Here is a 57,671-nt window from a genome sequence, read left to right as displayed (position 1 = left end):
TCATCAATTCCACCTTTACTTAGAAGGGTTAAGTTGCGGCAAGTGTGTTAGCAAGGTGAAAGCGAAGCTCGAAGAGCAACCATTGGTGGGGCAATTTGATGTATCAAAAACAGAACTGACTGTATCTACCCTTCTTGCACTTGAAGATGTCATCGACCTTATAGAGGATTGTGGTTATCACGCCTACCAACAAAAAGTAGACCCGGTTCCCACTGAAGTCGTAGAAGAAAAACCTGTTACTGAAACAGTGAAAAATGAACAACCTTCTGACTCGGCAACGGCTATTCACTTATTATTATCCGGCATGACATGCGCCAGCTGTGTGACTTCGGTTGAAAAGGCACTGCTCAGCAATGCCAATGTTGAGCGGGCACAGGTCAACTTGGCTGAACAAAGCGCTTTAGTGTTCGTGACATCTGAGGATTCGCAAACGATCCAAGTCATATTGGATTCGGTTAAGCGCGCGGGTTACCAAGCGGAAGTCATTGACGACCCACAGCAACAACAAAGCAAACAACTCGAGCAACAAATTCAGACGCAAGCCTACTTTAAGAAAAGTGCTTGGGCGGGCTTACTCGTCGGTGGTCCACTGATGCTCTGGGGCCTAGCTGGCGGCAATATGATGATCCGTTCCACCAGCGACCAACTGGTTTGGGGCGCTATCGGCATCATCTGTTTAGTGCTTCTTTCTACGGCAGGAAAAAGCTTCTTCAGCAACGCTTGGCAAGCATTGACTCACAAGCGCGCTACCATGGATACCCTAGTGGCACTCGGAACGGGCGCAGCTTGGCTATTCTCAATGCTGGTCGTTGCGTTCCCTACTTGGTTCCCTGAAGCCTCGCGTCATGTTTACTTCGAAGCCAGCGCGATGATCATTGGTTTGATATCGCTTGGTCACTATATAGAGGCAAAAGCAAAAGCGAAAACAACGCGCTCACTGCAAGCCTTAATTAACCTGCAGCCAAACGAAGCCACCCAAGTAACCGACAATGGCGATGTCACCGTTTCAATTAACGACATTACGTTGGGGATGCAGTTAAGAATCAAACCGGGCGAAAAAGTACCTGTCGATGGGCAAGTTGTCTCGGGTCAATCTTACCTAGATGAATCCATGCTGACAGGGGAGCCTGTACCTGTTCATAAACAGACATCAGACTTTGTCTCTGCGGGCACACTAAATCAAGACGGCGGATTGATCATCAAGGCAACAGGCATTGGCAGCAACACCATGTTGTCTCGTATCATCTCGTTAGTGAGAGAAGCACAAAGCAGCAAACCAGCGATTGCTAAATTGGCAGACCAGATCTCGTCAATATTTGTACCTGTGGTCGTCGCGATTGCCATTCTTGCTGCCGCAGTTTGGTTTATGGTTGGCCCAGATCCGAAAGCCAGTTACATGCTGGTAGTTTCAACAACAGTATTGATTATCGCCTGCCCTTGTGCGCTCGGCTTAGCGACGCCACTTTCCGTGACGGTGGGTATCGGTAAAGCAGCGGAAATGGGCATACTAATCAAAGACGCCGATGTTTTACAAAGTGCTAGCAAGATCGATACGGTTGTGTTTGATAAAACAGGAACATTAACGCTCGGCAAGCCAGAAGTTCAGTCACTATATTCGGTTGATGGTGATGACAAGCAATTACTCGCCCTTGCCGCAGGTATTGAACAGCACTCTGAACACCCGTTAGCCAAAGCCATCGTTAACGAAGCGAATAACCGTAACGTGACTCCGGTCGAGGTGGGTGCGTTTAGCAATGAACGTGGTAAAGGCGTGTTTGGTCAGTACCAGTCGCAAACACTGTCGGCGACCTCTTTGAATTACGCCGAAAAGCAAGGTTGGGACTTATCACCACTCAAAGATGCTATCCAGCAAAGTGAGCAAAACGCGGCCACCCCAATAGTCATAGCTCTAGATGAAAAAGTGGTCGGCATCATAGCGATTGCAGATTCGTTGAAGGAAGACGCCAAGCAGGCCGTCGCAGAATTGAAAGCGCTAAATATTACGCCTGTGATGTTAACGGGTGACAATCATCACGTCGCGAAAGCCATCGCAGAGCAAATCGGTATCGAGCAGGTCATATCTCAGGTATTACCGGATGAAAAAGCAGGCCATATTAAACAGTTACAACAAAGCGGGTTGAAAGTCGCCATGATTGGTGATGGTGTCAATGACGCACCAGCTCTCGCGCTTGCCGATATTGGTATCGCGATGGGCAGCGGCAGTGATGTTGCAATTGAAAGTGCACAAATGACGCTGCTGAACTCATCACCACTTGCCGTGGTTAAAGCCATCGAATTGTCGAAAGCCACCGTAAAGAATATGAAGCAAAACCTATTTGGCGCCTTTGTGTATAACACACTGGGTATCCCAGTTGCTGCAGGCGTACTTTACCCAGCATTTGGTTTTCTTCTTAGCCCCGTAGTCGCGGGAGCCGCCATGGCATTGTCTTCGATTACCGTTGTCAGCAATGCAAACCGACTAAGATTATTCAAAACATCCATTCGTTCCTAGAGGTTCCTATGAAAGTTAAAGCTCTCTCACTCGCAGCATTTATGTTGCTATCAGGTCAAGCACTGGCGACAGACGTACTGAATCATAAATCGCCTTATTGCGGCTGTTGTACGGAGTGGACAAAACACATGAAAGACGCAGGATTCGACGTCACCGAACAACTGCACGAAAACATGAACCCGATAAAGCAAAAGCTTGGTATCACTCCGGAGTTGGCATCTTGTCATACTGCCGAGATCGACGGCTACGTCTTTGAAGGTCATATCCCAGCAGAAGACATCAAAGCATTCTTAGAAAACCCACCACGCAACGCGAAAGGTTTAGCGGTTCCTGGTATGCCAATGGGTTCACCGGGAATGGAATACGGTGACAAACAAGACGCTTACACGGTTTACGCCTTTAACGAAAAAGGCCAAGTGTTTGAGTACCGTCGTTACGAAGGAAAGTAACCTTAGTTAAAGTCGCTTAATACAAACATTGCGATCAAATAAAGCCCGGTGATGAGCCGGGCTTTTTATTACAAGGACAGTTTTAGAAAAAGGTTAGAAACCGTAAGAAGCACCGAACACGAACGCGTTGTTTGTGTTGTCGCCTTGGTTACGGTACTCAAAATATGGTTGAACGCCGTTGCGCGTCCAAGTAGCACGCAACTCATGATCCATAACTTCTGCATCGATCATGTACACGTTGTTGTAGCTTAGTGCTAGGTCTTCATTCACCGTGTAAGCAATGCGGTTGTCCATGCGGTAGTCCGTATCAGCGTCGTTGCTAGTTGCATCGATGTGCGCACGAGTACGGTTGCTGATTGATAGACCGTTGTCAAAGTTGTAGCCAATTTTAACCAATGGGCGGTACTGTAGGCTTTCACCTTCATGGAACAAGTGTTGGTAACCCGCGGCTACCCATAGATTGTCGGTAATTTGAAAAGACTGCTCACCACCTACAGTGACGTACACTTCGTCTTGCATAGATTGACCGTTTACTTCTTCGATCTCACCAAGTTGAATACCATCAAACTCAGTGTAAACGGTAAAACCGCCCATTTGGTTGTCGAACGTGTGGCCTGCTTCTAGTGTTGAAGTTACATCTGAACCGTGCATTTTATCTGCATCAGAGTGAAGCTGTACGTTACCCGTTACGTACGAAGAACCGGCAAAAGCAGTTGAAGCGAAAAGTAGCGAAAGTGCGCCTAGAGTGAATTGTTTTTTCATGTTTAATCTACCTTAGTCTTAAAATTAGCCGCGGCACAAACTTAGTTTTTATCACTAATTAACCGCAAAATGGGAGAGCCTCCCTGGCTTGGCTTTCATACTGGCTAAATTAATTCACGAAGAAAAATAAATCTCTCACTAGTGAGATCTTCCTCACTTTTAAAAATCACACGCCATTAAAATCAAATAAAAACAATTAGTTATAAAAAATACAAAAATACAAAAAATGACTTTTAGTGATCTAAAACACATAAAATACCAATAAAGTCATCAATAACGATAAATGGATCACGCAGACTTTTTTAAGCGAGTTAATTTTCGATAAAAAAAATCAGATCTCGATCACTCGAATCAGGATTTCAAACAGGGGTCGATTCTAGGTAGGAAGCGGTGTAACAAGACAAAAGAACAGCGGTAGAAATGAAAAAAGGCCGCAAGTGGCCTTTTCTATTGAGGTTTCTGATAGGAGAAAGAACTAGTTTTTGATCAAATCCACCATCATTTCGATGTGCAAATCGTCATCATTCAAACAAGGGATGAAGTTAAATCGTCCACCACCGTGTTCCATAAACAGCTCACGACACTGGTCAGAGAGTTCTTCAAGTGTCTCTAAACAATCAGAAGAAAACGCCGGAGAGATAACATCTAGATTTTGTACGCCTTTGCTAGGCAACGTCTCTAACGTCTTATCTGTATATGGCTTCAACCACTCTTCTCTACCAAATCGAGACTGATAAGTCATACCAATTTGGTTTGGCTCTAAACCTAACTCACGCCCTAGTAACGTGGTTGTACGCTCACAATGTATTGGATAAACGTCGCCATTGTCCGCATAACGCTTAGGAATACCGTGGTAAGAACATAGTAGGTAGTCACCCTTACCTTTTTGCTCCCATGAACGACGAACGCTCTCTGCGAGTGCTTTGATGTACAGCGGATGATCGTGATAATCGCTGATAAACTGCAATGCCGGCATCACAGGCACTTGCTTGAGTGCTTTCGCGAGTCCATCAAACGCTGCCGCCGTGGTGGTTCCTGAATACTGAGGATACAGAGGCAATACGATCACTTCTTCGACACCTTGCTCGACTAGCGCCTTAACACCCGCTTCTAAGCTCGGATTACCGTAAGTCATACCGAGCTCGACAGGCACCTGTAGCAACGTTTTGAGCTTTGCGGCTTGTCTTTGAGAGTAAACCATCAGCGGCGAGCCTTCATCCATCCACACTGATTGATATAACTTGGCCACTTTAGGTGCACGGATCGGTAAAATCGCACCGTGTAAAATCGGACACCACAACCAACGTGTCATATCTACCACACGCTTGTCGTGTAGAAACTGGCTTAAAAAACGTTTCACCGCAGGCGCAGTTGGCTCGTCTGGTGTGCCTAGGTTAACCAGCAACACACCTTGTTTGTTATTATTTTGCATAGAATCCTACCGCCACTAAATTAGCTATTTACGTTATAACACCGTTATAGATCAATGTGTAAGCATAAAAAAAGCGACCTAAAAAGGTCGCCTTCACTATAACAAATTTCAAAACTTACTCGAAGTCTTGCTCAAATAATTGAGTCACAAATTAAGACAGTGCTTTCTCGATGTCTGCACTTACTTCAGCAACTTGCTTAGTACCGTCAAATTTTAGGTACTTAGTGTTGCCTGCTTCAGCTTCTTTACCGTAGTAAGCGATAAGAGGAGCCGTTTGGTCATGGTAAACACCAAGACGTGCACGCACGGTTTCTTCTTTGTCGTCATCACGAACAACAAGATCTTCACCCGTTACGTCATCTTTGCCTTCTACTTTAGGTGGGTTGTACACAATGTGGTATGTACGACCTGAAGCAAGGTGAGCACGACGACCAGCCATACGCTCAACAATTACGTCATCAGCGACGTCAAATTCGATTACGTAGTCAACGTCTACGCCCATTTCTTTTAGGCCATCAGCCTGAGGGATAGTGCGCGGGAAGCCATCTAGTAGGAAACCTTTTTCGCAATCATCTTGAGCGATACGCTCTTTGATTAGACCAAGAATGATTTCATCAGAAACTAGCTGACCAGCATCAATTACAGCTTTAGCTTGTTTACCAAGCTCAGTACCTGCTTTGATTGCAGCACGTAGCATGTCACCAGTAGAGATTTGTGGAATACCGTATTTCTCCATGATGAATTGAGCTTGTGTGCCTTTACCTGCACCTGGAGCACCTAGAAGAATGATGCGCATGTTTAATCCTCTTAAGATAATAATAATTTATACCGAAGCTCACTATGCCAGCTAACAGGGTTAGCCCAGCTCACGGTAAGTTTCGGTATAACTGTTTTACAGTAAAAAACCAACGCCATGTATTACGCATTTAATCGATTGCTTGAGCGTCGTTACCGACAAACAATGTAGACGGCAGCAATTAAGTTTCGGTCCACATCTCGGTATCCACCGCTCTCTATTGCAACAATGAGCACATAATTGATGGAGTTGGCATCTGACAGGCGTGCACATTACACACCTGTACGCTTGGTTTCAAGATTGCATTCTATCATACAATCTTGGTTGTAAGCGCGCAGTACGACTAAAGAATGCTTAAACACTCACACTTAGCCGCCGCTTTTGCAGTTTTTATTCACGATAAGCGCAAATAAATCAAAAAGCCCGCAAATTGCGAGCTTTTCGAACATCTTTAGCTATTAGCCGTTAGTCAAAAGCGAGTTCACCGCGCCTAAGAATTGTGAAGGATCTGACAGAGAACCACGCTCTGCCAGCATTGCCTGACCGAGCAGAACTTCAACCCAACGACCGAACGCTTCTTCGTCGGCTTCGTCAGCCATACGCTTCACCATTTCGTGTTGTGGGTTGATTTCGAAGATGTATTTCACTTCAGGCACCGCTTGACCAGCTGCTTCAAGTAGCTTAGCCATTTGCGTCCCCATCTCGAAGTCGTCTGTCACAACCACCGCTGGTGTCGACGCCAGTTTAAACGTTGTGCGAACTTCTTTAACTCGGTCACCTAGGTAAGCCTGAGTGCGCTCAACCACAGATTTAAACTCTTCTTCGGTCTCTTTCTGCTTCTCTTTTTCCGCTTCGTCTTCAAACTTGCTTAAGTCCAAGCCAGCTTTAGTGATTGACTGGAACTGCTTACCGTCAAATTCCGTTAAGTAGTTCATCAACCATTCATCGATGCGGTCGTACATCAGAACAACTTCGATGCCTTTTACTTTAAACTGCTCTAAATGCGGGCTGTTTTTCGCTGCTGCGTAGCTGTCTGCTGTCAGGTAGTAAATCTTATCCTGACCTTCTTTCATACGCTCAACGTAAGAAGCTAAATCCACCGTTTGTTCTGCCGAGTCCACTTCTGTTGAAGCGAAACGCAATAGACCAGCAATCTTCTCTTTGTTGCTCATGTCTTCTGCTGGGCCTTCTTTCAAAACAAGGCCAAACTCTTTCCAGAACGACTGGTATTTTTCTGCGTCGTTTTTCGCCATGCGCTCAAGCATAGTAAGAACACGCTTAGTGCACGCATTACGTAATGATTGAGTGACTTTGTTGTCCTGCAGAATCTCACGAGACACGTTCAATGGCAGGTCATTCGAATCAATCAAACCGCGAACGAAACGTAGGTACGACGGCATAAATTGCTCGGCATCGTCCATGATAAACACGCGTTGAACATACAACTTCAGACCTGATTTGTGGTCGCGGTTCATCATATCCCACGGTGCTTTTGACGGAATGTAAAGCAAGCTTGTGTAGTCGTTCTTACCTTCCACACGGTTGTGGCTCCAAGTTAATGGATCCGCAAAATCGTGCGATACGTGCTTGTAGAACTCTTGATACTCTTCTTCAGAAATATCCGCTTTGTTGCGCGTCCAAAGTGCTTGAGCTTTGTTGATTTGCTCCCACTTTTTCTCGCCGGTTTCTTTACCTTCTTCGTCGCGAACGACGGTTTGGATAGAGACAGGAATGCCGATATGGTCAGAGTATTTGCTGATCACTTCACGCAGACGCCATTCGTTAAGAAACTCTTTTCCTTCGTCACGCATGTGCAAAATGATGTCTGTACCGCGAGTTTCTTTTGAAATACTTTCGATGGTGTACTCACCTTCGCCCGCAGAATGCCATTGAACAGCTTGCTCTGCCGCTAAACCTGCCGCACGAGTGCGTACCGTCACGGCATCAGCCACGATAAACGCGGAGTAGAAACCCACCCCGAATTGGCCGATGAGTTGTGAATCTTTAGATTGGTCTTCTGACAGTTTTGAGAAGAACTCTGCGGTACCCGACTTCGCAATCGTACCTAGGTGTTCGATAACGTCTTCACGGCTCATACCGATACCGTTATCAGAAATAGTGAGCGTATTTGCTGCTTCGTCAAACGACAGCTTTACACCTAAATCCGCATCGCCCTGGTAAAGCTCAGGGTTAGATAGAGCTTGGAAACGCAATTTATCCGATGCGTCGGACGCGTTTGAAATCAACTCACGTAAAAAGATCTCTTTATTGGAGTAAAGAGAGTGAATCATCAGATGAAGTAACTGCTTTACTTCTGATTGAAAGCCACGAGTTTCTTTATTTGGTACTGTTGTCTCGCTCATGATAACTCCATTACATCTATACTGATCAAGCCTCTAATAGGCGGTGATTGATACAATCTGGTGATAAAAATGAGGGTGACAATTGTAAATTCAAGGTTAGAATCGATAAAAACAGTGTTTTTTTACTTTTATTTTGACTATCCTTGCTAGTTGCAAAAAAATCAAAAAAAATAAGCATCTCTCAAATTTAGTGTATGTGCTTTCTATTGAGCACTCTGTATAACAAAAACCCCTAAGAATGGCCGAAATTGATGAGCAACATAGGTACTAAGTTCAATCTGGCGAATAGATTCACCTTTGACCCCAATACAAATTCGCTTGTAGATAAAGAAAACGATAATGAAACCACGCATCTAGGCAGCAATGAAAGTCGTATTCTGACTTTGTTGTGTGAGAATCCGGGAGCCATCGTTTCTCGAAATGAGTTGCATGACTTCGTCTGGCGTCAGCAAGGTTTCGAAGTGGATGACTCAAGCTTAACCCAAGCTATCTCAACGCTTAGGAAGCTTCTCCAAGACTCAACCAAATCTCCTCAGTTTGTGAAAACTGTGCCAAAGCGTGGCTACCAACTTATCGCGTCAGTTGAAAGAACGGTACCGTTAATGAGCGGTGAAGCTGTGGTTGAAGAACCAATTGAAGAGCAAGACGCAGCACTACTCACACCAGAGGAGAGCAGCTATGTTGAGTCGGTTCTAGAGCCAGAGGTCACTCCAGCAGAAACAGAGTCTGCGCCTGTCGCCCCTGTTATTAATGAGAAAACGGACAAAAAATGGCCACCTCGAGTACTGATTCTCCTAGCATTGCTATTGCCACTGTGTGTCATCCTATTTACTACCCCAAGTGAGTCTCGATTCCGTGAAGTCGGTGTCTACGATAATACGCCAGTACTAACACCAACTAATCATCCAGACCTCAGCCGCTGGACGAAATCCATCGAACAGTGTGTTAAACGCTACAACGAAACACATACTGGGGAGTTAGCTCCGGTAGAAGTGATCGCAACAGGCGGTCAGAACAACAACTTGGTACTGAACTACATTCACTCGCTAGAGCATTCCGGTGAGAATATCACCTTTAAAATCTACGCGAGCCAAGAAGACCTAAGTAAAGTGTGCAAATAGGAACAAGAACATGAAACAAAAAGTTGCAGTTGGACTACTTGCTCTTTCCGCGCTATTCAGCAGTTGGCTTTACTGGGGAAGCGACTTAAAAGTAGAACAAGCGATTACGTCGAGTGAATGGCAATCTAAGATGGTTACTTTCATCACCGAACAGATGCAAGACACCGCAGTGGGTTCGTTGCGTAAAGTCGATATTAGCTCGAACGTTAAGTACTTACCAAACGGAACCTACATTCGTGTGGCGACGGTAAAACTGTTTGCCGAAAACGAAGATAGTGAAAGTGTCATTAACATTTCTGAAACGGGTCAGTGGGAAATTAGCGACAACTACTTGCTGGTTTCTCCGGTTGAATTCAAAGATATCTCTTCTGACCAAAGCAAAAACTTTACCGAAAAGCAGCTCGCATTGATTACGCAAATCTTCAAGATGGACGCACAACAGAGCCGCCGTATCGATATTGTGAATGAGAAAACCTTGCTTTTAACTAGCTTAAACCACGGTTCTACGGTACTTTTCTCTAACTAACTTCATTTAAATAAGGGGCATGATGCCCCTTAATTTTAAGCTTTGCTCATGGACTGGCTCAATTCCCTTTTACTGTTTTTTGGTTCATTTATCTCCAACACCTTGGCGTCGCTCTCAGGTGGCGGTGCTGGCTTACTTCAGTTCCCGTTACTGATATTCTTCGGTCTGCCTTTTTCCATCGCTCTAGCGACGCATAAAGTCGCGAGTGTTGCACTCGGGTTAGGCGCAGCCTATACACATATCAAGCACAAGAGCTTTAACCTAAAAGTCGCGACCTATCTGGTATTGGTTGGGAGTGTCGGCGTTATTATCGGCGCCAATATTGTCTTGTTGATTCCAGAACACATCGCTGAAAAGATGCTCGGGCTTATGATCCTTGCGATCGGTATTTACTCTCGCTTGAAAAAGCAACTGGGACAAACCGCGCAACCAACCCATCGCGATGTTAAAGGCTGGATTGTTGGTGGATTGGGGATAGTTGTGATCGGCATTATCAACGGCTCACTAACTGCTGGCTCGGGTTTACTCGTCACGATATTTCTTGTCCGCTGGTTCGGCTACAGCTACAAGCAAGCCGTCGCACTAACGATGTTATGTGTCGGTCTATTCTGGAATGGCATCGGAGGTGTAGCGGTCGCCATGGCAGGTGCGCCTATCTATTGGCCGTGGCTGCCAATACTTTTGCTGGGGTCTTTCTTGGGCGGCAGTTTGGGCGCTCATTTAACCACCAAATACAGTAACCAAGTGATTAAAATTTGTTTTGAACTACTGACCTTTGCGGTTGGAATTAAGCTTTTACTGTGAGGATGTATGGATAAAGCGATTATTGATATTTACTATTGCCGCCAATGCAACTGGATGTTGCGTTCAACTTGGCTTTCACAAGAGTTGTTACATACTTTTAGTGAGGAAATCGACACCGTGTCGCTTCATCCAGATACGGGCGGACGGTTTGAAATTCATTGTAATGGCCACCTAATTTGGGAAAGAAAACGCGACGGCGGCTTCCCAGAGGCGAAAGTACTGAAGCAAAAAGTCAGAGACATCATTGACCCAGAGCGAGATCTCGGTCATTCAGACCGAAAATAACCGAAACAAGCTGCAAGTACCGCAGCTTGTTTTATATTGGCGGTTATTCAATCGAGGTTGATACGATCTCATCCCCATCAAATGTCATCACTTTCAACCGATTATCTTGCAGCACACCGTAACTCGGCGCAAAGCCGTTGCGCGGAAAAGTCACAGAGCCTGGATTAAACACGAATTGCTCACCATCTAATTCCGCTACAGGGATATGCGTATGGCCGTGGGCAATTATGTCTCCGAGCTTTAGCGGTGGGCGTTTGCTCGCGTTATAAAGGTGTCCGTGCGTAACAAACAGTCGTTGTCCGGACTCTAACACCACCCAAGCAAAATCCATCATCATCGGAAAAGACAACAGCATTTGGTCGACTTCACTGTCGCAGTTACCACGCACAGCAATGATTCTATCGGCGTACTGATTCAGTAACTCTGCAACCTCAGGCGGGTTATAGCCTTCAGGAATAGGGTTACGTGGACCATGGTTGAGAATATCGCCCAACAGGACTAAATACTCACATCCTGATGCGTCAAACGCTCGCAGTGTTTTCTCTGTTGCAGGCAAACAGCCATGCAGGTCTGAGGCAAAAAATAGTTTCACGACATCATCTCCTCAAAAATAAGTGAGGAGATTGTACGTAATTTGCGTTTAGCCGTCATCCCGCGCCATGCCGTTGATCACTATATTGTTATAACTGACCATACCGATCACTTTATCGTTTTCAATGACAGGCGCACGACTGATACCAAAGCGCTCAAACAAACGCGCGCAATACTTTACATTCATATCGGGTGAAACTGACAACGCCGGTTTGGTCATGATTTCATAGATATTGGTACGATCAGGCGAGCGGTTTTGCGCTAGTACTTTTTTCGCAATGTCGTTCATCAGCACCAAACCATATTCGTCGTCTGCATTGCGCTTATTAACCACCAACGCCTTGACGTTGTGTTTCTTTGCCAATTGAATACCTTCTCTGACCGTGGTCAAACCATCAATCATGACATAGTTACTGGCCATGACATCTCGAACGCTGATTTTTACGTGGCTATTCATAGTTCGTCCTCTACCACCTTGGTTAATTTTTCTACCTGATGGGCAACCCCAACCGCGTCTTCAATATCGATTTGAATCGCGATGCCCTGCCCTGACTCTTGGTCAAACTCTCCCACATCACTGATGGTTTCGAGGATATGTCGTGAAAGATGCTCTTCAACAACAAATAGCAGCACATCCTTTTGCGCCTCTAGCGTTAAACCAAAAAATGTCGTCTTCTTGTTTAATCCCTCTCCTCGAGCGTTATTGATAACCGTTGCCCCTGTTGCACCAGCATTTCTTGCCGCGTCTAATACAGAGTCCGTTTTGCTATCTTCAACAAAAGCGAGTATCAATTTAAAGCGCATTTTCATTATCCTCCAACTCCGACTCACGGTTGAGCCAGCGAGTGATTTGGGCGTAAGCCATAACAGAAATTATCGGAAACAAGCTGGCAAAAGCGATCAACCCGAAGCCGTCAATCATTGGACTTCGACCCGGTACTGTTGAAGCCAAGCCTAAGCCCAGCGCTGCCACCAATGGCACAGTAACCGTCGATGTGGTTACACCACCCGAATCGTATGCCAACGGCACAATTAACTTAGGTGCATAAAAAGTTTGTACAACAACGACAATATAGCCTGCAATGATGTAGTACTGGATCGGGTCACCCACCACAATTCGATAGCTACCGAGCGAAATACCGATCGCCACACCAAGTGCGACTGCGATCCTCAAGCCGTTTATACTGATCGAGCCACCAGAAACTTGGTTTGCTTTTATCGCGACGGCGATCAGTGAAGGCTCTGCGATGGTGGTACTAAAACCGATACAAAACGCAAAAATGTAGACCCAATAGTAATCCTGCCAGTGAATAGTGGCGTCCTCAGAAAGACGGAACTGGCTTAGAAAATCTGGCGCGGTCAGTTGCATTGCCATCGTCTCCCCGAGCGGAAACAGCGCCAGATCTAAGCCAATCAGAAACAACGACAACCCAAGAATGACATAAACAAAACCCAACAGTACCCTTGGCAGGTTAGTCACGGGTCGTCTTAAGACGGCAAACTGGAAACCAAAGATGATCGCCGAGATAGGTAAAACGTCCCGAATCGTACTCAAAAAAGTATCCGCAAAGTGAGCCCAATCCATCATGCCACCACCATTCCGAATATCATCACAAACATCATTGGTAGTAGCGAAGCAAACGCTATCAAGCCAAAGCCGTCGATCATCGGATTTCGTCCCTTAATCGCTGAAGCAAGCCCAACGCCAAGAGCGGTCACCAAAGGAACCGTGATGGTTGAGGTTGTCACGCCTCCCGAGTCATACGCCACGCCAATAATACTTTCAGGAGCAAACAGGGTGAGGACAACAACACCGATATACCCCGCCATGATCATGTACTGGATAGACCAACCTTTGAGAATACGCAGTACTCCCACCATAATCGCCAGCCCCACAGACAGGGCAACAGTTAAGCGTAATCCAGTGGCATATTGCTCCATCGCCATCTCACTATGGGCGATCATCCCTCCTTCAGCAGCCACTTCTGCCGCTTCGTCGGCAACCGCTGTCAGTGCTGGTTCTGCGACTGTGGTGCCAAACCCTAAACAGAATGAAAAGACCATTAACCAGAACACGCTACCTTTACGGGCAAAGGCTTGAGCCATCGACTCGCCGATTGGGAACAGCCCCATCTCAAGACCGAAAATAAAAAAGGTCAGCCCTGACACAACCAGAACTAAACCAAATAGAATAGATAACAAGTTAGGCAGCGGCTCTTGAAGTACCACTAGCTGGAAAAAAGCAATCACGATAATAATCGGTAGCAAGTCGCGTAAACTTGCCCAAAACGCTTTCATTAGCGCGGTAATTGCTTCCATATGCACCCCATCCTTATGCTCGTTAACTTTATAATGACAAATGGGTTAATGGTTTGATGTGACGAAAACAAGGTGACGACAAACAAACGTAACAAAATGTTAATTTTGTGATAATCATTTGCTTTGCATAATCCCAGTTCCGAAGAGGAGCTAACTCGCTATAATTAATAGCGTTACTGACATTTGCAGCAGAGCACGGACGTTCTAGGAGAAATGGATGAAAATATTGCTCACCGGTGGTTCTGGATTTATTGGTCGCGAACTGGTCAAGCACCTGACAACTCATCAGGTGGTTATGCTTACGCGGTCTCCAGCGAGAGCAAAAGCGGCAGTCAACCACGCGGATATGGGAAACATCAGTTATGTTTCAAGTCTAGATAAGTACCATGACTTCAACGAGTTTGATGCGGTAATTAACTTAGCCGGTGAACCGATCGCTGATAAACGCTGGAGCAAAGCACAGAAGAAAGAAATCTGTGATAGCCGCTGGGGCCTAACAGAAAAGTTGGTCGATCTCATTCACGCCAGTACAGCGCCACCAGCAGTGCTGATCAGTGGCTCCGCTGTGGGTTATTACGGCGATCAACAAGCGCACCCGTTTGATGAAGACCTTCACGCCCATCACCAAGGGTTCCCCCATCACGTATGTGCCAAATGGGAAAATATTGCTAATCGAGCGCGTTCCGAATACACACGCGTCTGCTCTTTGCGCACTGGTATTGTCCTTGCGCCAGATGGCGGAGCACTGCAGAAAATGCTTCCTGCGTATAAGTGTGGCGTTGGTGGCCCTATCGGCAATGGCAAACAATACATGCCATGGATCCATATGCTCGATATGGTTCGAGCCATCGTCTATCTGCTTGAAACCGAGCATGCACAAGGTCCGTTCAATCTGTGCGCCCCCCACCCTGTGACTAACCAGTATTTCAGCAAAGTGCTGGCAAGAACGCTCAAGCGACCACACTTTTTATTCACGCCTAAATGGGTACTAAAACTCGCCATGGGGGAAAGCTCGGTATTGTTGTTTGACAGCATTAGAGCCAAACCCAAGAAACTAACTGAGTTAGGCTTTAAATTTAGCTACTCACGCTTAGCTCCGGCATTAAAAAACTTATTACAACATCATGAATAATCTTTTACTCTAGTCACTTAATCGACGGATAAAGAAAGGAATTCATGAATAAGTCAATTCTCATTACTGGGTGTTCTACAGGGATTGGTTATGTCTGTGCGCACGCATTAAAGCAACGCGGTTACCAAGTTATTGCCTCTTGTCGCAACGCTGAAGATGTTGAGAGATTAAAGGCTGAAGGTTTGATAAGTCTTCAGCTCGACTTAGCCGATAGCGATAGTATTTCTTTAGCCGTCCAGCAAGCGCTACAAATCACTGGCGGCCAGCTCGACGCGCTGTTTAATAATGGTGCGTATGGACAGCCTGGCGCTTTAGAAGACTTACCAACCCAAGCACTACGAGAACAGTTTGACACCAACTTTTTTGGCTGGCACCAATTGGTAACAGAAGTTTTGCCCGTCATGCGTGCACAAGGACATGGCAGAATCATTCAAAACAGTTCTGTATTGGGTTTTGCGGCAATGAAGTACCGCGGCGCTTACAACGCGTCTAAATTTGCGATTGAAGGTTGGACCGATACCATCAGACTAGAGCTGATGGATTCAAACATTCATATCAGCTTGCTTGAGCCCGGCCCTATCGAAACACAATTTCGCGCCAACGCGAAAGCCGCCTTTCTAAAGTGGGTAGCAATCGACACCAGTGTCCACCAACATGCGTATCAGCAACAATTGCAACGATTGGATAAAGAGTCGTCCGGTAACGCTTTTGTTCTACCCGCTGAATCGTGCATTGCGCCTGTTGTTGACGCGTTGGAATCGACTCATCCTAAGATTCGTTATCGCATCACCACGCCCACCAAAGCGTTTGCGGTTTTGAAAAGAATATTGCCAACTCGGTTGCTCGATAAAATATTGATACATGCGGCATAAATAATGTATTGCAATGTAATTTTATCGTAACAATCGAGCGTTATCTTCATATTCGAACACTCCTTGACCAATTCAAGCGTTACATTCGGAAAGATAACATGTCATTAAACCAAATAAACTGGCTTAGTGTGGGTGTTGCGCTCGTTTTATTTATCGTTCTGTAAACACTTCCGCGCTCTTCACAAGACAAGCACACCGCATTCACTGTTCGGTGTGTTTTGTCTCGTACTCACCTTGATATCCCTAGTCAAAGCCCATATGTTTGAACTATCTCAAACGTTGCAAGGAACCGTTAGATGCAATCACCTTTTATTGTCGAGCTAAATGAACAGAACTTCCGCCAAGTACTAGAAGGCTCAGTACAGACACCTGTGCTAATTCACTTCTGGGCTCCAATGAGCCAAGAAAGTGCACAAATTATTCCTGATCTGCAAACTCTGGCTCAGCAATACAACGGAGCATTTACGCTCGCACTACTTAACTGCGAACAAGAACAACTGATTGCTTCTCAATTTGGCGTTCAAGCCTTGCCGACAATTGCACTGTTTATCAATGGGCAGCCTGTTGATGGATTGGGTGGTCCGCAAGAACTAACCGCTATCCAAGCTATGTTAGCCAAGCATCTGCCAAGCCAAGAAGAAATGAGCCTCAAGCAAGCGCTGGAATTCGTGCAGCAACAACAGTACGCCCAGGCACTACCGATCCTCCAGCAGCTTCCGGCGGAAATGCAGCAAAAAGGCGATGTGAAGTTGGCAATGATCGAGTGTTACCTTGAAACACAAGATTTTACGCAGGCCAAATCTCTGTTAGAGAATATTCCTTTGGAATATAAAGATAACTATTACAAGAGTTTAGTCGCAAAACTGGAGTTGCATGAGCAATCTGCCAATAGCCCAGAAATTCAATCGCTCGAAGCTGCGCTTGCAAATAACCCGACTGATAGCAAAGTCGCGGCGGAGCTTGCGCTAAGTTATCACCAAGTCAGCCGAGATGAAGAGGCATTGGAACTACTGTGGGGCTTCTTGCGTAAAGACCTCAACGCACAAGACGGTGAACTTAAAAAACACTTTATGGATATATTGGCTGCTCTTGGACAAGGCAACGCGATTTCTGCTAAATATCGCCGTCAGCTCTATTCTCTGCTTTACTAGAATAGAATTAAATCAATATGTTAAAGCCGGGAATACCGGCTTTTATTTTGTCTAAAGTTAGTCCCACTTCTCATTTATTTCTTTGTTTAAACGGTTTAATTAAGAAACAATCGACATATCACTTTAACAAAGGAAATAAACATGGCAGTTGACTCATTGGTTGCAATTGGCGGCTTTCTAGTTGTTGTAGTTGCGCTTATTTTTGCCGGCGTAAAAACCGTCCCTCAAGGTAATAACTGGACAGTCGAACGTTTTGGTCGATACACCCTCTCTCTCAAACCGGGACTCAACATCATTATTCCATTCATCGACAGCATTGGTCATAAAGTCAATATGATGGAAAGAGTTCTGGATATCCCTGCACAAGAAGTGATTTCCAAAGACAACGCCAACGTCACCATTGATGCGGTTTGTTTTGTTCAAGTCATTGACGCAGCAAAAGCCGCCTATGAAGTCAACGACTTAGAACATGCGATCAGAAACCTGACTTTAACCAATATTCGTACTGTTTTGGGTTCAATGGAGCTCGATGAAATGTTGAGCCAACGCGATATGATCAACACTAAGCTACTGACGATCGTCGATGACGCAACGAACCCTTGGGGTGTAAAAGTCACTCGTATCGAAATAAAAGACGTTCAACCACCAGCCGACCTAACTGCCGCAATGAACGCGCAAATGAAAGCGGAAAGGAACAAGCGTGCAGAGATCCTCGAAGCAGAAGGTATCCGTCAAGCGGAAATTCTTCGCGCGGAAGGTCAAAAACAGTCTGAGATTTTAAAAGCAGAAGGCGAAAAACAAGCGGCAATCCTACAAGCGGAAGCTCGTGAGCGTGCCGCAGAAGCGGAAGCGAAAGCAACGACCATGGTGTCTGAAGCCATTGCGAAAGGTGACATGCAAGCGGTGAACTACTTTATCGCCCAAGGCTATACCGACGCACTAAAAACCATTGGCCAAGCAGAAAATGGAAAAATTATTATGCTGCCTCTTGAAGCATCTGGTCTAATGGGGTCAGTTGCGGGCATTGCAGAAATGTTTAAACATCAAGCGAAAGACAACAAGTAGGTATGTTTTGATAGAGTTTTTGGAATCAATTAATCACTGGCACTGGCTTGCCTTTGGCTTAGCACTGCTAGCATGTGAATTGCTTGGGGCTGCGGGTTACCTACTGTGGCTCGGTATCTCCGCGTTACTCGTTGCCCTCGTTTTAGCTCTTGTACCAATAAGTTGGCAGTTACAATGGGCGGCATTTGGCGTATTTTGCTTAGCAACAACTTGGCTATGGTGGCGACGCCAGTTTAGTAACGACCGGCAAAGTGATGCGAACCGAACCTTGAATCAGAAAGAAAAGCAACTCATCGGTGAAACCTTGTTGCTTGATGAAGACTTCCCAGCAGGCAAAGGACGTTTAAAGGTCGGTGATACTACTTGGACTGCAAGGTCTGACGCTCCAATAGCGAAAGGAACATTGGTCGAAATTACTCAAGTCGACGGTATTGTCCTCACCATCCAAGAAAAAAGTTAGTCTTACTTTACTCATCTAAGCAAAAAAAGAGGCCGATAATCGCCTCTTTTTTCGTATCTAGATTATTTTATCTTATTTATCAGCTCATTAAATATTCTTTAGTGCGAAAAAACTTGGTAGTAATTCGTCACATCCAACTCTACTAATAACGATAAAACTCAAAACCTGAAAATTAAAACAATAGTAATCAGTGAATTATTAATTATTCTCTCACAACAAGTTTAAGTTATTTATTAAAGGAAATTTTTAAAGTTTAAATTATTTTTGATCTTTTATTGGATACAAACATACTTAAAGCTGATGCAGTTATCGATATGTCTAACATTTAAACTCATGAGAGGTGAGCTTATGAAAAGCATAATATTACTTGCGTGCAGTATAGTGTTCTTTAGTAGTAATGCTGTTGCAGTAATGGACAACAGTGCGGGGAATTCTACAACCGGCCCCAATGTGGAATGTACTATGCCGGATGGGAAAATGAAGTATATTCCTATACTCATTTGCAAACATAGTAATGGTACCGTCAAATATTAATATAAGCCCCATGCTATCGTCATGGGGCTTTAATCAAAATAACAAATCTATTGGCTGATTAGCCACTGCAATATTTGAGAACGCTCGATTTCACTCGCTTCTGAATACCAATATTGCATCATATTAAGCTCTTGAGAAGTGCTCTCTAATTTCTGTACAACACCTTTACGGTTTGAGATAGCGAATTGTGAAAATTTATCGATATCTTGAGCAGAAGCTTTAGCATACCAATACTGCGTCATTTCGAGAGCTTTACTCGCAGGAGCTGAGTCATTTACTTTTGTAACCTCAGGCGTTTGATTGACATACGGTTGAGCTGATTGATTTCTCGCTATAAGTGTGTCAGCTTCTTGCTCAATAGCTTCGAAATATGCCTTGGGCACATTTACTTCAACGATATTATTGTCGCCTGACGTAATCGTAAAATTAACACTCTCGCCGCTGAATTCTGCTAGCTCACGTTCGCTAAAAGGAAAACTAACCCACTGTGTTACAGTGCAATGTTCACTGCACGTTTCAGCCATTGGTTTTGAATTATCGAGCGCCACAGTTTGACCTAAGACGCTAGCACTATGAAAAACATCATAGCTTTTAAAGAATGTAACCGTCATATCAATGGTAGACTTTTTGGTTAAGTTACTTTCGCCTATAGGTTGCACAGATGTATATATTAGTTCTGATCTCACTAGATTAGCTCCGACTATCGCTTGCGTGTCGGGTATTATAGTCTTAGCAGCAACTTCAACATAATTACTCCTTTCTTTAATACTCAGAACAGCATCAGAAAAGTCACTTGAGCTATTGAGGGTACTACAACCAGCAGTGATAGATACTGCTGATAATAGGAACAAACATCTTAATATTTTCATATTTTTGATCCTTTAGAAAAAATACGCCAGCATACATGCTGGCGTATATTATAAAGAAAGGCAATTAGAACATGTAGTTAGAAACCGTATTCTAGACCAAAACGAGTTACAATATCTGTGTCTAGCTCACCAGCGGTGCGACCAGCTACACGTACGTATGGTACAAAGCCGTCGATTACACCCATAACCTGTAGAGAAACAGTATTGCTGTCACTGTTATTTATCTTATCACCATTTAATTCTGCATCTTCATTAGCTGCATAACCTAGTTTGATACCTAGTGGGCCGTTCCAGTATTGACCAATGATAGAGTATGACGCTTGTTCAACATCAGCTCCGTTTACACCACCAAAGTTATCCAACTCTTCCATTTTATACGCTGCTGCAAGGCCAAAGCCTGCTGGAAGGCTAACTTCAGCACCTACTAAGTAAGTCGTGTTGTCTTGGTTTTCGACTTTACGGAAATCATTACCTGTTTCAACAGCACCCATTAGAGTTACTTTCTCAAAGCTGTATTTAGCGTTCGCACTTACAAAGTAAGAGTCATCAGCCGTTGCTAGACCACCACCATTATCGTTGTCATCACGACCAATAGATGTTGCGAAAGAGAAGCCACCAAACTTAGGCGAATCGTAACGAACTTGGTTTGACTGACGATCATAGTGTGCACCAATGCCACCCCAATCGAACACTGAACCTAGGCCAGGGTTAGAAAATGGCCAGTCAACAATTTCGTATAGTGGAGTCAGAACACGACCAACACGAAGGTTACCCCAATCACCAGAAGCACCGAGGAACGTATCACGGAAACCTAAAACACCACCAGAAACACCACCATGTCCCCAGTCAGTGCTGTCTACATAGCCAGACTCGATTTGCATCGTAATCTTAAAGTTCTCAAACATATCTTTGTGAGCACGGAAACCGATACGTGACTCGTTCTCAACTACATAACCTTGATCTTGTCCTGTAGTGCTATCAGCAACGTCATTGCTGGTAGTGTTGTAGTTTACTAGCGAGATAGCCGCTACACCGTAAACTTCAACAGTAAAGTCAGAGTTAACACCTACCTGCTTAGCCATTACACCTGTTGATGCTAATGCTACTGCAGCTCCTAAAAGCGTACGTTTAAACATTTTGTCCATGGAAAAACTCCTAAAAATGGATATAGCTGTATTTTCTTTTTTCTCGCCTTAAGTTGGCCGCCGAAGGGAGAAAGCATTTCCTATATTAGAAAATCTCTAATTAATCATTAATCGTTGATTTTCTATTCCTGCATACACGTTGTGTATCCATAGTTTCCAGACTAACTTCGCGGAGAAAAACATCAATCAGATCTTAGTTTTTATCTAAAAAAATATGAGCCGCTACAAAGTTTTTGTTGCATAGTGATCATGATCGCCAACAAACAGAACGAAGTACGACAAAATCAATAAAAACAAATACAATTCAAATACTTAAAAATAAAAAACTATAAAATCAACTTGAAGTGCGTCGCATCATTTACAAGATTAAGTGCTGATTAATGGGAATTTGAACACGATCACTGACGTACTTTTCTACACTACAACTCCATTATCACATCGTTATTTTGAGACAAAAAAAAGCCACCAAACGGTGGCTTTTTAAGCAGTTAAGCGACTTTAAATTAATGCAATTAGGTCCTGTTCAGACTTAATTTCTATCCCTAACTCTTGAGCTTTAACGAGTTTTGAACCTGCATTTTCACCAGCAAACAGGATATCGGTATTTTTAGATACACTGCCTGTCACTTTCGCACCTAGATTTTGTAGCGCGGCTTTAGCATCGCTACGCGACAATTGGGATAACGTACCAGTCAAAACCACAGTTTTACCTAATAGAGGTTGCGGGGCATCAGGGGCTTTATCTTCAATCTCTGACCAGTGAACACCTTGCGCGATCAGAGCATCAATGACCTGCTGATTGCGCTCTTGAGCAAAAAATGCCGTGATATGACTAGCTACAATCGTACCGATATCTTGCACTTCAACTAACTGCTCATGCGTCGCACTCTGCACGGCTTCAAGTGTTTTAAAATGTTGCGCTAAGTTGGCAGCAGTGGCTTCCCCAACTTCTCTAATACCCAGTGCATATAAAAAGCGTGGTAGTGTAGTCTGTTTCGCCTTGACCAATGCATCGACAACGTTTTGTGCAGACTTTGGTCCCATACGATCCAGTACCGTAATCACACCAGCCGCCAGCTTGAATAAATCAGCTGGCGTTTCAACCATCTCACGGTCAACCAGCTGCTCAATCACTTTTACGCCAAGGCCATCGACATCCAGCGCTTTACGAGAGACGAAATGCTTTAGCGCTTCTTTACGTTGCGCTTGGCAGACTAAACCACCCGTGCAGCGCGCAACGGCTTCGCCCTCAACTCTTTCGACATCAGAGCGACAGACTGGGCAGTGTGTAGGGAAGACAATATCTCGTGCGTCGGCAGGACGACGATCTTGCACCACGGAGACCACTTGAGGGATAACGTCACCCGCACGGCGGATCATCACACAATCGCCGATTTTCACCCCTAAACGTTCAATCTCATCAGCGTTGTGTAATGTGGCGTTGCTAACCGTCACGCCCCCAACAAAAACAGGCTCTAACTTCGCCACAGGCGTAATAGCGCCAGTGCGACCGACTTGGAACTCCACGTCGTTAAGCGTAGTGACTTCCTCTTGCGCCGGGAACTTATAAGCAATCGCCCAACGAGGCGCTCTCGCGACAAAGCCGAGCTGCTCTTGAAGTTTGATATCATCCACTTTGATGACCACACCATCGATTTCGTAAGGCAGTTCATCTCGACGTTGCAAGATATCTTGGTAGTACGCTTTTACTTCTTCAAGGTTGGCCACGCGGCGTGTCTCCGGACACATTGGCATACCCCAACCTTTCAGTTGCAAAAAGCGTTCATAATGACTTTCAGAAAGCGTTGCACCTTCCACAACGCCAACACTGTATGCGTAGAAGCTTAGTGGACGCGTCGCGGTAATTTTGGAATCCAACTGACGCAAGCTACCCGCCGCCGCGTTGCGAGGGTTAACGAATACCTTTTCACCTTTCTTTAATGCCAGTTCATTCAATTTTTCAAAACCGGCTTTAGGCATGAAAACTTCACCACGCACCTCAATTCGCTGAGGCCAGCCGTCGCCTCGTAACTTCAGTGGAATTGCTTTGATGGTTCGGACGTTGTCGGTAATGTTTTCACCCGTAGTGCCATCGCCACGAGTCGCTGCCTGAACCAACACACCATTTTCATACAACAAACTCACCGCGAGACCATCAAGTTTAGGTTCGCAGCAAAACACATCAAACGCACCTGTTGGGGCACGGTCACGTATACGTTTGTGGAAAGAATTAAGCTCGTCATCGTCAAAAGCATTGTCCAGCGATAGCATTGGAATTTCATGCGCCACAGACTCAAATGCAGACAGTGGAGCCCCACCAACCCTTTGGCTCGGCGAATCCAATGTCACTAAGTCAGGGTGCTGAGCTTCCAAATCGATGAGTTCGCGCATCAAACGATCGTATTCGGCATCTGGGATTTCTGGATTATCTTCAACGTAATATTTAACTCCGTGGTAGTGGAGGGTCTCACGTAACTGATTAAGCTGTTCTTGAATCTCTTGCGACATAACTGACTCTGGTATGTAACTATTTTAAACCCAGCCACTATATGAGGTGGTGGCTGAGCAAGACTTGCAAAGGAGTATGAACACGCCTTTCTCACTTGGCAATAGAGAAGCGATTGAAAACGAGTGTTCGTAAAAAGAAAAGGCTCCACTTGGGAGCCCTTATAAAAATGTTCAGGTTACTTAGGCGCTAGCCGCTTTGAATGCTTGAATTTGCGCTTTGTAGCCATCAATTCGGTTTGGCGTCATTAGGTTGCGCGCATCATCTAGCACGTTAGCCCCCAAATCATCTGCAATCAGTTGCGCCGTCTTAAGCATCAACTTGAAGTTATGCTCTGGATCGCCAAAACACGGCAGCGTCATAAAGAATGAAATGCCTTTAGTGGTAAATTCTGCAGGGTCATCGTGTTTTAATGTCCCCGGCTGCATCATATTAGCCACACTAAATAACACTTTACCGGTGCCAGAGAGGTCGGCGTGACGATGGAAGATGTCCATGTCTCCGTAGAGTAAGCCGTTCTGTTGCATACTGTCGAACAATTTCGTACCGACAAACGGTTCTTCCCCTGCACAATGTACGTTAAGGACAATAACCTGCATTTCAGGTTCTGGCTTATCTTCACTTTTAGTAGCCGTGACCACTTCGTCTTCCACCACTGGAGTTTCAACGATAGGTTCAATCTTATCCTCTTCAACCTCATCAAATGATTTGGTTGAAATAGAAGGTATGTCTAACTCGACCTCTTCAACAATGTTTTCTTCAGGTTCAACCGTTTGCTCTGATTCTGGCTCTGAGTAACCGTCAATCAACGGGTCTGCGGTTACGGTTTCAGTAACAAAGTCCGGCTCTTTGCGTTCTTTACGAATAATTTCAAAGTCGTCTTCCGGTGCAAATGGGCGTTCTGCCACCGACTCTGACTCATCTTCATTATCGACATCTAATTTTCGAAGCGGTTTGTTACCAAACTTAGCCGCGCCTTCTTTTTTGCTTGTCCATAAACCGTGGAACAACAAAGCGGCGATCGCTAAGGCTCCGACAATTATGAGTACGAATCGCAGTTCCTGCATTTTTTACTCTCAATTACTCAATAAATCATACGAACGTTACGTATGCATCGAATCTGGTTAAACCTAACTATCAGTAACTCTACCAAAACTCCACCCCGTTTTAGAACAACTTAATGTTAGAAGTTCCTATAATGTTGTGATTTTGAACACGCTTTTTTCTTGTTAAGATAGTGGGAGTTCGTTTTTAAACCACTAGATGACTTAAAATATGCATATATCAACACGTCAACGTTCGGGTTTCGGTTATTTTTCTTACGGCCTAGAACTGGCACTCACACCAGGGATTCGCCGCTTCGTTCTTCTTCCTCTGCTGACTAACGTAATTTTAGTCGGTGGCGCACTGTTTTATCTCTTTTCCCATCTAGATACCTGGATTGGGCAATTGATGGGACAGTTACCTGAATTTTTATCTTGGTTGAGCTATATCTTATGGCCGCTGTTAGTACTCACTATCCTAGCGACCTTCTCCTACTTTTTTAGCACGCTGGCAAACTTCATTGCTGCGCCCTTCAATGGGTTACTGTCTGAAAAAGTGGAAGAGCACCTGACAAACCAGAAGGTGAATGAGGATGGCATGCTGGCAGTAGTGAAAGATGTCCCTCGCGTTCTCGCTCGCGAATGGCGAAAACTGATGTATCTATTACCAAAAGCGATTGGTCTTTTCCTATTGTTGCTGATCCCAGGTCTTGGGCAAACCGTCGGTCCAGTGCTTTGGTTTATCTTCACCGCTTGGATGCTGGCTATCCAATATTGTGATTACCCGTTCGATAATCACAAAATCCACTTCGATGACATGCGTTACAATTTGAAACAAAAGCAGGGCAAAGCGTATGGTTTTGGCTCGCTAGTCGCGCTTTTTACCACTATTCCGGTACTTAATCTGATTGTTATGCCTGTCGCGGTATGCGGTGCGACCGCCATGTGGGTAAACGAGTTTAAGAAATAAACCCAACACCATCATTGAAATCAGGGGGAAGCGATGTGACTTACCCCTCTCTATTTATATTCTTCATAGCTCTTTCATATCATATAACTTTTTAATCCTTTTCTAGTTTTTTCAGCTGTCCTACTCTCTACACAGTCAAATATAAACTGAACAGTAATAACTTTGAGTGCACTATGCTCTCGAAGTGAATGAATGAGATGAAGGATCACGCCATGAGCAAAATCTACGAAGACAATTCACTGACCATTGGTAACACTCCCCTAGTTCGCCTAAACAAAGTGAGTAAAGGTAAAGTGCTAGCTAAAATCGAAGCACGTAACCCAAGCTTCAGCGTAAAGTGCCGTATCGGTGCCAACATGATCTGGGAAGCGGAAAAACAAGGTCAGCTAAAACCAGGTGTTGAACTTGTAGAGCCAACAAGTGGTAATACGGGTATTGCACTTGCGTTCGTAGCCGCTGCTCGTGGTTACAAGCTAACTCTGACTATGCCTGAGTCAATGAGCCTTGAACGTCGTAAGCTACTAAAAGCACTTGGTGCAAACCTAGAGCTAACTGAAGCGGCAAAAGGTATGAAAGGGGCGATTGCTAAAGCAGAAGAAATCGTTGCTAGCAGCCCAGACAAGTATCTACTGCTTCAACAATTCAACAACCCAGCAAACCCAGAAATCCACGAAAAGACCACTGGTCCAGAGATCTGGGAAGCAACTGACGGTGAAGTTGATGTGTTTGTCGCTGGTGTAGGTACAGGTGGCACAATCACAGGTACTAGCCGCTTCATTAAGGGTGAAAAAGGTAAGAACATTATCTCTGTCGCTGTTGAACCAGCAGAGTCACCAGTAATTACTCAAGCGCTAGCAGGTGAAGAAATTCAACCAGCACCACACAAAATTCAAGGTATCGGCGCGGGCTTTATCCCTGGCAACCTAGATTTAGAGCTTCTTGACCGCGTTGAGACAGTCACTTCTGAAGAAGCGATTGAAATGGCTCGTCGCCTAATGGAAGAGGAAGGTATCCTTGCCGGCATTTCTTCTGGCGCAGCAGTTGTAGCAGCAAACCGCCTAGCAGAACTACCTGAATTTGAAGGAAAAACTATCGTCACCGTACTACCTAGTTCAGGTGAGCGTTACCTAAGCACAGCGCTGTTTGCCGGCATCTTTACGGAAAAAGAGAACCAACAATAACATGTAGCGAAATCAATTTTTCGTCTAAAAAAGCCCCTTTTTGGGGCTTTTTTGTTGATCCTTACCTCACCTTTGGTAATATCAGGACAGTTTTATTTCTAGCTTCAAAATAAAAGAGCTAAGTTAAGAAATTATGACACTATGAGATCCAGCAAAGATTGGAATCAAAAGTGAAAATTTTGCAAGCGGTATCACTTATGACACGTACTGGACATTCAGCGAGTAGTAGAATCTACCAATACAAGCTAAGCTGGTGCTGGCAAAGAAACTATCAAAAAATAAATCAATTGGGGTATATAACATGTACGAGAAGCAAGTAGAAATCACTGCAGAAAACGGCCTTCACACTCGTCCAGCAGCTCAGTTCGTAAAAGAAGCGAAAGCATTTGACGCGGACATCACTGTGACTTCTAACGGTAAAAGCGCTAGCGCTAAGAGCCTATTCAAACTACAAACTCTTGGCCTAGTAAAAGGTACAGTAGTTTCTATCTCTGCTGAGGGCCCACAAGCTCAACAAGCTGTAGACCACCTAGTTGCCCTAATGGATCAACTACACTAATCCGGTCTCCTATTTCTTAAAGCCATTTTGTGAAAGCAAAATGGCTTTATTGGAAATAGAGCGATATATAAGCTACTAATTATCGTTAGTGCACTCATTATTCTCCCGTTTTAAAAGTTGACCAACTTAAGGTAACGCTATGATTTCAGGCATCCTAGCATCTCCTGGTATTGCTATTGGTAAAGCACTACTACTTCAAGAAGATGAAATTGTCCTAAACACAAACACTATTTCAGACGATCAAGTAGAAGCAGAAGTTGCACGTTTCTTTGAAGCACGCGACAAATCTTCAGCTCAGCTAGAAACAATCAAGCAAAAAGCACTTGAAACCTTCGGTGAAGAGAAAGAAGCGATCTTTGAAGGTCACATCATGCTTCTTGAAGATGAAGAGCTAGAGGAAGAAATCCTAGCACTTATCAAAAATGACAAGATGCACGCTGATAACGCAATCCACACAGTTATCGAAGAGCAAGCATCTGCACTTGAATCTCTAGACGATGAATACCTAAAAGAGCGTGCAACGGACATCCGTGACATCGGTACACGTTTCGTTAAAAACGCACTAGGTATCAACATCGTTTCTCTTAGCGATATTGAAGACGAAGTGATCTTGGTTGCTTACGACCTAACGCCATCAGAAACTGCGCAAATCAACCTAGACTACGTTCTTGGTTTTGCATGTGACATCGGTGGTCGTACTTCACACACTTCAATCATGGCTCGTTCTCTAGAACTTCCAGCTATCGTTGGTACCAACGACATCACGAAGAAAGTGAAGAATGGCGACATGCTGATTCTTGATGCGATGAACAACAAAATCGTTATCAACCCTTCTGACGCTGAAGTAGAAGAAGCGAAAGCAGTAAAAGCGGCATTCCTAGCGGAAAAAGAAGAACTCGCAAAACTTAAAGATCTGCACGCAGAAACGACTGACGGTCACCGCGTAGAAGTATGCGGCAACATCGGTACTGTAAAAGACTGTGACGGTATCATCCGCAACGGCGGTGAAGGCGTTGGTCTGTACCGTACTGAATTCCTATTCATGGACCGTACCGCACTACCAACAGAAGACGAACAGTACCAAGCGTACAAAGAAGTTGCGGAAGCAATGAATGGTCAGGCTGTTATTATCCGTACTATGGATATCGGTGGTGACAAAGATCTACCATACATGGATCTTCCTCAAGAGATGAACCCATTCCTAGGCTGGCGTGCAGTGCGTATCAGCTTAGACCGTCGCGAAATCCTTCGTGACCAGCTACGCGGCATCCTACGTGCATCAGCACACGGTAAGCTACGTATCATGTTCCCAATGATCATTTCTGTTGAAGAAATTCGTGAACTGAAGAAAGCGATCGAAGAGTACAAAGAAGAGCTACGCGTAGAAGGCCACGCGTTTGACGAAAACATCGAAATCGGTGTCATGGTTGAAACGCCAGCGGCAGCCGCTATCGCGCACCACCTAGCGAAAGAAGTGGCTTTCTTCTCTATCGGTACTAACGACTTGACTCAGTACACACTAGCCGTTGACCGTGGTAACGAGATGATCTCTCACCTGTACAACCCACTATCACCAGCAGTTCTAACGGTAATCAAACAGGTTATCGACGCTTCTCACGCAGAAGGCAAATGGACGGGCATGTGTGGTGAGCTAGCAGGTGACGAACGCGCGACACTTCTTCTTCTTGGTATGGGTCTGGATGAGTTCTCAATGAGCGGCATCTCTATCCCTGCAGTGAAGAAAGTGATCCGTAACTCTAACTTCGCAGAAGTGAAAGCGATGGCAGAAGAGGCGTTATCGCTTCCAACTGCAGCTGAAATCGAAGCTGTTGTTGAAAAATTCATCGCAGAGAAATCTCAATAATCAGCTAATTCCAATAAGATAGGCGGCAAAAATAGTCGTCTATCTTCTAAGATTGGTATACTATAATTCGACAGAATTACATAAAAACGTTAGGAGCATGACACAATGGGTCTGTTTGATAAACTTAAGAAGCTTGTATCTGATGACAGCGCTGATGCTGGTGCAATCGAAATCATCGCACCTCTATCAGGTGAAATCGTAAATATCGAAGATGTGCCAGACGTTGTTTTCGCAGAGAAAATCGTTGGTGACGGTATTGCTATCAAGCCAGCAGGCGACAAAATGGTAGCTCCTGTAAACGGTACTATCGGTAAGATCTTCGAGACTAACCACGCATTCTCTATCGAATCAGATGACGGCGTTGAGCTATTCGTTCACTTCGGTATCGATACAGTTGAACTGAAAGGCGAAGGCTTCAAGCGCATCGCTGAAGAAGGTCAATCTGTTAAAGCTGGTGACACTATCATCGAATTCGACCTAGCTCTTCTAGAAGAAAAAGCTAAGTCTACTCTTACTCCAGTTGTAATCTCTAACATGGACGAAATCAAAGAGCTGAACAAGCTTTCTGGTACAGTAACTGTTGGTGAAACACCGGTACTACGTGTAACTAAGTAATCACTACTTAGCCAAACGATAAAAGCGCAGCCTCAAGCTGCGCTTTTTTGTATCTGTAGATTTAACAATCACTTTAAGCCAAGTGCGTATTTCAATACTTGCGCTTTAATAGGCCCGGATTTCTCTGCCACTTTCAGCGCAGCATTGCGCACAAACTTAAGCGGTGCTAGCTCATTGCTAAAGCTCTTGTAGAAGAAATCCATACCCGATTGCATCAACAAGTTGTCTGGGCGGCGTTTACGTTCATACTGCTTAAGTACGTCCATAGAGAGGATTTGCTGTCCATGTGTCACGTCTAGCAGTGCTTCCACGTCCTTGAAACCCAAGTTTACGCCCTGCCCTGCGAGCGGATTGATCGTATGCGCCGAATCGCCCACTAAAACACATCCTTGCTGATAGTAGGATTGCGCGTGGCGACGCGTTAATGGAAAAGAGCCAAACTGGAGCACTTTAACGTCACCCAATTCTGCTGGGAAATGACTCAGCACTTCTTGTCTGAGCTGTTCAGTAGACATACCGCAAAGCTGCTTAATTCGTTTCGGTGAGTCATACCATACCAATGAACCTTGATGACCGCACAGCGGCAAAAACGAGCGAGGACCGGTTGGATTAAACTGCTGCCAAGTAATATCTTGTTGAGGAAGTTCGGTTTCAACATTGATGAGCATGCAGTGCTGACGGTAATCCCACGCCGTAATACCAATACCCGCCAATGAACGGACTTTTGAATTCGCACCGTCTGCGCCCACCACGAGATCCACTGCAACACACTCACCGGAAGACAAAGTCACTTGAGGTGTCGCCGAAAACTCGATGTGTTCCAACGTCTCAGGGCAACGCAGTGTAAGGTTAGGATACTTCTCAAACTCAGCCCACAAACCTAATTGAATCAAGCGATTCTCCACGATGTAGCCCAAACGCTCCATGTTCAACTCATCTGAATGGAAGCGGGTACGACAATCGGGATGCTCCCACGTTTCTAATCGACGGTATGGACACACACGCATGTCTGATATTGCTTGCCAAGCACCAAGGCTTTCGAGGATTTCCACAGAATGCTCAGAGATCGCTGAGACACGGATATCCATCGGCTGTTCAGGTGTAAAAGCTATTGGCTCTTTTCCTTCAACAACCAGCACGCTTCTTCCTTGCTTAGCAAAGCCAATCGCGACGGCGGCACCGACCATACCCCCACCAATGACTGCAACATCATACTTGCTCATATTTTGTACTTCATCGTATTGATTATTTGGCTGTTTTTCATTGTACGATTTCATTATCAAAATGTAACGAAAAACCTTATCGGCCATCAGGGCAAATCCCTTATGTAACATGGCTTTTAAGAGAATCAGTGTCAGCACTGGTCAGTTGGTTTTGAAAGCAGTACAATACGCCGCTTACCGCCGAGAGGGCGGCTAAAACTTGGTCACCACTATTGCTATTATATCGGTGACTTTCTGGAAACATTGGGCGATTTGCTCCCTTAATTTAAACTAACGATCGAGCGAACAACATGAGTAAAAAACTGCTAATTAAAACCTGGGGCTGCCAGATGAATGAATACGATTCATCAAAAATGGCGGATCTACTGAATGCGGCTAACGGCTACGAGCTGACAGAAGAACCAGGAGAAGCAGACGTATTACTACTTAATACCTGTTCTATCCGTGAAAAAGCACAAGAGAAGGTATTCCACCAGCTAGGTCGTTGGAAAACGCTAAAAGACAAGAAACCTGGCGTCGTGATTGGCGTTGGTGGCTGTGTAGCAACACAAGAAGGTGACCACATTCGCGAACGCGCACCGTTCGTTGACGTTATCTTTGGCCCACAAACACTGCACCGCCTGCCTGAGATGATTAAACAATCTCAAACAGACGACGCACCAGTGATGGATATCTCTTTCCCAGAGATCGAAAAATTCGACCGTCTACCAGAACCACGCGCTGAAGGAGCGACAGCGTTCGTTTCTATCATGGAAGGCTGTTCTAAGTACTGTACTTACTGCGTCGTACCTTACACACGTGGTGAAGAAGTCAGCCGTCCAATGGATGACGTACTTTTCGAAATCGCACAGCTAGCAGAGCAAGGCGTACGTGAAGTTAACCTACTAGGCCAAAACGTCAACGCGTACCGTGGACCTATGCACGACGGCGAAATCTGCTCGTTTGCAGACCTGCTTCGTTTGGTTGCGTCTATCGACGGTATCGACCGTATTCGTTTCACCACAAGTCACCCGCTTGAGTTCACCGACGATATCATCGCGGTATACGAAGATACACCAGAGCTAGTAAGCTTCTTGCACCTGCCAGTACAAAGCGGCAGCGATCGCATCCTAACGATGATGAAGCGCCCGCACACAGGTATCGAATACAAATCGATCATCCGTAAACTGCGTAAAGCGCGTCCTGATATCCAAATCAGCTCAGACTTTATCGTCGGTTTCCCAGGTGAAACAGATAAAGATTTCCAAGACACAATGAAGCTAATCAAAGACGTAGACTTTGACATGAGCTTTAGCTTTATCTTCTCTCCTCGTCCAGGCACGCCTGCGGCAGATTACCCGTGCGACCTATCTGAAGAAGTGAAGAAAGAGCGTCTATACGAACTGCAACAAACCATCAATAGCCAAGCGATGCGTTACTCTCGCTTGATGCTAGGTACAGAGCAACGCGTTCTGGTAGAAGGTCCATCGAAAAAGAATCTAATGGAGCTTCGCGCTCGTACAGAGAATAACCGTGTGGTTAACTTTGAAGGTAGTGCAGACCTGATCGGTCAGTTTGTTGATGTGAAGATCACTGACGTATTTGCGAACTCACTACGTGGTGAAATCGTACGTACCGAAAAAGACATGGACTTGCGTACCATCATTTCTCCAACACAAATGATGGCGAAGACCAAGCGCGAAGATGAGCTGGGTGTAGCAACGTTTACGCCTTAAAGCTTGAAAATACCTGACTAAGTGACCATCTTAGAAAAAGGTATGTAAAGCCATTAGAAGCCCGGTCTAAATCGGGCTTCTACAAGATGGCAAAAAATGAGAGGCAACTTTGAGCAATAAAATTGTAACTCTAGAAATCGATCTAGAACCTTCAGATAATCGCCGCTTGGCAAGTCTTTGCGGTCCTTTCGACGACAATATCAAACACTTAGAGCGCCGTTTAGGTGTTGAAATCAGCTACCGTGGCAACTTTTTTACCATCGTGGGTAAACCTCACACCTCTGCGGCAGCACTCGAAATTATCAAGACGCTTTACGTCAATACTGCGCCAGTGCGTGGCAATATCCCTGATATCGAGCCAGAAGAAATCCATTTAGCCATCAAAGAAACCGGCATTTTGGAACAAAACACCGAATCGGATATCGAGCACGGCAAAGAAGTCTTTATTAAGACAAAGAAAGGCGTAATCAAACCGCGTACACCAAACCAAGCTCAATACTTGGTCAACATGGTGACACACGATATCTCTTTCGGTATTGGCCCAGCAGGTACAGGTAAAACTTATCTTGCGGTTGCGGCGGCAGTTGATGCGCTTGAGCGCCAAGAAATTCGTCGTATCTTGTTGACTCGTCCAGCGGTTGAAGCGGGCGAAAAACTCGGTTTCCTACCCGGTGACTTGAGCCAGAAAGTCGACCCCTACCTTCGTCCACTGTACGACGCATTATTTGAAATGCTAGGCTTTGAACGTGTTGAGAAGCTGATTGAACGCAACGTAATTGAAGTTGCTCCGCTTGCATACATGCGTGGTCGTACACTAAACGACGCGTTTATTATTCTCGATGAGAGCCAAAACACCACCGTAGAACAGATGAAAATGTTCCTCACACGTATTGGCTTTAACTCACGTGCAGTGATCACAGGTGACGTAACCCAGATCGACTTACCACGTGGTGCTAAATCGGGTTTGCGTCACGCGATCGAAGTATTGAACGAAGTCGACGAGATCAGCTTCAACTTCTTCCAGTCGGATGACGTTGTTCGTCACCCAGTGGTTGCGCGCATCGTTAACGCGTACGAGAACTGGGAGGCGCAAGACCAAAAAGAGCGTAAAGAGTACGAAAAGCGTCGTCGTGAAGAACGCGAAGCCCAGGCTCAAGCCGTCGCTCAATCAGCACTAAAAGAGAGCAAAGAGTCATGAGTATCGAACTCGACCTACAATTGGCTGTCGAAAATGAAAATGGTCTGCCTAGTTTCGAAGACGTTCAACGTTGGTTAAGCAACACCGTTGAAAAGTTTCAACCTCAGGCAGAAGTCACGGTTCGTATCGTTGATGAAGAAGAAAGCCATCAACTCAACCACGAGTATCGTGGTAAAGATAAGCCGACTAACGTGCTCTCTTTTCCGTTTGAAGCCCCTCCGGGCATAGAGATTGATCTTCTGGGTGACTTGATTATCTGTCGCCAAGTGGTTGAGCGTGAAGCCAAAGAACAAGGCAAGCCTTTGATGGCACATTGGGCGCATATGGTTGTACATGGTAGTCTGCATCTGCTAGGTTATGATCATATCGAGGACGACGAAGCTGAAGAAATGGAGTCGCTCGAAACAGAAATCATGCAATCTATGGGCTTTAAAGACCCCTATATTGCTGAAAAGCAAAGCTAGTCCATACTATTTTGATTAGCTTACGTGTGCTATCACACTTCTGATAGCGTTACTTAAATGAGAAACAATGAACGAAGACAATTCGACCTCATCTCTAGAAGGTAAGAAAGAAAAATCTGAAGGTCCGAGTAGAAAGTCCTTCTTCGGCCGTTTAGGTCAAATCTTCCAGGGTGAACTTAAAGATCGCCAAGAGCTAGTGGACGTTATCCGCGACTCTGAAGAGAACGACCTGATTGACCATGACACCCGCGACATGCTTGAAGGTGTTATGGAAATCGCTGAGATGCGAGTGCGTGACATCATGATCCCACGCTCGCAAATGGTTACGGTGGACCGTAGCGACGATCTCGACGCTTTGGTTAACCTCATCACTGACGCAGCGCACTCGCGCTACCCAGTTATCAGTGAGGATAAAGACCATGTTGAAGGCATCCTGCTTGCGAAGGACTTACTTAAATACTTAGGCTCAGACTGTGCGCCATTTGATATCGAGCAAGTTATCCGTCCTGCGGTGGTTGTTCCTGAAAGTAAACGTGTTGACCGTCTACTTAAAGAATTCCGTGAGGAACGTTATCACATGGCAATTGTCGTAGATGAGTTCGGGGGCGTTTCAGGCCTTGTAACTATCGAAGACATCCTTGAAGAAATCGTTGGTGAAATTGAAGACGAATTCGACGATGAAGAAGAGTTAGATATCCGTAAACTGAGCAAACACACCTACTCAGTGAAGGCGCTAACCACCATCGAAGAGTTCAACGACAGCTTCAAAACAACCTTCAGTGATGATGAAGTCGATACGGTTGGCGGTATGGTTATGACGGCTTTCGGCCACTTACCTTCACGTGGTGAAGTAGTGGAGATCGACGGTTATAGCTTTAAAGTAACCTCAGCGGATAACCGCCGTGTGTTGCAAATACAAGTAACCATCCCCGATGAAGAGTCTCTTCCAGAAACAACAGAAGAGTAACGCTAATCTCACCTAGATGTGTACTCTAGGGATACTCAGACTAAGAACGATGAATAACGCTTTTTTTCATCGCCTAAAACGGCCGCTCGCGGCCGTTTTTGTTGGCGCTATCACCACACTCGCATTCGCTCCTTACCAACTTTGGCCATTGGCTTTTATCAGCCCCGCCTTGTTATTAATCTTGCTCCATGGTCAATCCGGTAAACGCGCACTTGGTATTGGCTACGCTTGGGGACTAGGCCAGTTTGCCACTGGCATCAGTTGGGTTTACATCAGTATCGACCACTTCGGTGGCATGCCTAAAGCGGCCAGTCTATTTTTGATGGCGCTGTTGATTGGGTATCTGGCCATCTACCCTGCTCTGTTTAGCTGGAGCTTAAATCGCTTTTTCCCCAACTCAAACCGCACTCATTTCTTCCTAGCGGCACCTGCACTATGGCTGGTTTTCGACTGGTTACGTGGTTGGGTGATGACGGGCTTCCCGTGGCTATGGCTCGGTTACAGTCAAATAGAAAGCCCATTAGCCAACTTTGCTCCAATTGGAGGCGTCGAGCTATTAACGCTGTTAGTTATTGTGGCTGCCGCTAGCATTGCTTATGCAGCACTGAACCGACAATGGCTTCATCTGTTGATTCCAGCGGTCATCCTTGCAGCAGGTTACGGGTTAAAAGCAGCAAACTGGGTGAGCCCAGTGCCGGAGAACGCGTCTAAAGTCGCGCTGATTCAAGGAAACATCGCACAGGAACTGAAATGGTTGCCAAGCCAACGCTGGCCAACCATCATGAAATACACCGACCTGACGCGCGAAAACTGGGATGCCGATATCATCATTTGGCCGGAAGCCGCTATTCCTGCGTTTGAATTTGAGATTGCCTCATTTTTACGCAACCTAGATTCTGCGGCAAAAATGAATAACAGTGCTGTGATTACTGGTGTAGTAAATCAGGCTGAGAATAAGCAGTTCTACAACAGCATTCTCACCGTTGGTAAAACACCACTGGGTGATTATAACTACGATGTAAATGCGCGCTACAACAAGCACCATTTGCTGCCGTTTGGTGAGTTTGTCCCGTTTGAGAACATTCTTCGCCCACTCGCCCCCTTCTTCAATCTGCCGATGTCCTCATTCAGCCGTGGTGAGTTTATCCAGCCAAACATTAACGCCAATGGCACGCAGATGGCACCCGCCTTGTGTTACGAGATCATTTTCAATGAGCAAGTACGCCGCAACATCACCGATGACACAGACTTCATCCTGACGTTATCCAACGATGCTTGGTTTGGTCGTTCAATTGGTCCACTGCAACACATGGAAATTGCACGTATGCGTGCGCTAGAACTGGGTAAGCCAGTGATTCGGTCAACCAACAACGGTGTTACGGCAGTCACTGACTACAAAGGCAACATCACCGCGCAAATTCCTCAATTCGAAACTGGCGTCCTGCGCGCTGAAGTGGTTCCAACGCAAGGCTTAACTCCGTACACCACATTGGGTACATGGCCGCTGTATATTTGGGTGCTAATCAGCCTGGTTATCGGTTGGCGACTTAAGGATTAATAGCTTAAGCATTGGGAATAAAAAAGGCACTGTCAGACAGTGCCTTTTTTCGTCTACGCGATTTTATGGTTTCAGCGCCTGACGACTAAAGCCTGTGCAGCCACATTTGCTGCATGGAATGATTTCTGTCGGATGGTTGTACTCTGTCTTGTGTCCGCACTCGTCACATACCAGCACGCCGAGTCCAATCACCTCGCCAGCTTCATACAGGCCTTGGTGCTCTAGGTCATCGAATAGCTCCACCCATTCCACTTTGGTACGGTCAGTAATCTCTAGCAACCCCTGCCAAATCGAGTCAGCAATCATCAAAGAAAACGGGCTATTTTTTGACTCTTCGTAATTTTCAGCAAATTCTTTCAAATCAGACTTTACATAAGCCGAAACCAACGCCAATTCATCTTTAGTCAGATCATTAGCAGCTTCGACCACTTTGCCGGATGTTTCTAAAACGCGGTTAACTTCTTCAGGGCTATGTTTGAGCGCTTCGACAACGTCTTCAAACATTTCCTCATAACCTTCTTTACGTTTTGGCATAGTTACCCTCCTTACTGAGAATTGAAGAGTGTAGGCTATTGTTGTACCTCGCTCCTTTAGGTATTCTATGACGATCTATTTAAGTCTGTTCTAACCGAACTCACAAATTCCAAGATAACCGGATATCATCGATGCAAGAACAATACAACCCACAAGACATTGAACAGAAAGTTCAAAAGCACTGGGATGACAACAAGACCTTTGTTGTAAGTGAAGACCCAAATAAAGAAAAATTCTACTGTCTATCTATGTTCCCTTACCCAAGTGGTCGACTACACATGGGTCACGTGCGCAACTATACCATCGGTGACGTAGTATCTCGTTTCCAACGCCTACAAGGCAAAAACGTAATGCAACCAATCGGTTGGGATGCGTTCGGTCTACCAGCAGAAAATGCAGCGGTAAAAAACAACACTGCACCTGCGCCATGGACTTACGAAAATATTGAATACATGAAAAACCAGCTTAAATTGCTAGGTTTTGGCTACGACTGGAATCGTGAGTTCGCAACTTGTACGCCTGAGTACTACCGTTGGGAACAAGAGTTCTTCACCAAGCTTTATGAAAAAGGCCTAGTTTACAAGAAGACATCTTCTGTTAACTGGTGTCCAAACGACCAAACGGTTCTAGCGAACGAACAGGTTGAAGACGGCTGCTGCTGGCGTTGTGATACTCCAGTAGAGCAAAAAGAGATCCCTCAGTGGTTCATCAAGATCACTGAATACGCTCAAGAGCTACTTGACGATCTAGACAAGCTTGAAGGTTGGCCAGAAATGGTTAAGACCATGCAGCGCAACTGGATTGGTCGCTCTGAAGGTGTTGAACTGAAGTTTGAAGTTAAGGACCAACAAGACCTAGAAGTTTACACTACGCGTCCAGATACGCTAATGGGTGTGACTTACGTAGGTATCGCAGCAGGTCACCCTCTTGCAGCATTAGCCGCAGAGAACAACCCAGAGCTTGCTGCATTTATCGACGAATGTAAGAACAACAAAGTGGCTGAAGCAGAGCTAGCAACAATGGAGAAGAAAGGTATGGCGACTGGCCTTACTGCAATTCATCCATTGAACGGCCGTGAAGTACCAGTGTACGTAGCAAACTTCGTACTGATGGACTACGGTACAGGCGCGGTTATGGCAGTACCTGCTCACGACCAACGTGACTACGAGTTCGCGACTAAGTACGGCCTAGACATCGTGCCAGTCATCAAGCCAGTTGATGGCAGTGAGCTAGACATCTCTGAAGCAGCCTACACAGAGAAAGGGGTTCTGTTCGATTCTGGTGAATTCGACGGCCTAGAGTTCCAAGCTGCATTCGACGCAATCGCAGCCAAGCTAGAAGCAGAAGGCAAAGGCACTAAGACCGTTAACTTCCGTCTACGTGACTGGGGTGTATCTCGTCAACGTTACTGGGGCGCACCAATCCCAATGGTAACTACTGAAGATGGTGAAGTTCATCCAGTACCTGCTGATCAGCTACCCGTGATTCTTCCAGAAGACGTGGTAATGGACGGCGTGACTAGCCCAATCAAAGCAGATAAAGAGTGGGCGAAGACCACCTTTAACGGTGAGCCAGCGCTACGTGAGACAGATACGTTCGATACGTTCATGGAATCTTCTTGGTACTATGCTCGCTACTGTTCACCTCAAGCGGACGACATCCTAGATCCAGAAAAAGCAAACTACTGGCTACCAGTAGATCAGTACATTGGTGGTATCGAGCACGCTTGTATGCACCTATTGTACTCACGCTTCTTCCACAAATTGCTACGTGATGCAGGTTACGTAACGTCTGACGAGCCGTTCAAACAGCTACTATGCCAAGGCATGGTACTAGCAGATGCATTCTACTTCGAGAACGGAAAAGGTGGCAAAGAGTGGGTTGCGCCAACTGACGTGAAAGTTGAGCGTGACGGCAAAGGTCGCATCACTTCTGCTACCGACAACGAAGGTCGCAACGTTGAGCACTCAGGCATGATCAAAATGTCGAAGTCGAAGAACAACGGTATCGACCCTCAAGAGATGGTCGACAAGTACGGCGCTGATACAGTACGTCTATTTATGATGTTCGCATCTCCGGCAGACATGACACTTGAGTGGCAAGAATCTGGTGTAGAAGGCGCAAACCGCTTCCTAAAACGTGTTTGGAAACTCGTTAAAGAACACGCAGAGAAAGGCGCAGCAGAAGCAGTTGATGCAACAGCACTGTCTGGTGACCAAAAAGCACTTCGTCGTGACGTTCACAAAACGATCGCGAAAGTGACTGACGATATCGCTCGTCGTCAAACGTTCAACACCGCGATCGCAGCAATCATGGAACTGATGAACAAGCTAGCGAAAGCACCTCAAGAATCTGCGCAAGATCGTGCAATTCTTGATGAAGCGCTAAAAGCGGTTGTAGCGATGCTTTACCCAATCACTCCGCACATTTCATACGAGCTATGGACTGTGCTTGGCGAGTCAGACATCGACAACGCAGCGTGGCCAACGTTTGATGAGAAAGCGCTAGTTGAAGACGAAAAAACTATCGTTGTTCAAGTTAACGGCAAGCTGCGTGCAAAACTAACCGTTGCAGCTGATGCAAGCAAAGAGCACGTTGAAGAGTTAGGTTTGAACGATGAAAACGTTGTGAAATTCACAGAAGGTCTAACCGTACGTAAAGTAATTTACGTTCCTGGTAAACTTCTGAATATCGTAGCGAACTAATTTATCGCCATATAGTCTTAAGCAGGGTGTGACCACGCCCTGCTTTATTTATCTCAGCTTATTCCTTGAGTGGTCTGAGATAAATAATCCAATAATTAATTGAGAGCCATCAATCTATGTTTCGTAGAGCATCGCGTCTGTTATCTTTCTCCTCTATTAAGCTTACAACGGCGGTACTTGTCGCCAGTTTACTTGCAGGCTGTGGTTTTCACCTACGTGGTGACTACTCAATTCCAGAGTCACTCAACACCTTGTCCCTCACCAGTTACGATGAATACAGTAACTTTACTCGCATGATGAAAGGCCAACTGCGTTTAAGCGAAGTGGAAATCGTGCCACCAGCATCAAACGTACCGAACCTGCACCTTATCGGTGAATCAATTAGTGAACGCACACTATCGCTATACCAAACTGCGCGGGCAGCGGAAAAAGAACTGACATTCCGCGCGTCATACCGCGTAACCGCACCAGGGTTAGGCGCCAAAACCCTCTCAACCAGCGTAACCCGCAGCTACTTGGATAACCCGCTTAGCGCACTGGCTAAATCGGTAGAGCGTGACATGATTGAGGACGAAATGCGCAAGCTGGCAGCCACGCAGATTGTTCGTCAGATGGCACGTTTGAAAGCCGATTTAGCCCGCAACCGTTTCGATGACGAAGTTGCTGAAACAGAAATAACTCAAGACGATCAGCAATATCAGATCAAAACCTATGTGGGTAACAAAGAAGTTGACCTGAACGAGTTATCAACTTCAGCTCAGTAAGGGAACACTATGCGAATTTTCGCTGATCGCTTGGTGGAGCAGCTCAACAAGCAGCTTCACCCAACTTACTTAATCTTTGGTAACGAGCCACTTCTGCTGCAAGAGTCGCGTCAGGCGATTCAAAAAGCTGCATTCGCCCAAGGGTTTGAAGAGCGCCACCGTTTCTCTATCGATAATTATTTCGATTGGAGCCCGGTTTACGACTCGTGCCAAGCGATGAGCTTGTTCTCGGCTCGCCAAATCATAGAATTAGAGCTACCAGAAACGGGCGTGAACGCCGCAATCGCCAAAGAGCTGGTCGCACTCAGTGAGTTACTGCATAGCGACATCATTTTAGTGATCGTCGGCACCAAGCTGACCAAAGCACAAGAAAATACCAAATGGTTTAAAGCACTATCAGCACAAGGTTGTTGGGTCAATTGCCTTACTCCAGACATCCAGCGCTTACCTCAATTTGTCCAAGCGCGTTGCCGTGCGTTAAACCTCAAGCCAGACCCTGAAGCGGTAAAAATGCTGGCACAATGGCACGAAGGTAACTTGTTTGCGTTAACCCAAAGCTTGGAGAAACTAGCGCTGATTTACCCAGACGGACAGCTAAACTTGATTCGACTGGAAGAATCTCTCAGCCGACACAATCATTTTACGGCGTTCCATTGGATAGACGCCCTGCTCGCTGGCAAAGCTAATCGTGCGCAACGCATCATGCGCCAACTAGAAGCAGAAGGCGTAGAGCTGGTCATTTTGGCGAGAACGGTGCAAAAAGAACTCTCCCAACTGCTTTCAATGCAGCAGATGCTACAAAGCGTGCCGATGGGCAAAGTCTTTGACCAATTCAAGGTATGGCAATCTAAGCGACCACTCTACTCAGCCGCGTTGAACCGCCTGAAGATGAGTGACCTGCGCCGCCTAATCCAGTTATTGGCGAAGATAGAGCTTCTGGTCAAGACCCAGTATGATGAATCTAGCTGGCCACTATTGCACCAGTTAGGCGCTGAGATGTGCCAACCACCAATGAAGCACTAAAAAAGCGTGATATACTTCGCCGCCCAAATTTGAACCTAATTGATACAACGAGGACAACACCTTGCAACTTGAAGAGCTCAATGATTTTTTAGTCGATAAAGTCGATGATATGAAAGCGCAAGACATCAAAACCGTTGATGTTCAGGGTAAATCCAGCATTACTGACTACATGATCATCTGCACTGGCACTTCAAAACGTCACGTGTCTTCTATCGCCGACCATGTCGCACAAGAAGCCAAGCAAGCGGGTATGGAACCGCTTGGCATTGAAGGTGAAAAAGAAGGCGAATGGGTGGTACTGGATATGGGCACAACCATCGTTCACGTGATGCAAGAAGAGCAACGCGAGCTATACCAACTAGAGAAGCTTTGGGGCTAATCAATGAAAATCCAATTGATTGCCGTTGGCACTAAGATGCCCAAATGGGTGGAAGAAGGGTTTCAAGAGTATCGTCGTCGATTTCCTCACGACATGCCATTAGAATTGGTTGAAATCCCAGCGGGAAAACGCGGAAAGAACGCTGATATTGCAAGAATTCTGCAAAAAGAAGGCGACGCGATGCTAGCTGCAGTGCCAAAGGGCAACCGAATTGTTACTCTAGATATCCCTGGCAAAAAGTGGGACACGCCACAACTGGCAGAACAGCTGGAAAGCTGGAAATTGGATGGTCGTGACGTATCAATCTTGATTGGTGGTCCAGAAGGTCTTGCTCCTGCGTGTAAAGCGGCGGCAGATCAAAGCTGGTCCCTGTCCGCTCTCACGTTACCTCATCCACTTGTCCGTATTGTTATGGCAGAAAGTTTATATCGAGCGTGGAGCATTACCGCTAACCACCCGTACCACCGAGAATAAGTATTCATGTTAAGGAAGCGTTCCCAAATAAGGGACTATCAAGAAGAAGCACGACTGTTTAAAAGCCGTGCTATTTTCGCTTTCATTGGCATTGTGGCTATGATGGGCATACTGGTCACCAACCTGTACAACATACAGATTAACCAGTTTCAAGATTATAAGACCCGCTCCAACGACAACCGCATCAAAGTCGTCCCTATCGCGCCGAATCGTGGTCTAATTTATGACCGTAATGGTGTACTTCTGGCAGAAAACCAGCCCGTTTTTAGCTTAGAAATCACGCCAGAAAAAGTCGATGATATGGACGATACAATTGCACGTCTACAGCAAATCTTGACCATCACACCAGAGCAAATCGAACGCTTCCACAAAGAGCGTGTGCAGACACGTCGCTTTAAGTCCGTACCAATACTTAACCAGCTTACCCAACAGCAAGTGGCAAAGTTTTCGGTCAACCAACATAAATTTCCAGGCGTCGCAGTCAACGCAGCACTAAAACGCAACTACCCGTTTGGCGAAGTACTCACTCACGTAATCGGCTATGTCTCGCGTATCAACGACCGCGATATGCAACGTTTGATTCGAGAAGAGAAAGACGCCAACTATCAGGCAACTCGCGATATCGGTAAGTTGGGCATCGAGCGTTACTACGAAGATTTACTCCACGGTACCGCAGGCTACCAAGAGGTAGAAGTGAACAGCCGCGGCCGTATCATTCGCACCTTGAAGTATGTCCCGCCGGTTCCGGGCAAAGACATTGTTCTCAACCTTGATATCGATTTACAGTTGTATGTACATGGCTTACTGGATTCACGCCGGGGCAGCATAGTTGTGCTCGATCCAAAAGACAACGGCGTGCTAGCGATGGTATCAAGTCCTAGTTACGACCCGAACGCGTTCGTACACGGTATTTCCGGCAAAGCCTACAGCGCGTTACTCAACGACAAAAACCGTCCACTGGTTAACCGAGCTACATTAGGCATTTACCCACCAGCATCGACCATTAAACCATTTATGGCTGTGGCTGCGTTGGAAGAAGGGGTGGTTACGCCGAACACAACACGTAATGACCCAGGTTATTGGCGGATTCCGAACTCTAAAACCAAACCATTTCGTGACTGGTTACGTTGGGGACACGGCAAAGTCAACATCGTTAAATCGATTGAAGAATCGGTGGATACTTTCTTTTATCAGATTGCATATGACATGGGCATCGACCGCATTTCACGCTGGATGATGATGTTTGGCTTTGGCGATTACACTGGCATCGATATCTACGAAGAGAGCAAAGCCAATATGCCGACTCGAGACTGGAAGATGTCACGACACCGCACACCTTGGTATCAGGGCGATACAATTCCGGTCGGTATTGGGCAAGGTTACTGGACCGCAACACCAATGCAGCTAGCGAAAGCGACATCTGTATTGGTTAATCGTGGTAAAGTACTCGCTCCTCACCTACTACGAGCTACGATCGAAAACGGCGAACGATTTGAGACACAAACACTGTCTGAAGTTGAAAGCTACCCACCGATTACTGGTGTACCTAAGCGTTACTGGGATATCGCAATTGAAGGCATGCGTTTGGTTAACCACGGTAAGAAAGGCACCGCGCGCCGCGCGTTCTACAAAACCAAATATGTCAGCGCAGGTAAATCAGGTACCGCTCAGGTATTTGGCTTAGGTGAGAATGAGGAATACAACGCCGACGAAATCGCAGAGCACTTGCGTGATCACGCCCTATTTACTGGTTTTGCTCCGGTGGATGACCCAGAGTTGATTGTCACTATGGTTCTGGAAAATGCGGGAGGTGGCTCTTCCCAAGGTGGACCTGTGGTACGTAAGATCTTTGACCATGTGCTCGTAGAGAGAAAAGAGGCAGCAAAATAATGGATTTGAACCCAGCGACCGGTCAAAACCGAGGCCTTTTCGAACGCTTCCATATAGATTTAACCATGCTGCTTGGCATCTTGGTGCTGATGGGCTTTGGCTTAGTCGTCATGTACAGCGCCAGCGGACAAAACCTATTGATGATGGAACGCCAGGCAATGCGCATGGGCTTGTCACTTGGTGTCATGCTGTTACTTGCCCAAATCCCGCCAAGAACCTATGAAACACTCGCACCACTGGTATTTTTTTCCGGCGTGGCACTGCTACTCGGAGTGCTGTTTTTTGGCGAAGCGTCCAAAGGCGCGCAGCGCTGGCTTAACTTAGGTTTTGTCCGCTTCCAGCCATCTGAACTACTCAAACTCGCGGTACCATTGATGGTCGCGCGTTACATTGGTAAGCGCCCACTACCACCCACATTCCAAACGCTGGTAATGTCACTGGTGATGGTGTTTGTGCCGACTATCCTGATCGCCAAACAACCGGACTTGGGTACATCGATTCTTATTGCTGCTTCAGGCATCTTTGTTATCTTTTTAGCGGGTATCAGCTGGCGAATCATATTCGGCGCGGCGTGTGCACTTGGCGCGTTTTTACCGATTCTGTGGTTTTTCCTGATGCGCGAATACCAAAAAGTACGGGTAAGAACGCTATTTAACCCAGAGTCCGATCCTCTTGGTGCGGGCTACCACATTATTCAAAGTAAGATTGCTATCGGTTCTGGCGGTATTGCTGGTAAAGGCTGGCTTCAGGGAACACAATCCCAGTTGGAGTTTCTACCTGAGCGTCATACCGACTTTATCTTCGCTGTGATCGCAGAAGAGTGGGGCTTGATTGGTATTTTAGGCTTACTCAGCCTATACCTGTTTATCATCGGACGTGGTCTATTTATGGCCAGCAAAGCACAAACCGCTTTTGGTCGCATGATGGCAGGCAGTATCGTCCTCAGCTTCTTCGTTTATGTGTTTGTAAACATCGGCATGGTGAGCGGTATCTTACCCGTTGTAGGTGTGCCACTACCACTGATCAGCTATGGCGGCACGTCGATGGTGACGCTGATGGCCGGCTTCGGCATTCTTATGTCTATCCATACACACAGAAAAGCGTTTTCTAAGGCGACGTAATGATGAATCACAAACACCTGCTGGCAATAGTAAGTGCAAGCGTTATTCTTGCAGGCTGCTCTTCTTCGCCTTCAAAACGCTATACGATCGACGATGATATTGCGCCAGACAGCCCGATTTCGGTTAACCATATTGAAGATGCTCATCCTCAGTATGAACCTTACAGCCGTGGTGGTAACAGCGACTACACCTTACGTGGCCAACGCTACACCATCATCAAAGATGCCAAAGGACACACCGAAGAAGGCCAAGCATCGTGGTACGGAAAAAAGTTCCACGGTCATTTGACCTCAAACGGCGAAGTCTATGACATGTACTCGATGTCTGCCGCACATAAAACGCTACCACTGCCGAGTTACGTTGAAGTCACCAACAAAGACAACGGCCGTAAAGCGATTGTGCGCGTCAACGACCGCGGTCCATTTCATCCGGGGCGTATCATTGACCTGAGCTACGCGGCGGCAACCAAACTGGATGTGATTCGCACAGGGACGGCAAACGTCTCAATTAAAGTCATCACCGTGGATAAACCCACCGATGCGCGCAAGCAAAAAGCCTTACCAAAGTACGCGATTCAGGTGGCATCTTCGCAACATGAAGATCGGGTGCGAACTCTTGCGCAAGATTTAGGTCAAAAACTCTCTGTGGGAAGCTACATCAACTCAGATAACAGCCAACACCGAGTGCTACTGGGTCCATTCGATGACTATATGCTGACACAAAAGACCTTAGAACAAGTAAAATCACTCGGTTTTCCGAGTGCGTTTATTAAATCCTTATAAGTCTTAACTTATTCGGCTTTTGTTGCGACACTAGCCTATACAGTTGATTCTGTTAAGATATGGACAGTTAAAGACAAATCTGTAGTCAATATGAAAAAAACAACGCTAATCAAATCCGTTTTTGCCACTTCTATTGCGCTTTCTGCAACCTTTGCATCTTCTGCTTTTGCAACGCCAATTGTTGTACCAGACGCACCACTTATCGCCGCTAAAGGCTATGTCCTGATGGATTACCATTCAGGCAAAGTTCTGGCTGAGAAAGAAATGAACACCAAGCTGTCTCCAGCAAGCTTGACCAAAATGATGACGAGTTACGTTATCGGCCAGGAGCTTGAGCGCGGTAACATTTCTCTGCAAGACGACGTCACCATCAGTAAAAATGCGTGGGCAAAGAACTTCCCTGACTCATCGAAAATGTTCATCGAAGTCGGCACCACAGTAAAAGTCGAAGACCTAAACAAAGGTATCATCATTCAATCAGGTAACGATGCGTGTGTTGCAATGGCTGAACACATCGCTGGTTCTGAAGATGCATTCGTTGACCTAATGAACGCGTGGGCAGATACGATTGGCATGAAGAACACGCATTTTGCCAACGTTCACGGTCTAGATAACCCAGACCTATACTCAACGCCTTACGATATGGCTCTGCTAGGTAGCGCACTGATCCGCGATGTGCCTGACGAGTACCGTATCTACTCTGAGAAGAAATTCACTTACAACGGTATCACCCAGTACAACCGTAACGGTCTACTTTGGGATAAAAGCATGAATGTGGACGGCATTAAAACCGGCCATACCAGCAACGCAGGTTACAGTCTTGTCAGCTCAGCGACTGAAGGTCAAATGCGTCTAGTTGCCGTAGTGATGGGAACTAAGAACCAGAACGCTCGTAAGTCAGAAAGCAAAAAACTTCTGAGCTACGGTTTCCGTTTCTTCGAAACGGTTGCACCGCATAAAGCAGGCGAAACTTTCGTTGAAGAAAAAATCTGGATGGGCGACAAAAACACTGTGGCTCTGGGTCTAGATCAAGATACTTACGTAACACTTCCACGCGGCCAAGCTAAGAACCTAAAAGCAAGCTTCGTACTTGAAAAAGAACTTGAAGCCCCAATTATGAAAGGTGACGTAGTTGGTAAACTATACTATCAACTAGATGGTAGCGATGTCGCGGAATACCCACTTCTTGCGCTTGAAGATGTCGAACAAGGTAGCTTGTTCAGCCGTCTATGGGATTACATTGTAATGCTATTTAAGAGCTTCTTCTAAGCCAGACTGATTGTGAGTTTGACAACCGATTTGTTGTTTAACTTTTAAACAACTCATACGATTCAATTGGTTATCAAAATTCTGCCCAAAAGCCGCTGAATGCGGCTTTTTTGTTTCATGAGGTAAAACTCGTGGTCGCTTGAGATTTACCGGTATTAGCAGTACTATTCCGCGCTGCTAAAACGACTTTCCAACTTGGAGTTTCCTATGCTGACTATTAACTCAGACGCAAAACTGAAAGACCTGCTAGAGTTTCCGTGCTCGTTTACTTACAAAGTAATGGGCCACGCGAAACCAGAATTACCAGAGAAGGTTCTTGAAGTGATCCAACGCCATGCTCCAGGTGATTACAGCCCAAAAGTTAAGCCTAGCGCTAAGGGCAATTACCACTCAGTGTCTATCAATATCACTGCAACCTCTATTGAACAGGTTGAGATCCTGTACAAAGAGTTGGGTGAAATTGATATTGTACGCATGGTTTTATAATATTATTTGATAAGTTCAATTTTATTTGAAAGCAGCACGAGCTGCTTTCTTTTTAAATATCAATTAGATAATAATCCTACAAATTCTCTAAGGTTAAAAATGTGTTACTGGCATATAGTTGAAAAACCAGAAGCAGTTTATAATCCGGGAACTTTATTAATAGACGATAGGATCGGGAATGCAAAACCAGCTGGTAGTTAAGCATTTGGGAAGACAGGATTACGAGCCAATTTGGCAAGCAATGCATGACTTCACAGACAACCGAACTGACGAAACCCGTGATGAAGTGTGGCTTGTAGAGCACAACCCTGTCTTTACACAAGGCCAAGCGGGTAAAGAAGAGCACCTGTTGAATACAGGTGACATCCCAGTGGTGCAAAGTGACCGTGGCGGCCAGGTAACCTATCATGGTCCAGGTCAGCTTGTAGCTTATTTCCTGATTAACCTCCGTCGTAAAAAGTTAGGCGTACGAGACCTCGTCACTACGATCGAAAATCTCGTGATTAACACGCTAAAGAATTACAATATTGAGTCAGCGGCACGCCCAGATGCGCCCGGCGTCTATGTTGATGGTAAAAAGATCTGCTCTTTAGGATTAAGAATCCGCAAAGGCTGCTCTTTCCATGGTTTGGCATTAAACGTAAATATGGATCTCACGCCGTTTTTACGTATCAATCCATGTGGCTATGCAGGTATGGAAATGGTTCAAGTGAGCCAACTTGGTGGACCAACAGATCTTCAGCAAGTCGAACAGACTCTGGTCAAAGAACTTGTGACTTTGCTTGGTTACGAGCAAGTAGAATTCAGCACAGAAGCCGCCCTACGCGATACGAAGTAAGAGAAGTAAAAGAGCATGAGTAAACCAATCCAAATGGAAAAAGGCGTTAAATACCGTGACGCTGATAAGATGGCACTGATTCCTGTAAAGAATATGCCAACTGAGCAAAAAGAAATTCTGCGCAAGCCAGACTGGATGAAGATCAAGCTGCCATCTGACAGCCAGCGCATCCAAGATATCAAATCGGCGATGCGTAAGAATAACCTTCACTCAGTGTGTGAAGAAGCATCATGCCCGAACTTGGCAGAGTGCTTTAACCACGGTACTGCGACCTTCATGATTCTTGGTGCTATCTGTACTCGTCGTTGTCCTTTCTGTGACGTTGCCCACGGCCGCCCTCTTCCTCCGGAAGCTGAAGAGCCGCAAAAGTTGGCAAAAACCATCGCAGACATGAAACTGAAATACGTCGTGATCACCTCAGTAGACCGTGATGATCTACGTGATGGCGGCGCACAGCACTTTGCTGACTGTAATCGTGAGATTCGTGCTCTTAATCCAAACATCAAGATTGAAACTCTGGTACCAGACTTCCGTGGTCGTATGGATGTGGCGCTGGACCTAATGAAAGACAATCCGCCAGATGTATTTAACCACAACCTAGAGACTGCGCCTCGTCTATACCGTAAAGCGCGTCCAGGTGCGAACTACAAATGGTCACTAGAGCTACTTAAGAAGTTCAAAGAGCAGCACCCTGACGTTCCAACTAAGTCTGGTCTGATGATGGGTCTTGGTGAAACGAAAGAAGAGATCGTTGAAGTACTGAAAGATCTGCGCGCACACGGCGTGACTATGCTGACACTAGGCCAATACCTAGCGCCAAGCCGTCACCACTTGCCAGTTGAGCGTTACGTTCCACCATCAGAGTTCGATGAGCTTAAAGAGATCGCGCTAGAACTTGGCTTCACCCACGCCGCTTGTGGTCCTTTCGTACGTTCTTCGTACCACGCAGACCTTCAAGCTCAAGGTGTTGAAGTAAGCTAATCGCTTTATGCAACTAAAATAATATTCTAAAGGCTGACCGATAACGTCAGCCTTTTTCATTTCCATTCTTGAATGAAAACCGACTCTTCTATAGGCTTAGCTCTATCACTAAAAAAATAACTGGGAATACTATGAAAAGACTAGGGTTTATTGCTATCGCACTTAGCGCACTTGCAGCGGGCTGCTCGTCCAATACACAGCAAGACAATTTCCGTGAAGCTTCTTTTGAACTGTGTAATACCGAAGTCGAGTTGTACTCAGTCAGCGATGATGGCCGTGTTCGTATCTCTTGTTCTGACGGCTCTAAGTTTGCTTTGGATAGCGAAGATACACTAGAGACGATGCGTGATATCAACATCGACTACTGTGATGGTGAAGGTCTGGGTAAATTCAGCGAAAGCCGCAAGTACTACTCGTTTAAGTGTAAGTCCGGCACGTTACTGAGCATTACTAAGTAACCTCAGCGTTATACATATAAAAAAGGGTCGATGTTTTTACATCGACCCTTTTGTTTTTCAAACTGCCTAGCTAACAAAACGCTCCTTAACCACTGTAAACAGTAACTAAAAGGAGCTTTTTCAAATCAATCAGCTAAGCGACAGATTATGCGTAAACTGGTAGACGCTTGCAGATAGCGAGAACTTTCTGTTTTGTCGCTTCGATAACTTCTTCGTTACCGATGTTATCCAATACGTCACACATCCAGTTTGCTAGCTCTTTTGCGTCTTCTTCAGTGAAGCCACGGCGAGTAATTGCTGGAGTACCAACACGGATACCAGAAGTAACAAACGGACTACGAGGGTCGTTTGGTACCGAGTTCTTGTTTACCGTGATGTTTGCTGCACCTAGTGCCGCGTCAGCATCTTTACCTGTGATGTCTTTGTCAATTAGGTCAACAAGGAACAAGTGGTTCTCTGTACCGTTCGATACGATCTTGTAGCCACGTTCCTGGAACTGAGCCACCATCGCTTTTGCGTTTTTCACTACGCGCGCTTGGTAAGCTTTAAACTCTGGCTCCATTGCTTCTTTGAACGCTACTGCTTTACCAGCGATAACGTGCATTAGTGGACCACCTTGACCGCCAGGGAAAACGGCTGAGTTCAGTTTCTTGTACATGTCTTCGCCAGCGTTAGACAGGATAAGACCACCACGTGGACCTGCTAGCGTTTTGTGCGTTGTTGTAGTCACAACGTGTGCGTGTGGAACTGGCGTTGGGTATTCCCCTGCCGCGATAAGGCCAGCAACGTGCGCCATATCGACGAATAGGTAAGCGTCCACTTTGTCTGCGATTTCACGCATGCGCTTCCAATCAACGATTTGAGAGTATGCTGAGAAACCACCGATGATCATCTTAGGTTTGTGCTCAAGCGCTAAGGCTTCCATTTCGTCGTAGTTGATTTGGCCAGCTTCATCGATACCGTAAGGGATAACGTTGTAATGCTTACCAGAGAAGTTTACAGGAGAACCGTGAGTCAGGTGACCACCGTGCGCTAGGCTCATACCTAGAACTGTGTCGCCCGGGTTAAGAAGCGCCATGTAAACCGCACTGTTAGCTTGAGAGCCAGAGTGTGGCTGAACGTTCGCGTACTCACAACCAAACAGTTTGCATGCACGCTCAATCGCTAGAGATTCAGCTTTGTCCACGTACTCACAACCACCGTAGTAGCGCTTGCCTGGATAACCTTCAGCGTATTTGTTTGTTAGCTGAGAACCTTGAGCTTCCATTACACGTGGGCTTGTGTAGTTTTCTGAAGCGATTAGTTCGATGTGTTCTTCCTGGCGAAGAGTTTCTTCTTGGATAGCTGCGAATAGTTCCGCATCGTAATCCGCGATGTTCATATCACGCTTTAGCATCTGTATCTCCTGACTCAGATTAAGACTTAAAGTTGCAAAAAACCTACTTACGACTCTGACGCAAACGTTTGCATCAACCTAATGGCGCGCATTTTACATAATTTGATCTGGGTCATAAAGAGAAAATTCTAATTTTTCTCATGCAGATTTTTCATAATGATTTTCAAGAGGCGTCATAATTGGCATATCTCAAACCTCAATTGGCAGAGATATGTCAATTTTATCCTTTACACCCCGTAAAACGATAATTACATAGGTTTACCTTAAATTTGGCTCTCAAGCTACCGAAATCCTCATTTTTTCAATAGTATTCGCGCCATTATCTACTGTTAAAGTTTCAATTTGATGGAAAAACACTCACGCAAAGAAGATTGGATTGCGATCCTTACTGGTACGTTTCTCGTCGCTCAGGGCGTCTTCTTCCTCCAGTCTGCAAACTTGCTCACTGGCGGAACGACAGGTCTGGCGCTGCTGTTCACACAATTTGTGCCTCTCTCATTTGGTACGCTTTATTTTCTAGCGAACAGTCCTTTCTACTTGCTGGCATGGAAGCGCTTCGGTACACGCTTTGCGATTAACAGCGCCATTTCGGGAGGCTTAGTATCGGTGTTTGCCGACCACCTGTATTTGGTCATTAAACTGGAAACCATCAACGAAGTGTATTGCGCCGTCGCAGGCGGTTTATTGATGGGCTTAGGAATGCTGATCCTGTTCAGACACCGCTCAAGCCTCGGTGGCTTCAACGTATTATGTCTGTTCATTCAGGATAAATTTGGTATTTCAGTCGGAAAATCGCAACTTGCGATCGACATTAGCATTTTGATCGCGTCGTTCTTCTTTGTGTCACCGCAAGTGATAGGCCTATCGATCGTCGGCGCTATCTTGCTTAACGTCGTGTTGGCGATGAATCACAAACCAACCCGCTACACAGTAAACTACGGTTAAACCTGATGAATACTAAAAAGCCCGCAGCATTAGCGGGCTTTTTGTTGGCTAAAAAACATTAGTGAGAAGCGCGTGCTTTAACGTCGTGGCTCAGTTCTTTGTTGAGTTCAGCTTCAACGTGACCCGGAGATTGAGTACTCGCCGAAATCAATCGGTACATCGCGGGGATAACGAACAAGGTAACTAACGTCGCAAAGCCCATACCGAAAAAGATAACCGTACCCACCGCAACACGGCTTTCGTAACCCGCACCACTCGAAATGATCAGCGGAATCGCACCAGCCAACGTGGTAAAGGCGGTCATCATGATTGGGCGTAGTCGGCGTGCTGCCGCATCGACAATCGCTTTTTCAAACTCAAAACCTCGGTCACGCAATTGGTTGGCAAACTCCACGATCAAAATACCGTTTTTCGTCACCATACCAATCAACATGATCATACCGATCTGGCTATAGATGTTGAGTCCTTGCCCCATGATGAACATGCCCAAGAAGCCACCAAATACGCCCATTGGCACGGTAAACATCACCACTAGTGGGTTGATAAAGCTTTCAAACTGCGCCGCCAGCACTAAGTAAGCCACTAGCAATGCTAAAGCAAACACCACCAACACACTGGATTGGTTCTCTTTGTAGTCTTTTGACTCTCCGGAATAACTCACTGAAATATCGGCTGGTAGCAGCTCAATCGCTTTTTGGTCGAGATAATCAAGCGCATCACCCAGCGTCGCGCCATTCGCTAAGTTAGCGGTAATGGTGATCGACTTCTGTTTGTTGTAGTGCGACAAGCGAATCGACGACGCAACCTCCTCAACTTTGGTCACTGTGTCGAGCGTAACCAAGTCACCAGAAGCGGTACGCAGATAAATTTGGCTCAGATCGGAGGCATTGTTAAAGCTGTTCTCGTCACCACGCAGGTAAACATCATATTCTTCACCGCGCTCAACAAACGTAGTTTCACTTTTACCGCCAAGCATCACTTCTAGCGTGTCGGAAATATCCGCGACACTAATGCCTAATTCAGCCGCGCGTTGTCTATCAACCGTCACCACCAGCTCCGGCGTTTTCTCCGAGTAATCGATCTCAGCGCCTTCCATCAATGGTGACTCTTCCGCTAAACGTTCTAGCTCCTCAGCCCATTGCTTAAGCTCGGGATAATCCGAACCACCTAACACGAACTGAACTGGTTCGCTAGAGCCGCCACGAAAGCCTGGCATGAACGGAAAGACACGGACATCGGGGATGCCCGCTAACGCACGGCGAATTTGTCCCAGAGCTTGCTGAGCTGTGACATCTCGCTCATCCCAATCCTCAAGAATCATAATCACAAAGCCGGTCTGGTCACCCGCATTACCGCCAAATGCTGGCGATTGAATGCTGAATGATTTGAGGAAGCCCTGACCAAGCAACGGTAGCAAGCGCTCTTCCACCAAGTCCATGTTTGCCGACATGCGGTTGTAACTGGTTGCATCCGCACCACGGACAAACGCCAACAATACGCCACGGTCTTCAGAAGGCGTCAGTTGTGAAGGTACTTGTTGCATCAGCCCCCAACTACCACCGACACAGGCTAAGATGATCAACGGCGCCGCCCATTTCCAATGCAGCGCACGCTTCAACAGGTTGCGATAACCGTTTTCCAAACGGTGGAACATCTTTTCGACGAACACGCTAAAGCGGCTCGGTTTCACGTTTGCTTTAAGCAGTTTACTGCCCAGCACTGGCGTGAGCGTCAAAGCGATCAATGACGAGAAGATCACCGACATCGCCAGCAACACCGAAAACTCGGTGAACAACAGTCCCACCATACCGTCCATAAACGAGATCGGCAGGAATACCATTACCAGTACTAACGTGGTCGCTACAACCGCAAAGCCCACTTCACGGGTGCCTTTGTAAGCGGCCAGCAGCGGTTTTTCTCCCTGCTCGATATGGTGGAAGATGTTTTCAACCACCACGATGGCGTCATCCACCACCAAACCAATCGAAAGAATCAACGCCATCAACGTAATCAAGTTGATAGAAAAGCCAAAGTAGTAGGCGGCCATAAACGATGAAATCAAAGAGACGGGTACAGTAACCGCAGGGATCAGCGTTGCTCTTGCCTGACCGATGAAGATGTACAACACCAAAATGACCAGACCACCAGTAATAAATAAGGTGTTGTAGACTTCTGAAATCGAACGGTCGATAAACACCGTCGAGTCATAATCAATCGCCAGACGCGTGCCTTCTGGCAAGAACTTCTGGATACGTTCCACTTCTAAGTGAACCAGATCTGCGACTTCAAGTGGATTCGCATCAGACTGAGGCACAATCCCCATACTCACGTTGACCACACCATCGCTCTTAAAGGTCGAGTTCTCGTTCTCCGCACCGATATACACGTCCGCGACATCTTTCAAATAGATAGGTGAGTTATCGCTGGCACGCTTAATCACCAAGTATTGGAAATCTTCTACTTGGTTGTAGCTGCGTGCGGTTCTGACCGACATAACAATCTGGTCATTTCGCACTTCGCCGCCCGGACTTTCTAAGTTTTCGCTACGCAAAGCTGAGGTAATGTCCGATGTCGTTACACCACGACCCGCCATCTGTTCAGGCTTTAGCTTCACGTACATCACTTTGTACAGACCACCCGAGATATCTACCGAACTCACCCCGGAGATCAAACTAAAACGGTCTAACAATACTCGCTCAACGTAGTCAGTTAGCTGGGTTCGGTCCATCTCAGAAGAGCTGAGATTGATGTAAAGTGACGCTTCACCAGAACCATTATTCTTGTAAACAATCGGATCGTCGGCCTCATCGGGTAGTGAACGCTGCGCTCTCGCCACCGCGTCTCGCACATCACTGACCCCAGTATTGAGGTCATAACCCAACTCAAACGTTATAGTAATCCGTGAACTGCTGTTACGTGTGGTGGACGAAATTTCATCGATGCCGCTGATCCCGGATAATTGGTCTTCTAATACCGAGGTAATTTGGCTTTCAATGATCGTTGCCGACGCCCCTTCGTAGCGCGTACTGATCGAGACCACCGGACTTTCGATATCTGGCATTTCACGCACAGCCAATTTACTGAACGACACGATACCAAAGACACACAGCAGCAGACTCAGAACGACCGCGGCGACAGGCCTTTTAACTGAAACATCAGACAACAGCATTATTCACTGCCCTCTTTCTTGTCGGTCTTCGGTTTACCGTCTGCACCTAACTCAGCAACGCTCGAGCCATCACGCATATTGACGATGCCTTGTACGACGATCTTCTGTCCGATCTCCAAACCTTGCTCAATCACAACTTGATTACCAACACGAGCGCCTAGAATGACTTCTGTGCGTTTAGCTTTCGCATCATCACCTACAACGTACACATAACGTTTTGTCCCTGAGTACTCAAGCGCCTGCACTGGGATGATTGGCGCTTCTAGAGGCGGAAAATCGATATTGGCCGCCACCAACATACCCGGTTTGAGTAAACGGCTCGGATTATCAAAATGGATACGCACACGCAGATTGAGCGTTTCTTGGTTAATGCGCGAGTCGATGCCAACTACTTTGCCTTCAAAAGTTTTATTACCCCAAGCCGATGTTGTCGCTGTCACGTTCATTCCGGTCGCAAGTTGAGAAAGGTAACGTTCCGGGATCTGCAGGTCTAAGCGCATCACAGCAAGGTCATCTAAAGTTAATAGCTCCGCGCCGACACTGACCATCTTACCGACACTGAAGTCGATAAAACCAACCGTGCCAGCAAATGGCGCACTGATGTGTAGGTCTCGAATGTCGGCATTAGCCGCGTCCAGACGCGCCTGCGCAATCTCTACACTGGCTTTTTGCGCGTCGATTTCGGTTTGAGTGATCGCGTTACGCTTCGCCAGACGGGTGAATTCTTTTAGCTTTCGCTGTTCATCTTTCAAATAAGCTTTTGCTTCGGCGAGTGCGGCTTTAGCTTTGTCATCATTCAATTGGATCAGCAACTGCCCTTGCGACACTTCCTGATTCGCTTTGACGGCGATTTTATCGACTTTTCCGGCCACCTCGGGAGAAACCACCACGGATTGCTCCGCTTGCAACTTACCGACCAAGGATAAAGATTGCGAAACTTGATGTGTTTGAACTTGTTCAGTCACAACGGTGACGGCGGATGGACCTTGCCGAGTAGCGCTCACTGCTGGTGCGCTCGCCATAATGGAAAGCGACAAAATGCTCAGAATTATTTTATTCTTCATTGTTTATTATTCTGCCTAGAAAAACTGTGCGTATTGTACTCTCTTATACGGTATAAAAACGTCAATGAGTGTAAAGAGAGAGAAATAAAGTGTAAGTTTAGCTGTTGTTTTAATACGCTTTATGCTCAATTCTCGCCTTCTTTGTTGAAAAAGGCAGCATTCAATTCAAAATTCTAAGAAAAATCTTTACAGCTTTACTGAGTTTGCTATGATGCGCTCCGCACTTGAGAGATGCGTTGGGAAAACGTCTTTTAAGTATAAAAATACCCTGGAGGGGTTCCCGAGTGGCCAAAGGGAGCAGACTGTAAATCTGCCGGCACTGCCTTCGATGGTTCGAATCCG

Annotated in this window: 53 protein-coding genes (1 of these 53 running past the window's edge); 35 read left to right on the top strand and 18 right to left on the bottom strand. The window is 46.0% G+C overall.

Annotated features, from left to right (window positions below; all coding sequences use genetic code 11):
* Both HCZ42_RS16020 and HCZ42_RS16015 read left to right on the top strand, forming a co-directional pair.
* Positions 1–2,512: the 3' portion of a heavy metal translocating P-type ATPase gene (locus HCZ42_RS16020; RefSeq protein WP_167421701.1), read on the top strand. Its footprint begins 188 nt before the window's first position; the window shows 2,512 of its 2,700 coding nt (coding positions 189–2,700); its start codon lies off the left edge, out of view; its stop codon occupies positions 2,510–2,512.
* A gap of 8 nt (positions 2,513–2,520) precedes the next feature.
* On the top strand, positions 2,521–2,961 hold the full coding sequence (locus HCZ42_RS16015) for a DUF411 domain-containing protein (RefSeq protein WP_167421699.1): 441 nt from the start codon (positions 2,521–2,523) through the stop codon (positions 2,959–2,961).
* Positions 2,962–3,054: 93 nt separating this feature from the next.
* Here the strand turns inward: HCZ42_RS16015 and HCZ42_RS16010 are convergent, their stop codons facing one another.
* From HCZ42_RS16010 to htpG, 4 genes are all read right to left on the bottom strand, one after another.
* The gene (locus tag HCZ42_RS16010; RefSeq protein WP_167421697.1) at positions 3,055–3,723 is read right to left on the bottom strand and encodes an oligogalacturonate-specific porin KdgM family protein; all 669 of its coding nucleotides are present in this window, start codon (positions 3,721–3,723) and stop codon (positions 3,055–3,057) included.
* 475 nt (positions 3,724–4,198) lie between these two features.
* Positions 4,199–5,155: a ferrochelatase gene (gene hemH / locus HCZ42_RS16005; protein ID WP_167421695.1), complete on the bottom strand. Its 957-nt coding sequence runs from the start codon at positions 5,153–5,155 to the stop codon at positions 4,199–4,201.
* 151 nt (positions 5,156–5,306) lie between these two features.
* Positions 5,307–5,951, bottom strand: coding sequence for an adenylate kinase (adk, locus tag HCZ42_RS16000; protein WP_167421694.1), 645 nt, complete (start codon positions 5,949–5,951; stop codon positions 5,307–5,309).
* A 458-nt stretch (positions 5,952–6,409) separates the two neighbouring features.
* Positions 6,410–8,314, bottom strand: coding sequence for a molecular chaperone HtpG (gene htpG, locus HCZ42_RS15995; protein WP_167421693.1), 1,905 nt, complete (start codon positions 8,312–8,314; stop codon positions 6,410–6,412).
* A gap of 251 nt (positions 8,315–8,565) precedes the next feature.
* Here htpG and HCZ42_RS15990 point away from each other — a divergent pair, with 251 nt between their 5' ends.
* Genes HCZ42_RS15990 through HCZ42_RS15975 form a run of 4 tightly spaced genes read left to right on the top strand, consistent with a single transcriptional unit; the run spans position 8,566 to position 11,050 of the window.
* Positions 8,566–9,435, top strand: coding sequence for a winged helix-turn-helix domain-containing protein (locus tag HCZ42_RS15990; RefSeq protein ID WP_167421691.1), 870 nt, complete (start codon positions 8,566–8,568; stop codon positions 9,433–9,435).
* Positions 9,436–9,445: 10 nt separating this feature from the next.
* Positions 9,446–9,961 (top strand): regulatory protein ToxS, encoded by a 516-nt coding sequence (locus tag HCZ42_RS15985; RefSeq protein ID WP_167421689.1) that lies wholly within the window; start codon positions 9,446–9,448, stop codon positions 9,959–9,961.
* Between the two features lie 48 nt (positions 9,962–10,009).
* Positions 10,010–10,765, top strand: a complete 756-nt coding sequence (locus tag HCZ42_RS15980; RefSeq protein WP_167421688.1) for a sulfite exporter TauE/SafE family protein — start codon at positions 10,010–10,012, stop codon at positions 10,763–10,765.
* Between the two features lie 6 nt (positions 10,766–10,771).
* On the top strand, positions 10,772–11,050 hold the full coding sequence (locus HCZ42_RS15975) for a SelT/SelW/SelH family protein (RefSeq protein WP_167421686.1): 279 nt from the start codon (positions 10,772–10,774) through the stop codon (positions 11,048–11,050).
* A 43-nt stretch (positions 11,051–11,093) separates the two neighbouring features.
* Here HCZ42_RS15975 and yfcE read toward each other — a convergent pair whose 3' ends face one another.
* From yfcE to HCZ42_RS15950, 5 genes are read right to left on the bottom strand one after another with little or no spacing between them, the layout of a single operon-like run.
* Positions 11,094–11,642 (bottom strand): phosphodiesterase, encoded by a 549-nt coding sequence (gene yfcE, locus HCZ42_RS15970; RefSeq protein WP_167421684.1) that lies wholly within the window; start codon positions 11,640–11,642, stop codon positions 11,094–11,096.
* A gap of 48 nt (positions 11,643–11,690) precedes the next feature.
* On the bottom strand, positions 11,691–12,098 hold the full coding sequence (locus HCZ42_RS15965; RefSeq protein ID WP_167421682.1) for a CBS domain-containing protein: 408 nt from the start codon (positions 12,096–12,098) through the stop codon (positions 11,691–11,693).
* Positions 12,095–12,445 carry a P-II family nitrogen regulator gene (locus tag HCZ42_RS15960; RefSeq protein WP_167421680.1) on the bottom strand — a complete coding sequence of 117 codons (351 nt, stop codon included), beginning with the start codon at positions 12,443–12,445 and terminating at the stop codon, positions 12,095–12,097. Before HCZ42_RS15960 ends, HCZ42_RS15965 begins: the two co-directional genes overlap by 4 nt.
* Entirely contained in the window at positions 12,435–13,229 is a 795-nt protein-coding gene (locus HCZ42_RS15955; RefSeq protein WP_167421678.1) for a DUF1538 domain-containing protein, read from the bottom strand. The genes HCZ42_RS15960 and HCZ42_RS15955 overlap by 11 nt, the downstream gene beginning before the upstream one ends.
* Positions 13,226–13,960 (bottom strand): DUF1538 domain-containing protein, encoded by a 735-nt coding sequence (locus tag HCZ42_RS15950; RefSeq protein WP_167421677.1) that lies wholly within the window; start codon positions 13,958–13,960, stop codon positions 13,226–13,228. Before HCZ42_RS15950 ends, HCZ42_RS15955 begins: the two co-directional genes overlap by 4 nt.
* Before the next feature lie 217 nt (positions 13,961–14,177).
* On the opposite strand from HCZ42_RS15950, the gene HCZ42_RS15945 reads away from it, so the two are divergent.
* From HCZ42_RS15945 to HCZ42_RS15925, 5 genes are all read left to right on the top strand, one after another.
* Positions 14,178–15,092: a TIGR01777 family oxidoreductase gene (locus HCZ42_RS15945; RefSeq protein ID WP_167421676.1), complete on the top strand. Its 915-nt coding sequence runs from the start codon at positions 14,178–14,180 to the stop codon at positions 15,090–15,092.
* A gap of 44 nt (positions 15,093–15,136) precedes the next feature.
* The gene (locus HCZ42_RS15940) at positions 15,137–15,964 is read left to right on the top strand and encodes an SDR family oxidoreductase (protein ID WP_167421675.1); all 828 of its coding nucleotides are present in this window, start codon (positions 15,137–15,139) and stop codon (positions 15,962–15,964) included.
* Positions 15,965–16,260: 296 nt separating this feature from the next.
* Complete coding sequence (locus tag HCZ42_RS15935) at positions 16,261–17,115, top strand: co-chaperone YbbN (RefSeq protein WP_167421673.1); 855 nt, start codon at positions 16,261–16,263, stop codon at positions 17,113–17,115.
* Between the two features lie 141 nt (positions 17,116–17,256).
* Positions 17,257–18,180, top strand: coding sequence for an SPFH domain-containing protein (locus tag HCZ42_RS15930; protein WP_167421671.1), 924 nt, complete (start codon positions 17,257–17,259; stop codon positions 18,178–18,180).
* 7 nt (positions 18,181–18,187) lie between these two features.
* Positions 18,188–18,640 (top strand): NfeD family protein, encoded by a 453-nt coding sequence (locus tag HCZ42_RS15925; protein ID WP_167421669.1) that lies wholly within the window; start codon positions 18,188–18,190, stop codon positions 18,638–18,640.
* Positions 18,641–19,221: 581 nt separating this feature from the next.
* On the opposite strand, the gene HCZ42_RS15920 is transcribed toward HCZ42_RS15925, so the two are convergent.
* The 4 genes from HCZ42_RS15920 to zipA all read right to left on the bottom strand — a co-directional run bounded on the left by HCZ42_RS15920 (position 19,222) and on the right by zipA (position 24,761).
* Complete coding sequence (locus HCZ42_RS15920; protein ID WP_167421667.1) at positions 19,222–20,043, bottom strand: hypothetical protein; 822 nt, start codon at positions 20,041–20,043, stop codon at positions 19,222–19,224.
* 77 nt (positions 20,044–20,120) lie between these two features.
* Complete coding sequence (locus HCZ42_RS15915; protein ID WP_167421665.1) at positions 20,121–21,188, bottom strand: porin; 1,068 nt, start codon at positions 21,186–21,188, stop codon at positions 20,121–20,123.
* Positions 21,189–21,686: 498 nt separating this feature from the next.
* A complete protein-coding gene (gene ligA, locus HCZ42_RS15910) occupies positions 21,687–23,696 on the bottom strand; it encodes an NAD-dependent DNA ligase LigA (protein WP_167421663.1) in 2,010 nt (669 codons plus the stop codon).
* A 180-nt stretch (positions 23,697–23,876) separates the two neighbouring features.
* On the bottom strand, positions 23,877–24,761 hold the full coding sequence (zipA, locus tag HCZ42_RS15905; RefSeq protein WP_167421661.1) for a cell division protein ZipA: 885 nt from the start codon (positions 24,759–24,761) through the stop codon (positions 23,877–23,879).
* Positions 24,762–24,969: 208 nt separating this feature from the next.
* On the opposite strand from zipA, the gene cysZ reads away from it, so the two are divergent.
* The 5 genes from cysZ to crr all read left to right on the top strand — a co-directional run bounded on the left by cysZ (position 24,970) and on the right by crr (position 29,926).
* Positions 24,970–25,707, top strand: coding sequence for a sulfate transporter CysZ (gene cysZ, locus HCZ42_RS15900; RefSeq protein WP_167421659.1), 738 nt, complete (start codon positions 24,970–24,972; stop codon positions 25,705–25,707).
* 212 nt (positions 25,708–25,919) lie between these two features.
* On the top strand, positions 25,920–26,888 hold the full coding sequence (gene cysK, locus HCZ42_RS15895; RefSeq protein ID WP_167421657.1) for a cysteine synthase A: 969 nt from the start codon (positions 25,920–25,922) through the stop codon (positions 26,886–26,888).
* A 301-nt stretch (positions 26,889–27,189) separates the two neighbouring features.
* The gene (locus tag HCZ42_RS15890) at positions 27,190–27,447 is read left to right on the top strand and encodes an HPr family phosphocarrier protein (RefSeq protein WP_004415108.1); all 258 of its coding nucleotides are present in this window, start codon (positions 27,190–27,192) and stop codon (positions 27,445–27,447) included.
* Positions 27,448–27,586: 139 nt separating this feature from the next.
* A complete protein-coding gene (gene ptsI, locus HCZ42_RS15885) occupies positions 27,587–29,311 on the top strand; it encodes a phosphoenolpyruvate-protein phosphotransferase PtsI (protein WP_167421654.1) in 1,725 nt (574 codons plus the stop codon).
* A gap of 105 nt (positions 29,312–29,416) precedes the next feature.
* Positions 29,417–29,926, top strand: coding sequence for a PTS glucose transporter subunit IIA (crr, locus tag HCZ42_RS15880; RefSeq protein ID WP_053409413.1), 510 nt, complete (start codon positions 29,417–29,419; stop codon positions 29,924–29,926).
* A gap of 68 nt (positions 29,927–29,994) precedes the next feature.
* Here crr and HCZ42_RS15875 read toward each other — a convergent pair whose 3' ends face one another.
* Positions 29,995–31,149 (bottom strand): 2-octaprenyl-3-methyl-6-methoxy-1,4-benzoquinol hydroxylase, encoded by a 1,155-nt coding sequence (locus HCZ42_RS15875; RefSeq protein WP_167421653.1) that lies wholly within the window; start codon positions 31,147–31,149, stop codon positions 29,995–29,997.
* A gap of 290 nt (positions 31,150–31,439) precedes the next feature.
* Here HCZ42_RS15875 and miaB point away from each other — a divergent pair, with 290 nt between their 5' ends.
* The 5 genes from miaB to lnt all read left to right on the top strand — a co-directional run bounded on the left by miaB (position 31,440) and on the right by lnt (position 37,051).
* A complete protein-coding gene (gene miaB, locus HCZ42_RS15870) occupies positions 31,440–32,864 on the top strand; it encodes a tRNA (N6-isopentenyl adenosine(37)-C2)-methylthiotransferase MiaB (RefSeq protein ID WP_053409412.1) in 1,425 nt (474 codons plus the stop codon).
* Between the two features lie 109 nt (positions 32,865–32,973).
* A complete protein-coding gene (locus HCZ42_RS15865; protein ID WP_167421651.1) occupies positions 32,974–34,062 on the top strand; it encodes a PhoH family protein in 1,089 nt (362 codons plus the stop codon).
* A complete protein-coding gene (gene ybeY / locus HCZ42_RS15860) occupies positions 34,059–34,526 on the top strand; it encodes an rRNA maturation RNase YbeY (protein ID WP_167421649.1) in 468 nt (155 codons plus the stop codon). Before HCZ42_RS15865 ends, ybeY begins: the two co-directional genes overlap by 4 nt.
* A 67-nt stretch (positions 34,527–34,593) precedes the next feature.
* Positions 34,594–35,493, top strand: a complete 900-nt coding sequence (gene corC, locus HCZ42_RS15855) for a CNNM family magnesium/cobalt transport protein CorC (RefSeq protein ID WP_167421647.1) — start codon at positions 34,594–34,596, stop codon at positions 35,491–35,493.
* Positions 35,494–35,542: 49 nt separating this feature from the next.
* Entirely contained in the window at positions 35,543–37,051 is a 1,509-nt protein-coding gene (gene lnt / locus HCZ42_RS15850; protein ID WP_167421645.1) for an apolipoprotein N-acyltransferase, read from the top strand.
* 63 nt (positions 37,052–37,114) lie between these two features.
* On the opposite strand, the gene HCZ42_RS15845 is transcribed toward lnt, so the two are convergent.
* A complete protein-coding gene (locus HCZ42_RS15845) occupies positions 37,115–37,585 on the bottom strand; it encodes a zinc ribbon-containing protein (RefSeq protein ID WP_053409407.1) in 471 nt (156 codons plus the stop codon).
* Positions 37,586–37,716: 131 nt separating this feature from the next.
* On the opposite strand from HCZ42_RS15845, the gene leuS reads away from it, so the two are divergent.
* The 13 genes from leuS (at position 37,717) to HCZ42_RS15780 (ending at position 50,755) form a co-directional block, all read left to right on the top strand.
* Positions 37,717–40,290 (top strand): leucine--tRNA ligase, encoded by a 2,574-nt coding sequence (leuS, locus tag HCZ42_RS15840; protein WP_167421643.1) that lies wholly within the window; start codon positions 37,717–37,719, stop codon positions 40,288–40,290.
* A gap of 116 nt (positions 40,291–40,406) precedes the next feature.
* Entirely contained in the window at positions 40,407–41,054 is a 648-nt protein-coding gene (locus HCZ42_RS15835) for an LPS-assembly lipoprotein LptE (protein ID WP_167421641.1), read from the top strand.
* 9 nt (positions 41,055–41,063) lie between these two features.
* The gene (gene holA, locus HCZ42_RS15830; protein WP_167421640.1) at positions 41,064–42,077 is read left to right on the top strand and encodes a DNA polymerase III subunit delta; all 1,014 of its coding nucleotides are present in this window, start codon (positions 41,064–41,066) and stop codon (positions 42,075–42,077) included.
* Positions 42,078–42,138: 61 nt separating this feature from the next.
* Positions 42,139–42,456 (top strand): ribosome silencing factor, encoded by a 318-nt coding sequence (rsfS, locus tag HCZ42_RS15825; protein ID WP_167421638.1) that lies wholly within the window; start codon positions 42,139–42,141, stop codon positions 42,454–42,456.
* A gap of 3 nt (positions 42,457–42,459) precedes the next feature.
* A complete protein-coding gene (rlmH, locus tag HCZ42_RS15820; RefSeq protein WP_167421635.1) occupies positions 42,460–42,930 on the top strand; it encodes a 23S rRNA (pseudouridine(1915)-N(3))-methyltransferase RlmH in 471 nt (156 codons plus the stop codon).
* A gap of 6 nt (positions 42,931–42,936) precedes the next feature.
* Complete coding sequence (mrdA, locus tag HCZ42_RS15815; protein ID WP_167421633.1) at positions 42,937–44,820, top strand: penicillin-binding protein 2; 1,884 nt, start codon at positions 42,937–42,939, stop codon at positions 44,818–44,820.
* Positions 44,820–45,941, top strand: coding sequence for a rod shape-determining protein RodA (rodA, locus tag HCZ42_RS15810; protein WP_167421631.1), 1,122 nt, complete (start codon positions 44,820–44,822; stop codon positions 45,939–45,941). Before mrdA ends, rodA begins: the two co-directional genes overlap by 1 nt.
* Positions 45,941–46,723 (top strand): septal ring lytic transglycosylase RlpA family protein, encoded by a 783-nt coding sequence (locus tag HCZ42_RS15805; RefSeq protein ID WP_167421629.1) that lies wholly within the window; start codon positions 45,941–45,943, stop codon positions 46,721–46,723. Before rodA ends, HCZ42_RS15805 begins: the two co-directional genes overlap by 1 nt.
* A 90-nt stretch (positions 46,724–46,813) precedes the next feature.
* On the top strand, positions 46,814–47,992 hold the full coding sequence (locus tag HCZ42_RS15800; RefSeq protein WP_167421614.1) for a serine hydrolase: 1,179 nt from the start codon (positions 46,814–46,816) through the stop codon (positions 47,990–47,992).
* A 207-nt stretch (positions 47,993–48,199) separates the two neighbouring features.
* Positions 48,200–48,478 (top strand): DUF493 family protein YbeD, encoded by a 279-nt coding sequence (gene ybeD, locus HCZ42_RS15795; protein WP_167421612.1) that lies wholly within the window; start codon positions 48,200–48,202, stop codon positions 48,476–48,478.
* Positions 48,479–48,656: 178 nt separating this feature from the next.
* Positions 48,657–49,316: a lipoyl(octanoyl) transferase LipB gene (lipB, locus tag HCZ42_RS15790; RefSeq protein ID WP_053409396.1), complete on the top strand. Its 660-nt coding sequence runs from the start codon at positions 48,657–48,659 to the stop codon at positions 49,314–49,316.
* 15 nt (positions 49,317–49,331) lie between these two features.
* Complete coding sequence (lipA, locus tag HCZ42_RS15785) at positions 49,332–50,297, top strand: lipoyl synthase (RefSeq protein ID WP_167421610.1); 966 nt, start codon at positions 49,332–49,334, stop codon at positions 50,295–50,297.
* 131 nt (positions 50,298–50,428) lie between these two features.
* Positions 50,429–50,755 (top strand): hypothetical protein, encoded by a 327-nt coding sequence (locus tag HCZ42_RS15780; protein WP_167421608.1) that lies wholly within the window; start codon positions 50,429–50,431, stop codon positions 50,753–50,755.
* 145 nt (positions 50,756–50,900) lie between these two features.
* Here HCZ42_RS15780 and glyA read toward each other — a convergent pair whose 3' ends face one another.
* Positions 50,901–52,151, bottom strand: a complete 1,251-nt coding sequence (gene glyA / locus HCZ42_RS15775; RefSeq protein ID WP_053409393.1) for a serine hydroxymethyltransferase — start codon at positions 52,149–52,151, stop codon at positions 50,901–50,903.
* A 345-nt stretch (positions 52,152–52,496) separates the two neighbouring features.
* Here glyA and HCZ42_RS15770 point away from each other — a divergent pair, with 345 nt between their 5' ends.
* Positions 52,497–53,096: a YitT family protein gene (locus HCZ42_RS15770; RefSeq protein ID WP_167421606.1), complete on the top strand. Its 600-nt coding sequence runs from the start codon at positions 52,497–52,499 to the stop codon at positions 53,094–53,096.
* 58 nt (positions 53,097–53,154) lie between these two features.
* Here HCZ42_RS15770 and vexH read toward each other — a convergent pair whose 3' ends face one another.
* Together vexH and HCZ42_RS15760 are read right to left on the bottom strand one after the other, a co-directional pair.
* Positions 53,155–56,265: a vibriobactin export RND transporter permease subunit VexH gene (vexH, locus tag HCZ42_RS15765; protein ID WP_167421604.1), complete on the bottom strand. Its 3,111-nt coding sequence runs from the start codon at positions 56,263–56,265 to the stop codon at positions 53,155–53,157.
* Complete coding sequence (locus tag HCZ42_RS15760) at positions 56,265–57,329, bottom strand: efflux RND transporter periplasmic adaptor subunit (RefSeq protein WP_167421602.1); 1,065 nt, start codon at positions 57,327–57,329, stop codon at positions 56,265–56,267. The genes vexH and HCZ42_RS15760 overlap by 1 nt, the downstream gene beginning before the upstream one ends.
* Between the last annotated feature and the right edge of the window lie 342 nt (positions 57,330–57,671).

This window comes from Vibrio hepatarius (assembly GCF_011806575.1).
In the GTDB taxonomy this organism is placed as follows: Bacteria; Pseudomonadota; Gammaproteobacteria; order Enterobacterales; family Vibrionaceae; genus Vibrio; species Vibrio hepatarius_A.
The sequence above is the reverse complement of the archived record's forward strand: the minus strand, read 5'-3'. Positions and strand labels throughout refer to the sequence as shown.

What these genes read in the sequence shown, in the direction of transcription:
- rlmH (WP_167421635.1), top strand. Translation starts at nt 42,460, where the DNA reads ATGAAAATCCAATTGATTGCCGTTGGCACTAAGATGCCCAAATGGGTG.
- mrdA (WP_167421633.1), top strand. Translation starts at nt 42,937, where the DNA reads ATGTTAAGGAAGCGTTCCCAAATAAGGGACTATCAAGAAGAAGCACGA.
- HCZ42_RS15985 (WP_167421689.1), top strand. Translation starts at nt 9,446, where the DNA reads ATGAAACAAAAAGTTGCAGTTGGACTACTTGCTCTTTCCGCGCTATTC.
- miaB (WP_053409412.1), top strand. Translation starts at nt 31,440, where the DNA reads ATGAGTAAAAAACTGCTAATTAAAACCTGGGGCTGCCAGATGAATGAA.
- lipA (WP_167421610.1), top strand. Translation starts at nt 49,332, where the DNA reads ATGAGTAAACCAATCCAAATGGAAAAAGGCGTTAAATACCGTGACGCT.
- htpG (WP_167421693.1), bottom strand. Translation starts at nt 8,314, where the DNA reads ATGAGCGAGACAACAGTACCAAATAAAGAAACTCGTGGCTTTCAATCA.
- HCZ42_RS15975 (WP_167421686.1), top strand. Translation starts at nt 10,772, where the DNA reads ATGGATAAAGCGATTATTGATATTTACTATTGCCGCCAATGCAACTGG.
- HCZ42_RS15875 (WP_167421653.1), bottom strand. Translation starts at nt 31,149, where the DNA reads ATGAGCAAGTATGATGTTGCAGTCATTGGTGGGGGTATGGTCGGTGCC.
- HCZ42_RS15950 (WP_167421677.1), bottom strand. Translation starts at nt 13,960, where the DNA reads ATGGAAGCAATTACCGCGCTAATGAAAGCGTTTTGGGCAAGTTTACGC.
- HCZ42_RS15955 (WP_167421678.1), bottom strand. Translation starts at nt 13,229, where the DNA reads ATGATGGATTGGGCTCACTTTGCGGATACTTTTTTGAGTACGATTCGG.
- HCZ42_RS15930 (WP_167421671.1), top strand. Translation starts at nt 17,257, where the DNA reads ATGGCAGTTGACTCATTGGTTGCAATTGGCGGCTTTCTAGTTGTTGTA.
- HCZ42_RS15805 (WP_167421629.1), top strand. Translation starts at nt 45,941, where the DNA reads ATGATGAATCACAAACACCTGCTGGCAATAGTAAGTGCAAGCGTTATT.
- HCZ42_RS16015 (WP_167421699.1), top strand. Translation starts at nt 2,521, where the DNA reads ATGAAAGTTAAAGCTCTCTCACTCGCAGCATTTATGTTGCTATCAGGT.
- hemH (WP_167421695.1), bottom strand. Translation starts at nt 5,155, where the DNA reads ATGCAAAATAATAACAAACAAGGTGTGTTGCTGGTTAACCTAGGCACA.
- lipB (WP_053409396.1), top strand. Translation starts at nt 48,657, where the DNA reads ATGCAAAACCAGCTGGTAGTTAAGCATTTGGGAAGACAGGATTACGAG.
- HCZ42_RS15890 (WP_004415108.1), top strand. Translation starts at nt 27,190, where the DNA reads ATGTACGAGAAGCAAGTAGAAATCACTGCAGAAAACGGCCTTCACACT.
- zipA (WP_167421661.1), bottom strand. Translation starts at nt 24,761, where the DNA reads ATGCAGGAACTGCGATTCGTACTCATAATTGTCGGAGCCTTAGCGATC.
- HCZ42_RS15935 (WP_167421673.1), top strand. Translation starts at nt 16,261, where the DNA reads ATGCAATCACCTTTTATTGTCGAGCTAAATGAACAGAACTTCCGCCAA.
- ybeD (WP_167421612.1), top strand. Translation starts at nt 48,200, where the DNA reads ATGCTGACTATTAACTCAGACGCAAAACTGAAAGACCTGCTAGAGTTT.
- HCZ42_RS15960 (WP_167421680.1), bottom strand. Translation starts at nt 12,445, where the DNA reads ATGCGCTTTAAATTGATACTCGCTTTTGTTGAAGATAGCAAAACGGAC.
- cysZ (WP_167421659.1), top strand. Translation starts at nt 24,970, where the DNA reads ATGCATATATCAACACGTCAACGTTCGGGTTTCGGTTATTTTTCTTAC.
- HCZ42_RS15760 (WP_167421602.1), bottom strand. Translation starts at nt 57,329, where the DNA reads ATGAAGAATAAAATAATTCTGAGCATTTTGTCGCTTTCCATTATGGCG.
- HCZ42_RS16010 (WP_167421697.1), bottom strand. Translation starts at nt 3,723, where the DNA reads ATGAAAAAACAATTCACTCTAGGCGCACTTTCGCTACTTTTCGCTTCA.
- HCZ42_RS15940 (WP_167421675.1), top strand. Translation starts at nt 15,137, where the DNA reads ATGAATAAGTCAATTCTCATTACTGGGTGTTCTACAGGGATTGGTTAT.
- ptsI (WP_167421654.1), top strand. Translation starts at nt 27,587, where the DNA reads ATGATTTCAGGCATCCTAGCATCTCCTGGTATTGCTATTGGTAAAGCA.
- HCZ42_RS15915 (WP_167421665.1), bottom strand. Translation starts at nt 21,188, where the DNA reads ATGGACAAAATGTTTAAACGTACGCTTTTAGGAGCTGCAGTAGCATTA.
- HCZ42_RS15800 (WP_167421614.1), top strand. Translation starts at nt 46,814, where the DNA reads ATGAAAAAAACAACGCTAATCAAATCCGTTTTTGCCACTTCTATTGCG.
- cysK (WP_167421657.1), top strand. Translation starts at nt 25,920, where the DNA reads ATGAGCAAAATCTACGAAGACAATTCACTGACCATTGGTAACACTCCC.
- HCZ42_RS15965 (WP_167421682.1), bottom strand. Translation starts at nt 12,098, where the DNA reads ATGAATAGCCACGTAAAAATCAGCGTTCGAGATGTCATGGCCAGTAAC.
- HCZ42_RS15945 (WP_167421676.1), top strand. Translation starts at nt 14,178, where the DNA reads ATGAAAATATTGCTCACCGGTGGTTCTGGATTTATTGGTCGCGAACTG.
- corC (WP_167421647.1), top strand. Translation starts at nt 34,594, where the DNA reads ATGAACGAAGACAATTCGACCTCATCTCTAGAAGGTAAGAAAGAAAAA.
- HCZ42_RS15835 (WP_167421641.1), top strand. Translation starts at nt 40,407, where the DNA reads ATGTTTCGTAGAGCATCGCGTCTGTTATCTTTCTCCTCTATTAAGCTT.
- glyA (WP_053409393.1), bottom strand. Translation starts at nt 52,151, where the DNA reads ATGCTAAAGCGTGATATGAACATCGCGGATTACGATGCGGAACTATTC.
- ligA (WP_167421663.1), bottom strand. Translation starts at nt 23,696, where the DNA reads ATGTCGCAAGAGATTCAAGAACAGCTTAATCAGTTACGTGAGACCCTC.
- HCZ42_RS15920 (WP_167421667.1), bottom strand. Translation starts at nt 20,043, where the DNA reads ATGAAAATATTAAGATGTTTGTTCCTATTATCAGCAGTATCTATCACT.
- leuS (WP_167421643.1), top strand. Translation starts at nt 37,717, where the DNA reads ATGCAAGAACAATACAACCCACAAGACATTGAACAGAAAGTTCAAAAG.
- holA (WP_167421640.1), top strand. Translation starts at nt 41,064, where the DNA reads ATGCGAATTTTCGCTGATCGCTTGGTGGAGCAGCTCAACAAGCAGCTT.
- lnt (WP_167421645.1), top strand. Translation starts at nt 35,543, where the DNA reads ATGAATAACGCTTTTTTTCATCGCCTAAAACGGCCGCTCGCGGCCGTT.
- vexH (WP_167421604.1), bottom strand. Translation starts at nt 56,265, where the DNA reads ATGCTGTTGTCTGATGTTTCAGTTAAAAGGCCTGTCGCCGCGGTCGTT.
- HCZ42_RS15780 (WP_167421608.1), top strand. Translation starts at nt 50,429, where the DNA reads ATGAAAAGACTAGGGTTTATTGCTATCGCACTTAGCGCACTTGCAGCG.
- crr (WP_053409413.1), top strand. Translation starts at nt 29,417, where the DNA reads ATGGGTCTGTTTGATAAACTTAAGAAGCTTGTATCTGATGACAGCGCT.
- HCZ42_RS15845 (WP_053409407.1), bottom strand. Translation starts at nt 37,585, where the DNA reads ATGCCAAAACGTAAAGAAGGTTATGAGGAAATGTTTGAAGACGTTGTC.
- HCZ42_RS15770 (WP_167421606.1), top strand. Translation starts at nt 52,497, where the DNA reads ATGGAAAAACACTCACGCAAAGAAGATTGGATTGCGATCCTTACTGGT.
- HCZ42_RS15980 (WP_167421688.1), top strand. Translation starts at nt 10,010, where the DNA reads ATGGACTGGCTCAATTCCCTTTTACTGTTTTTTGGTTCATTTATCTCC.
- ybeY (WP_167421649.1), top strand. Translation starts at nt 34,059, where the DNA reads ATGAGTATCGAACTCGACCTACAATTGGCTGTCGAAAATGAAAATGGT.
- HCZ42_RS15990 (WP_167421691.1), top strand. Translation starts at nt 8,566, where the DNA reads ATGAGCAACATAGGTACTAAGTTCAATCTGGCGAATAGATTCACCTTT.
- adk (WP_167421694.1), bottom strand. Translation starts at nt 5,951, where the DNA reads ATGCGCATCATTCTTCTAGGTGCTCCAGGTGCAGGTAAAGGCACACAA.
- rodA (WP_167421631.1), top strand. Translation starts at nt 44,820, where the DNA reads ATGGATTTGAACCCAGCGACCGGTCAAAACCGAGGCCTTTTCGAACGC.